This window comes from Levilactobacillus enshiensis (assembly GCF_007115095.1).
GTDB lineage: Bacteria > Bacillota > Bacilli > Lactobacillales > Lactobacillaceae > Levilactobacillus > Levilactobacillus enshiensis.
On sequence record NZ_SULH01000007.1, the window covers coordinates 1 to 57,671 of the forward strand.

Genomic DNA, 57,671 nt, shown 5'->3' on the forward strand with positions numbered 1-57,671 from the left:
GTGTCACTTCAAAGGTGTAGTTATTGCTCTTAGGCGTAACTGTAATTGCATAATCGCCGACATCTTCGCCAGTATCACGAGTCAAAGTTACCAAGTCTGCCAGTTTTTGGTCAGCCGCAAGGGTCGAACCATCTGCAAGATGACAAGTCAAAGGGTGATCCGCATCATCATCACCGTACGTCTTTCCTTGGGGGTCAACGATAAGTCCAACCACGCGTGGATTAATCAAGAGGTTCCCATCGATAAAATGAACATCATAGTTAGCATTGTCGAAAGTCCCTGTAATGGCATGGTGACCAATTGTTTCACCTGCTTGTTGATTCAACTTTACATTTAACACGTCACTTGTCTCGTTGGGGGCCAAGCCTTGTTCAGAAACAACTTTCCAACTCAAAGCCGGGTCTGTCGAAACATCGTCATCGTAAGTTTTACTCTGATTTTCAATCTGAACCATAACAGCTCGCTTTTTGATTGTGAATGTCCCCGGCGTCACCGTCACATTATAGTTCGACGTCGAAACAGCTGATCCCGTAATCTGGTAATCACCAACATTTTCGCCAGCAACCCGAGTCAACGTAACATCCTTATCCGTCAGCTGATACCCATCATCCAACGTTGCATCAAACAGTGTTAACGTCTTGTCAGCGTCGCCATAAGTCTTCGACAAATCGCTTGCCTGGACCTTCACTGGCGCCTGTGCAATCGTAAATACTCCCTGATTAACCGTAATCGCGTAATTACTATTCAAAGTTGAATTGGCTGTATCTTTCGTAATGGCATAGATCCCAGCATGCTCACCATCAGCGCGGTGCAGCTTAACGCCTAGTGAGTCGATTGAATCGCCATTAACTAAGCCATTTGCGGAGTCACTGGTTAAATCAAGGGTCGGATCAGTTGCCGCGGGCACACTATACGTCTTACCGTGATTCTGAGCAGTTACCGTAATAGGACGTGGATTCACGGTTAATTTAGCCGTACCAAATGATGTAAATGTGTAGTTCTTATCCTTAGCTAAGTCATCTTGAGCCGCTTGTGTATAACGAATCGTGTAGTGACCATTTACTTTTAGCTGCGTAATGTATTTTACTACAGCATCGTTATTATCATCATCAACAACTTCAAAATCGCTCTGGTCGATAGTATGATCCGCATTTGCGCTACCCAGACTTCCAGTAAAGGTTGGCCAAGTTCCCACTGTGCCGTCAGTAGCAGAGCCACCACCATACTCGACAGTGGCGTCCTTAACGGTAGCCACTGCCCCTACCGGATTAATCGTCAACATCGCTGAAACGTATAACCCAATTTTGTCGTTGTTGGGGTTCAAATTTATTAAATACTTCCGCCCAGCATTGGTAAGCTTAAAGAAATAGTTGCCAACATTCTTCGGTGTAACTGGCGCACCATCTGCCGTATTTGTGCTGTAATATTCGTAATAAGCTGGATTATTAAAATCAGCCGTTGTTTCTGCCCCATTTGTCCAAAAATCGGGACCAAAACTAACAAAATCAGCTGATGGAAGTTTAATTTCAGCACCATAATTTTCACTCCAAGACTTAAAGGTTGCCAAACTACTCTCAGCATCCGTCTGCTTAGTACCAAGATTGGTCAGATCTAACTTAAACGATGCCAGTAAGTTTTGAACTTTCTTTAAATAAGCATAACCATTTTGACCATCCTGATAAATATCAGTCGCTACAGTCGCTGTTTTAGCTGCTTCAAAGTCGTCCTTCGCAGTCTTGTTACTAGCAGAAACACTGGAGTAAATACCACTGACCCCCTGCAAGAGCTTTTGAGCATCCTCCTGTTGTGCCGGCGTCAAACCCGTAATTTTCATAAATTCCTGATACATTGTCTGTGCTTGTGTATTATAAGTATCCGCTAGGGTTTGGTTAGCCGCCGCCTGACTTTCCCAATAATCCAAGGTCGTACCTGTTGGTAACAGGAGGCTGCCACTCGTTTGTGGTTTTGTTTCGTCCGTTGAATCGGTAGCTCCTGCATTGCTAGTCGTTGACCAATAGTAATCATTGCTACCAATAGCTTTGCCACCACTTACGATTGGATCTCCGTTTGCATCAACTAAGGGCTGCTTATTTAAGTCCGTTGAAATCGACTGGCCCGTGCCGACCGTTGCTTTTGTCGTCACAGTTGTACCATCAACCGTGGTCCCAGTCCCTGTATAGTAGTGACTAACAGGTGTCGCCTTATCTTTAGTGGTGGTGCTGCTTGGATTAGTAGCTCCTTGGTCAATTGGCAAAACATCATTGGCAATCTTTTCGCCATTCGTTGGCGCATCAAGGGTCACCGTTGTCGGTGTATACCCGGGTATCTGTACTAAAGTTGGTTCTCCTGCGACTGCGACCACCGTCACCGGATCCAGACCATCAATCTTTTTTCCTGTTGCCGCGTCAACAGGCGTCACATTCGCCGTGAAGGCCAACCGTACGGGAACCGTTACTGATTGTTTAGCCGCATCGGTTACGGTGTACGCATAGTAGGTATCGTCAGAAACACCCGAACCATCAATCGTTTTGGACTTCCCATTACTGCTAGGCGTTTGACTGCCATCAATGACGTAAATATTGCCCGCACTATCACCTGGTAAAACGGAAACCAGACTAGGGTCGACCAACCCCTTCGCAACGGCTCTTGCTGCTGCGTCTTGCGTAGAAAAGACGGAAACCGTATCCCCAATGTTGGCGATTGCTGTCACATCTGCATTATTAAGCGGGGCATCGCTATCGGCGGAGTCGACTAAGTGAACGGTTAGCGGAATCGTCTTTGGGGTATAAGTAAATTTATCAATCCGTGCAGAATAATCGTTCCAAGCCCCACCCGTAGAGGCAGACACTGAAATTGAATAACCTTGAGTTGTATCCGTAATTGTCCGTGTAAACTGGGCCGTTCCGAGCGTAGCCGTTAACACATGGGTAGTCGCGTTGTAATCCATTGTAAAGTCGTTCAGTGGATTAGTCTCACGGTCATTTAGACCAGCTTCACTGGCAGCTTTCCAATCTGACCTGGCAGCTGCTTGCAATATACCACCAGCATCGGTCGTCCGCCAACCAATATAAGGCTGAAATGAACCATCTTCAGGGTCATTGAACCGGTTATGATTAGCATCATTAGCTCCAGTATTATTGTACTGATCATAAACAAGCCCAAACGCATTAGCAAGTCCTTGAAGTCCAAGTTGTCCACCCGAGCCACCGTTCGTTGCTTCCGCCGGATCTACTGGGGCAAAAATAAACCCAACACTGTCAGCACCACTAGATTTACTTCCAATCCCCAACGCACCAGACAAGGAAAAGTTGTGACTAAAATCGACTTCATGCTCAAATGAAACGTGTGCTGCTTGGTGTCCCGTCACGCTGCTTGCGTTACCTGACGCGTCATAGACTTGGTGTGGATCATTACTTGTCAGTGCAACCGAACCATCTGGATGAATCTTTGCTGTTTTCGTATTATCCTTAGCATCATAATCTTTATCATTACCATCACGATTTTCAACCGTCGCCGTAAAATGGTCCGCAATTTGACTAGCAGTCAAGCTAACTTCTGAGGTATCGACCCCAATATTAGTAGCTTTATCTTGTGACAGAACCGGGTACTTCGGATCACTGGTAGCGTCATTCGTCGTGCCAGCTGCTGTCTGATTCGCTGCAGCCGCATCCCCCGTCAACGACTCGCTCTCAACAACCACATTCTGCTGTAGTTGAGTACCGTTACTTGACTGTCCATTACCGCTTCCGGTCGAATCGTCACCCGAAGTTGCTGGACCACCTGCACCCGCAGCCGAATCGACATTCGACTTCACCGCTGCTGGTGCCTGCGGTGTTGAATTGCCACTGGTTGGTGCCGACTGTTTCTGTTGTTCTACCGGTTTCGTGATCTGACCCGCCGCCGGATCAGTTGCCGCGTGAACCGTCGTCGTGCCCAGTCCTTCAGCCAACGTTAAGGCCGACAAAGTCACCACTAAGCTCCCAAAAATCCGCGTCTTAACCTTCCAACCTGTATGTCCTTTATACAAAATGAAGTTCTTCTTGAGCTCCTGATTAACCACTTTTTGTTTCAAGACTGAAATCCCCTTTTCGTATCATTCATGCCGCCGACTTACTAGTTGACCAACTTGGAAGAATCCGCCGCCTTCTGTCGTGCCAATTCGTAGTAGTCAGGAGAAATAATTTCGTGTTCTAAGTATTCTGGATTTCCTTGTAAGCTCAAGGCGCTTTGCCACCAATACAAATCCCGCTTCGTAAAGAAATCTGTGAGCTCTCCCGTCAACGCCTCACATTGATCTCGCTCGACGAACAACATCAATTCAATTAAATAATCCAACTTAGTTTGCGACTCCACGTACAAATCGCAGGCCTTACTTCTAGTCAATTTGTCTGCCGAAAGATAAGGTTGAATCCGTGACCGGAGTGTTTCTGGCAAATACAGTGTGCTCTGCAGTGACATCATCGTTTTACGCAGATCCTCTATTCGATTATTGATATTCGCAATGGTCTTGGAATAGGCTTCACGATAGGTCATCATAAAAAATCCTCCGTAGTTACCAACGTTCTAAAATTGGTATTTTTTTACGATCAAAACAACATAACTAAGTCCTTGCCCTCTAAGCTAAAACAGTAAATATTGACGTATCAATCACAAGTGTTGCTGGTTTAAAAGGAGGTTTTTAAGCTGTCACTGACAACTAAAAATTTTTTATCATTTTTAACATGCAAACCACTTTCTTTAGTAATTGGATTTACTGTTATCGTTTTCATTTTGAAATTAATTGGTCGTAAAACCGCTCATAACCTTGATTTTAGTGCAGCTTTTTTACGTTATATGTACACACTTCTAATCCATTTTTATCTGTTCTTTTCCTCTAAACCAGTATTTATGTAACAAGAACATTATAATATTCGCAAGAATAATATTCAACGTATACACATTTATGCGGGTGTTAATGTTACACCTATAATCATCTGTCGCAGGCGTTACTTATAGCTGCATAAATACACTCTCAAAAAAGCAATAAGATTTCAGCTTAATCTTCTTTTTTTGGAAAATTTATTCGTCATTTTCATCTATAGCGGCGTTTCAAAATTCACAAGCTTACGATGTACGATTTCAATTTGACACTGATAACGACCGTTGCTCTGATGTTCAGTCGGCTTTTCATCACGGCGTAATCTTGTGCACCTTATCCTTGGCTGGTAAACAATCTTACACAACTTATCCCTAATCATTCATTCTGGGGGGCAAGTCAGTTTATTGACAAATAGGCCGCTATTGTCTGAAACATATACAATGGCAATCATTATTATCACGTTTATTAGTGTTAAAAGGACTAATGAATTAGTCAAAACTTCTCAACAATTTTAAGCCATATTTTCCCGTCCCTGTTATCACACATTTCTCGGGCTTTAAAGCCATTCAAATTACCACTCAGATGTCAGATTTTGATTCCGGAAAAACGGGGCTTAACTGGTCGCGTTGCAAATGTGCTGGTCGTTGGACATCAGCTAAAAATTATTTAGTTGGCACCGCTGCTTCCTAATACTTAAAGACCAGCATAAGTGTTTGTCATCTCTCGGTGTCATTCGCTACCGGTCTGGGTGTAGACTATAATTAAGCTGGTTTGTGTTGTTGGGTCACATCAATTAAGTCCCCACAAGACAACCCGGTTTTAATTTTTCGAGTGACGAGACTAGTCATTCCAGGGGAGCGTTTTTAATGAAAAAGTTGTTACTCAGTGTCACCCTGCTTGCTGCGGGGGTCTTCGGTCTGGCTACCGATGCCCAGGCGAGCTCATCAGCTTACTTACCAGATGGTAAACCAGGTGTCACCCAATATGTCCGCCTCAAAAAGACGATGGACGTCGGCATCTATCAGAAATCAGGCAACCATTACAAAAGTTGCTGAAGAAGAAGGGATCCCTCTTAGAAGTTACCGGCGTGAACCGCAACGAAATCAACGGCAAGTATGTTTCCACGGCTGGCCTCACCTCTGGCGCCGTGCACTACAACCGCGCGAAAAAGTTGAAGTACATGACGATGGACAACATGCATCCCCTGTTGGTTCCCTTCACCAAGGCCAATTTCAAACTGGTCAACTTGAAGGCTCCCATCAGAACGCTGCTGTTCCAATCTGGCACCGGCTTCAAAGTGAATGCGAAAAAGGACGGCTTAGTGACCACGCCTGGATTCTACCTGACGCTCGACAACTATCTGCAATATTACAGCGCTTCGGCCTTGGCTAAGGTCGCTCCCAGCGGCTTGTCGAAAACGGTTCGTGGCATGAGCGTCTGGAAGCCAACTGCCTCAGTCAAGGTCAGCAAGGTTACCGTCAAGGGCCGGACGACCACCATTGATTATGCCAAGCCACTCAAGGGCATGCCCAACCAAAAGATCAGCAGCCTAAAGATCGTGCACAACCCCAAGCAACATCATGCGACCTTCTTCCCCGATGGCTATACCGAAGACGCGACTTGGACGACTTACAAGGTCAATGGCAAGACCTACTATGTTGGTCAATCGATTGAAGTTAAAGATTATCTGGATGACTAGCGTGCTTCCAATCAATTTAATATAATCTTGTCTTTCACATCAAAAAAGCAGCTAGGTCTCTTAATAGGACTTAGCTGCTTTTGATTAGGTAAAGTGTGTCATTGAACCTGTGGTTGTTCCACTGGTACTTTGAACTTTAGACGTAATTGATTTAACTGACTAAATTTCACGAATTGATCACGTTGCAATCGACCCACGACAATCCCTGGGTGCACGTGAATTTCCTGGGCAAAGGCCTCAACCGCTGTTTTAGAAAAATCAAACGTCTGTACAAATGTTTTATAGGCTGTTGGGGGAATCAAAAAGTCTCTAGAAAAATCATCAGCATCCTGCTCAAGTTCGTCTAGATTTAAGGGACTCTCAATCCCAATATTTTTATCCGTCGACACAATAATATGCCCTTTCTTTTGTTGAAAAATATGGCGAATTTCATGAAACAACGCGAACCAAAAAACATCTGCATATTTTCGTCGATCATTGAGCGCTAATAAAACCTTTTCTTTACCTAGCCATTTAACAGCACCGTTGATCCCACAATTTTTCAAGTTAGGCATCATCACAAATGCCACACCAGCTTTTCTGAATATTACGCGCAATTTTGGTATAAATTCCGTCGGTGATTCCAACGTCATCGCCTTAATTTCTGGTAACACTGACTTTAGATAGTTAAGATCAATGTCCTCTACGACCTCCCGATTGCCTAAGTTTAACGCCGTCTGAACCCAGGCGTTCGAGTTGATGACATTAATAGTCTTAACTTCGGCAACCGCCGTTTTATATTGCACCAGAAAATCTCTCTTTTCCAAGACCTCTAGGTTAGAAATATGGAGAAATCGCTTTAACGCCAGAATTTTTTCGTCAATATTTCGCGTCTCTTTTACGAGACCCAGTTGCCGCCAAAATCTATAATCGATTTGTTGTTGAATGACTCTTTCTTGCTCCAGTTGTTGCTCTTGTTCGACCTGTCGTTTCGTGGTTAAATATTTTTCATTGAGATTTTTCCACAGCGTCGTCGATGTTCCTAATGCCAACGACAAGCCGTCAATCAGCTCATCATCCAATAAGATATTGCCATTTACCAGTTCACTGATTTTCTTTTCGGTCGTATTTAGGCGATCTGCAAGTTCCCGCTGATTCATGTTTTGATCAACTAGGTACTGCTTGATGTAGTATCCCGGATGAAATGCAATTGACTTCTCACTACTTATTTTAAGCATAGTGTTTGGATACCTCCTCGATTTGGATAATTTGAATTTTGCCGTAAAATGACGTGACGTCTACGTTGTCATCATTGGTGGCAACTTTCCCATTCTCATCAAGCAGCTGGACCAGTAACCGATAACTACTAGCACGCCCTGCAATATCCAACGCATACTGCCCCTGCCGATTTCCGTCCAATTTATGAATATGGCGATTACGTAGTGCGTTGACATCTGCTAGATTATCCGAGCTTTCCAACAGGTTCATCAGTCCAAATAAGGCTTCAGCCGTCCGCACACCGAGCTTTTTTCGACTTGCCTTTAGGTTCGTACATAACTTCTCTACAGCGTGGGTCTTATACTTCAGCCCGATTGCGTGCACCGCCTCATTATTCTTTTGTAGATTAATCTTACTAAATCGGAAAGACTTTTTCAATGAAAGGCCTTTGCAAAGATTATTATGACAAATATCAATCAAATAGTTGTGACCCACAACCACTGTCAGAAAAAGACGGCCATCCAACGAAAGGATGACCATCTTTAATGACTTCTAGCCTAATTCCGGTCATACGCCCAAACCGCCAATGGGGCAAAGATAGCAACGACCCCCACATCAACGATCAGCACCCATAGCGCCGCGTGGGTCCAACTCCCCGTCGCCAAGATTTGGCGAATCGCCGTGATCACATAGGTAACGGGATTCAGGCGGGCAATGAATTGGAGTGGTTTCGTCAGGGAGTGCAAGAGAACGAAGGCATTTGACATGAAGGACAGGACCAGCATCGTCATCAACGAGGCGCTTTGCACGGCGCCCGCACTCTTGGCCACCAACCCCAGTAGCGCGAAAATCCAGGACAACGCCCACCCCGTAAAGATGGCTAAGAGGCCAACCGCGATAACCCAACCAAAGCCAACGCCCGGTCGCCAGCCCATCAGGTAGCCGGTCGTCAACGATGCCACCGTCGCAATCACCAGCCGTAAGCTATCCGCAAAGAGCTGACCCGCCAACGGGGCAATGTGGGCCATCGGTAACGATTTAAACCGATCGAAGACGCCGGAGTCGAGATCTTCTCTGATTTGCGCGCCCGACCCAGAGCCCGCTGACAGCATCGCTTGCATCAAAATTCCCGGAACGATAGTCGGCAGGTAGGCACTGACACCGCCAGCGATTGCGCCACCAAATAAGTAACCGAACATCAACATGAATAAGACGGGTTGAATCACCACATCCATAAAGTTATCTGGATTGTGGACCGTCTTTAGTAAATTGCGATAGGCCATCGTGGCCGTGTTCATCATGACGTTGCCGCCGTGCGTTTGAATATCCATTTTGCATCCCGCTTTCTTAGTTCTTGCCAACCGTTAAGGTCATAAAAACATCGTCTAATGAAGGTTCCTGAACGACTAAGTGGTCGATCGTAATCTTAGCCTGATTGAGCGCGGCCAAAATGGGGGCCAACGCCGCAACGTGCTTGAGCCGAACGCTTAAATTTTGGCCCACGCGTTGCACTGCACTGGCCGCCGAGGTTGTTAGGAGGTGCTCCGCCGGCTCTACCTGGTCCGCCTGCCGCACCGTAAAGCTCAATTTGGTCCCGCCAATTTGTTGTTTGAGTTCGGCCGGCGTCCCCAGCTTGACGAGCTTCCCGTGATCAATAATGGCCAAGTTGTCAGCCAATTGGTCGGCCTCGTCTAAATACTGCGTAGTCAAGACCACCGTTGACCCCTGCCGCACGAGTTGCCGAATCGTGGCCCACATCTGTGTGCGGGTCCGCGGGTCCAGTCCGGTCGTTGGTTCATCTAAGAAAATCAAGGTCGGCCGCGTAATCAGGCTAACGGCAAGATCCAATCGCCGCCGCATGCCCCCAGAGAAATTTTTCAAGGCTTTATCCGCGGAATTCTCAAGTGAGAACTCCGCCAAAAGTTCCGCCGTGCGTTGCTTGGCCGCCCGACGTGACAGGCCATTGAGGCGGGAAAAGATCATCAGGTTCTCGCGCGCAGAGATATCTTCATCGACGGACGCGTACTGGCCCGTGAGACCAAACATCGACCGGGCCAGCCGCCCTTCTTTTACCGTGTCATGGCCAAAGATCTTTACCTGACCGGCATCGGCCTGTAGTAGCGTGGTCATCATGCGCAGTGTCGTGGTCTTGCCCGCACCATTGGGGCCCAGCAATCCAAAGACTTCTCCCTGCCGCACGTGAAACGAAATATCGTCCACGACCGTTTTCTGACCAAAGCGCTTGGTCAAATGATTGACCTCAATTGCATTCACTGCTGTCATTTTAATTCCCTCTTAGTGTTTTCTTTTTAATCAGGTCCCCCTGACTAAAAATATAATAAGGTCCCCTGATTAATTTGTCAAGTCCTTAAAAATAGAACATGCCACTTTCCGTGGTTGTCGGGTATAATGGCACTAAGGAGGCGGCGCTATGCCTAATTTAGCGAAACAAAGAAAAGCGGCTGGCAAGCTGATTGAATTCGGCATGGTCCGACACACCGCTGAAGAGTTGATTCACCGAGAACATGCGGATAAAGACGAGCACCCGCTACGCTTTCAGGGGCAAGGTAAGATTCTACTGACCCTCGCTCAGGCCGATGGACTCTCCCAAAAAGAACTGGCGACCCGCTTAAATTTAACGGCCCAATCGACAGCTGAGTTTGTCAACAAACTGGTCAAAAAGCAGTTGGTGACCAAAGAAAAGTCCACGACGGACCGGCGGAAGACCATTATCCACCTGACCGATTTAGGGCGGGCAACGGCAGAAACAGAAACCGCCAAGGTCCCCGAATTTCTGAACACGTTGACGGACACCGAGCTCGACCAATTAACCACGATTTTAACGAAGATCAACACGAGCCTCTATGATGAAATCAATACCGCCAACCCCACCCGGTTCGATAAGTTCCAGCAAACCGTGGCCAATCATATTCGCGACTGGTTCCTTTAATGCCTCAAAGTCGTCTGAGAACACAATGTAAGCCGAGAGGCCGGCAGATATGCGCTCAGGCGCGTCGTTCGCACCGATCCAGCCCATATCTACCGGCCGGTAAGGCGACCAAAGCACCATGCTGCCTAGTTTTAGAGTCACCGTTGTTGATAAGACAGGCATGAGCCGTACTTTGCAACTTTCAACTTTTAGTTATTAATGCTATATACACAAAAAGCCGCCCTTTACCTCAGGACGGCTTTTCGTCTGTCTACATCACTACTTCGATCTTTCCTTAACTCGGTTAACGCTGACGCCGACGAACAAATGGGATAACCGCCAACAGGGCCATTAAGGCTACCCCTAATTGGGTCAAGAAGCCTTCGTTCTTTTCACCCGTCTGTGGCAATTCCGTTTTCGGTTGTGTCAGTTGCTTCGTTTTCTGCTGAGCCTGAATAGTTCCAGTTACCGCAGTGGCAACCACATGTCCATCATTAGTCTGGGCGTGCCGCTGACCATTTGCATTGCGAACCAGTGGCTTCACAGCATTGACTTGTTTGTGCACACCCTTCACTTGGCTGGCCGTGGTGCTGACATTCTTCGGCGCTTGCTTTTGCGGTGTTGTCTGGCGACTACCATCTGCCGTGGCAAGCTGACGAGTAAAGGTTGGCGTCTTGCCTGACTCATCGAACTTCACAACGGTCGAACCACCCTTGCCATCGGGTAACACCACAGCTAAGGCCCCCGGTTCAACCGTACGTTGTTCAACAACCGCCCCATTCTTCAGCTCACGAATCACCCGTTCACCAGATACTGGATTGTACGTGTAGATGACCTGAAGACCGTCTTGCCATTGCTTGGTGACCGTCACAACCTTACCCTTATCCGCATCAGCTGTCACGGTTGGCGCTGGATGATAACTAGGACTAGCGGGATTGTGCGTAAACGTTGACATCGTGCCGGCTTGACCAAGCTTGATGGTGACCGTACCACCAACGCCATCTACTAAGGTGACCTCTGCCGTATCGGGCGCAACCGTGCGTTGATCGACCGTCTTGCCATTCCGCTGCTCACTAATCGTCCGTTGACCAGTCGTCTGATCGTAGGTATAGGTGGTCTTGCTGCCATCTTTCCACTGCTTAACGACTTTGACAACATTGCCATCGGCAGCTTTCGTCGTGGCCGTGACGTTACCTGACTTATCACGCGTTGTCTGTGTCGTTTCGTGTGCAAATGTTGGTTGGTGGGTCGTTGGGTCAAGTACAATGACCGTGTTCGTATTCTGGTCACCAGGGAGCGTTACCTTGCCAGACCCAGACGTCATCGTCTGTTGCGCAACGACCTGGCCATTCCGTTGCTCACTCACAGTCCGCTCACCCGTTTTCGGATTGTAGGTGTAGATTGTTTGGCTACCATCTTTCCACTGCTGATCAATCTTAACCACGTTACCCTCTGAATCTTTTTCGGTAATGGTCACATTGCCGGCAGCATCCGCAACTTTACCCAAAATCTTCAATTGACCAGGAACAACGTGCAACACGTAATTGGGATTGTTGGATTCCACACCAATTGTGTAAGTCCCCACTTCCTGACTATTTGGTCCCACGTATTTCAGGTCAAACGGCGCGTGATCATCGACCGTTGAGCCATGGTCAACTATCTCGGCCTGGTTCTCAGGAATTGGGCTACCCACGTACATTTCCTGGTTCTTCACTTTAACCGTGATCGGCCGTTTGGCAACGGTCAAGGTACTGGTTCCAAATGCGTTGGTGAAATCATAGTTGCCGTTCAACTGCGCCAGTCGCGTTTGGGCGGCTTGATTCAACCGAATCAGGTAGGTGCCACTCGCCTGCAATTGGGTCGCCTGAATAACCTGCCCAGTGGCCTTGTCAATAATGTCAAAATCAGACTGCGTCATTGTATTCTTGGGAACACTAACGGTTGCCACCAACGTTGGTAGCGCATCGCCGTAAGTCATATTGGCAGGTTCTATCGTCACCGAAACGGATTTCGGTGTGATTGTGAAGGTTCCTTTATTTTCAATGGTAACGTCGTAATTCGTGTTATCAGCCGCCGTACCGCTAATCGCATAACTTTTGGCATCAGTTCCCGCTTCACGAACTAAGTTGACCCCTAAGCTTGCCTTAGTGTCCTGACCAACCAGCTTGCCGTTAGCTTGTCCATCCTGCGTCGTCGTTGGGATACTGAACGTTAATTCCGGATCGGTTGTGCTACCAAATTGACTGCTGATGTTATCGACTTTCACGGTGATTGGCTTCTTGTTGATGGTGAACGTCCCCGGGTTAACGGTAATCGTGTAGTTCTGGTTCAAAACTGAAGCCTTGTCGAGATCGATCACATACGTTTTCACAGTTTCTCCGGTCTGCCGAACGAGTTTGACTCCCAAGTCATCACCATTGACTAATCCCGTACTTGCCGCAGTGCTTGTGTCAACCGTTGCTTCTAAGACAGAATCCTTGTCCCCATACGTCTTCCCCGCGTTCTTAGCGGTTACCGAAACTGGCCGCTTCGTCACAGCCAACTTAGCTGGGGCAAAAGTGAGCGCGTAATTAGGGTTGGCCTTGGTCAAACTAGCCTGAGTATCTTCAGTCAATTGGACCGTGTACTGACCACCAGCTTGTAGGTGATCAACTGTCACTGGTTGTTTCGTCGCCGCATCAATGATGACAACACCCGTTGCGTTAATGTCACTGGTGCTTCCTGTACCTTTATTCGTTGCCGTTAAGCCAGGGAGCTGATCACCGTAAACCATGGTGGTATCACCTAATGTCACCGTTGCCGCTGCTGGCGTAATCGTCAGCGTTCCCTGATTAAGGGTAACCGCATAATTTGCCGAATTAGCTGATCCTGTAATGGCATACGTTCCCGCATTCGTCTCAGAAATTGGCTTTAGCGTCACACCGAGCGCACTTTTATCATCACCGTTGACTAAAGCATCAGGGGCCATGCTAAACCCATTCGCACCATGTGCTGTCCCATCATAGGCTGTTTTGACACCGTTAATATTCACCGTAATTGGCCGCTTCGCCACACTCAAGTCACCAGCGTTAAAGGCAAGATCATAGTTCACATGGGCTTTGCTCAAGGCCGCCTGCGCCGTTGACGTCAATTGAACCTTGTAGCTACCGCCAGCTTGTAGCTTATCAGCAGTAATCACATTCTTGGTGGCCGTATCCACAATTTCAAAATTATCTGCACTAAGCTGCTCAGCTGCTGCACCGTTCACTGAGACCGATAGACTTGGCAGTGCGTTGCCATAGTGAAGCTCAGTGCCCGTGACAGCTACGTTACCGGCTGCTTGGGTAATCTTCAGTGTCCCCTTTTGAATGGTGACCGCATAGTTCGCTGCTTCAGCTGATCCTGTGATGGCGTATGTCCCCGCATTCGTTTCGGAGATTGGGTCCAGCGTCACATCAAGCGCATCATTGCTATCGCCGCTGGCTAATGCACCAGATGCGATACTAATCCCATTAGCCCCCTTCGCCGTGCCATCATAGGACGTGGTGACATCGTTGATTTTCACCGTGATTGGTCGCTTCAACACATTCAGATCACTCGCATCAAACGTGACAGTATAGTTAGGATTGTCTGCTTGCAAGCGCCTTTGCGCAGTCAGTGACAACTGCAGCTTGTAGCTTCTGCCAGCTTGTACCTTGTTGGCCTTTACCGTCTCACCAGTAGCCGAGTCCACCACTTCAAAGTCAGTTTGACTAATCACACTAGTAGTCCCAGTCATATTAGGCGTTGCAACAAACGTTGGGAATGACTCACCATAGGTCATGGTTCCCTTTCCCAGCGTTACCTTGCCGGCTGCTTGCGTAATCGTCAGCGTACCATTGACAAAGGACACCTGGTAATTCTTGGCACTATTAGCATCAGTAGTTCCTGAAATCGTATACGTCCCCGGGGTCTCTCCCGCTTTCCGAGTCAACGTCACTCCTAGGTCAGTCTCCGTGTCGGTACCGACTAACTCAGACGTTGGCACATTAAATTTTAGCGTCGGATTCGCCTCACCATAGGCCTTATGAGCATCGGCAATCGTCACCGTAATTGGCTTCTTGTTGATGGTTAAACTCCCATCCGTAACGGTAATCTCATAGTTTTTATTTAAATTCGAAGCGGAATTGAGCCCAATTTTGTACTGGCCTGCGTCTTTGCCCGCGTCTCGTTCAAGCGTCACACCCAGACTAGCTAGTGTATCCTGATTGGCCAGTTCTCCCTTGGCAACACCGGCCAGCTTAAAGATGTCCTCCTGAGCACCGTAATTTTCCACAACGTTTGGCGCCGTCACCGTAATTTTCCGTGGTGTGACGGTCAACTTGGCCGTCCCAAACTTCCCAAAGGTGTAGTTACTATCTGCCTTCAAAGCAGCTTGTGCATCAGCTGTATAACGAATCGTGTAGTCGCCACCAGCTTGCAACTGGTCAACGGCGACCAGCTTGCCATCTTGGCCGACGATTTCAAACTCATCCTGCGTGACGGGATGATCAGTGTTGGCCTGGGCTGAGCCTAAACTCCCCGTAATTCTCGTCAGCTTCCCATTGTCGCCGCCATAGACTAAGCTTGTGTCCGTAATTGCTGGCGTTGCTGTTGCTGGCGTAATCGTAATTGCCGCGGAGACATAGAACCCGGCATTGGTGTTCGTCGTCAGACTCTTGAGATAGGTACGGCCGGCATCGGTTAATTTGAAATAATAGGTGCCGACATTCTTAGGCGTCACGTGGACATCTGAGTCCAAAGTCTTAACGTAGTAGAAGTAGTCCGACTTATTAAAGTCCTTCTTTTGGGCATCCGTCACATCTGCCCCAAACCCGGAACCAAAGGTCACATCAGGCGATTCCAATGATGTCCCATACGTTTGCGACCAAGGCATAAAAGTGACTAAAATAGCCTGAGTAGCATCCGTCAATTTATCCAGATCAGTTTTAACACGCTCCAATGAAGCGTTCATATCTGCTATAGCAGCATAACCAGCCTGACTTTTGTCGAAGATTGTTTGGAGATCCGTTGCCGTTTTAGCCTCTGTTAAAGCAGCCCGAGCACGTCCATTTTCATCTGCGAGTTGCTTATAAAGAGGCTTAACAGCATCTAACAGTGTCTTGGCAGCGTCCTTTTGCTCCTGTGTGATACCAGACTTAGCCACAAATGTATCGTAAATATTTTGGGCATCTTTTTGGTACTGATCGGCCTTAGTCAGGTTGTCAGTCGCTTTTTGAACCCAGTAATCTAACGTTGATTGCGTGGGTAGCAACATACTACCGCTAGCTTGCGGCTTAGCTTCATCCATGGAATCCGTTCTGCTAGCATTCGCCACCGTTGACCAGTAATAGTCAGTGTTGGTAATCGCGGTCTTATCGCCACTTGCGACTTGATTGCCTTTTTCCGTCAAAGGCTGACCGTTTAGCGCATCTGTAATCGATTGATTCGTTCCAACTGTCGCCGTTACATCAACTGGCTTACCATCGATGGTTTTACCCGCGGCCGTATAGTAATGAGCGATTGGGTTCGCTACCCCCTCCGTTGTGGTGGTTGCCGTACCCGTTTTGGTCATATCAATTGGTAATTTGTAGGTGCCTACCTGTCCATCTGTAGGCACCGGAACCGTAATTGCCGCGGGAGTAAAGCCCGGAATTTGAACCACGATAGCCTTACCAGCAACTGCGGTCACCTGAACAGCATCGAGCCCTGAAATTGCATGTCCGTCCTGGTCGACCGGTATCACGTTGGCTGGGAAGGTTAAGCTGACTGGCACTGCCAGTGTCTGCTTTGCCGCCCCCGTCACCACATAACTGTAGTAGGCGCCATCGATTGCCTTGGAATCTGCGCCGATATAGTTGACCTTACCGGCACTGGTAGTTTGGTCCCCATCAACGACATACACGTTATTGTCTGCATCGGTTGGAATCACTGTCACCAAATCAGGATTTAGCGTTGGATCTTTCTCAGTTGCGCGCTGTGCGGCGGCCAGCGATGAGAACACGGAAATGGTGTCCCCCACGTTAGCAACGACATTCGCCGGCTTAGCGTTCCCCAATGGCGTCGTTATCTGGGTTGGAAAGCTCACTGCAACTTGTGCCGTCTTAGGGGTGTAGTTAAAACTATCGATTCTGGCAGCGTAATTGTTCGTCTTTGAACCAGTAGAAGCCGCGATTGAAATCGAATATCCCGAGGTCACATCGTCGATTATCCGCACAAAGTCTGTTCCCCCTAAGGTAACCTTCAACTGCTTCGTAGCCGCATCATAAGTCATCTTAAATTCATTGAAAGGATTGGTTGCCCGCGGGTTCAGGTTCAGCATAACTTTATTTTTCCAAAGCGATGAGTCCTTATCAGCTTGCAACTTGCCATCGGCATCCGTCGTTCGCCAACCAAAGTAGGACTGATCAGTAGGGTCCGCAACGTTGTTATCGTCAGCTTGGTTAGGAAAATCATCAAAGATAAATCCGAAAGCGTTCGGGAGTTTCCCCAGTCCCAATAGCCGTCCTGATCCTCCCTTTGTCGCAGCCGCGGGATCACCAGGCGCAAAGATAATCCCAACACTATCCGCACCTGCCCCGTTAGTCCCGATCCCTAATGCCCCACTCATTGAGAAATCGTGAGAGAAGTCAATTTCATGTTCAAAGGAGACGTGCGCGACCTGATGACCAATTACATTTGCAGAGGTCCCCGTGGCATCAACATGATTGTGGGAGCTGTTCGTAGTCAGATTAACTACCCCTTTATCATCGATAGGGATATTTTGCGTGTTCTTCGCCACGTTGTCGTCTTTATCGCTGGTATCAAAGTTCTCAACACTTCCCGTGAAATGGTCCTTAATCTGACTCGCCGTTAAGCTCACTGCTGAATCCGTACTATTAACGTTGACCTGCGTATCTGGCGTCAATACTTGGTACTGCTTGGCAGCGGCATCAGTCGGCGCTGTAACTGAGGGTGATCCCGGCTTTGGCACGGTTGGCACAGTCGGTGTAGTTGGTGTCGTTGGTGTGATTGGTGTGGTCGGTGTAGACGGTGTGGTCGGTGTAGACGGTGTGGTCGGTGTAGTCGGCGTGACCGACGTCGTTGAATCGCCCGAAGTGACTGGATCTTTAGGCGTATCTGCACGATCTGCTGGAGTTGGATTTTCTGGCACAGGCTTCAGAGTTGCTGGGGCCGTTGCCGGTACAACATTAGCGGCTGGTAACTCCGTTGCTGCATGGGCGTCGACAATCCCCTGACTTTCCGCGATGGCTACTGCGGATAAGCTAACCAGTAACGTTCCAAATAGACGTGTTTTGACTTTCCAACCCGTGTGTCCCTTGTATAAGATGAAATTTTTCTTGGTCGTTTGATTTGCTGTTTTCTGTCTCAAGCTTGCCCTCTCCTTTTTCAACAGTGCTGAACCCCCATGTGTCCAAACACCAGACCGACTTCATTCTGAATCCAGTTTCACGACTGATTGTTTAGCTCCCCCTAGCAATCACTGTACCTTGGTTAGTAAAGTTTCCTTTCATTGATGAAACGACAGATAAATCCCCCTATTGATCAGTAATCGTATCCACAAGTCCCGATATCCTTTCTCAAATATGGTTTCTTGCCAGCTGTAATCATGCGCCCAGTCTGATTTTTACTCACTTTCGACTAGCCATCTAAAATAACCATGTTTCGACAACGGATTACACCTTTTCCTGTTTTATATGTCAATATTTTTACGTAGGCTTACGACTAACAAGTTATATTATATTTTATATCGTCTGAACCGTTTTTACTGCTAATCTTTTCATGGGGTTCTTAACTATACTCACATTATAAGTGCGGCCACGCTGACATTCAAGCTGTTAATCTTCCAGAAGAACAATTAGCTACAAAAATAATTATGTGACACTAAACATTATACAGGTTATTATCTATAGGCCTCGTAATCGGCGATATCTCCGTACTGAATCATGAACAGCCCTTGAATTTTAAGTGAAGCTAAAAACAACCAGGCCCTTAAAAGCCAGAGCCTAGTTGCTTTTTAGTTGCCAGCCAGTTGTCTTCTACACAACCGGTATGGGCGTTGTCATTCAAAACACACTCAATTTTTCTGCAATTGACCCGTGCAAATTGCGGATGCGCAGTTACCGTGTTACGTTAGGCAAAAAGTAAGGTGAAGCGCCCATGCAACCTGAATGTATCTTCTGTCAGATCATCGCTGGTAAAGTTCCAAGCAAGATGATTCACCAAAATGACTTGGCGATGGCCATCATGGCCTTGGAGCAAGAAGTCCCTGGCCATATCATCGTTTTCCCGAAGCAGCACTTTGCTAGCCTAGAAGTGGCGGACGACCAATCACTACTGGCCATCATGACCCTGATCACGGAACTGGGCACACAGAGTTTAGCTGCCGGTTTTGACAGCTATAACCTCCTCTGTGCAGACGGCAAACCAGCTGGCCAGTCGGTGCCGCACGTTCATTTTCACTTCATCCCGCGAAAAACGGGGGATGGGCTAAATGCTTGGCCTACTTTTGGCTATCACGGTGATGTTGATGGCGACGCTTTATTTCGCAAACTACGATTTTAAGCTATTGAACGCTTGCGGTGGTTTCTCAGTTTTGAGTTTGCGGTAAGCAATATCGAAATTCTGCTCGATTAGACGCGTTAGGTTCCCTAGCTAACTTGTTCTGACTATATTAGTATGTCACGTTATTTTCTTCCTGCACAGCACCACATTAAGCCGTCCGGTTAGGCTGAAATGGCGTAAGATAATTTATGAGGGAGGAACCAAGCATGACAATTGGCGAAAAATTGAAGGCGTGTCGTTTAGCTAAAGAACTAACGCAGGCGCAGGTGGCAACAACGATTCACGTCTCACGCAAAACCATCTCTGGCTGGGAAAATAATCGCAGTTATCCAGATGTCGCGAGCTTGGTCCGGTTGAGTGATTTATACGCGGTGGCATTGGACGACTTGTTACGCGACAATCACCTCTTAACACACTATCAACAGGCAGAACAAACGACTTTGCGGACAAAAAAGCTCACTAAAGTCACCTATTCATTAAATATTTTATGGCTGATACTAACCTATCTTAGTATTTATTCAGTGTTTGGCCTCCATATGCCTTATGTGCCGCTATTGTTGATCATCAACACGATTGTATTTTTAACGCACTTTTCGCAATGGGACCGGTTCAAACTACGGCGGCAGCGCGTGAAATTAGAAGTAAGCTTTTTGGCAGGTGTCCTGCTCAATGCCATCGTCAGTATCGTCTTGCTGAGCTTAGGGGTTGGCGAAAAGTTGGTGACAGCAGACGAATACCATACCATCGGCATCGTAGCAGGCCACTTTACGTTGCTCTGCTTTCTGACCATTAGTTTGCTGATCATCATCTTCTTTAAAAATGAAGCGCCACGAGCGGCTGCTACTAATGGTGATGAGTCAATCGTTCCTCGGGTTTAGGAAAAATGAAAAGACTGGTTAGGATCAGCATGATGCCGAAAACACCGAAAAACAGATCAAAGATTTGTGAATAGTGCTGAACAGAGAGTGTGAGCGTCCTGTGAATCAATTGACTAAGAACTTGTCGATTTAAGAAGACCAATAGTACTCCCCAGCCAAAACGATGCTGGATATAAAAACGATGATTAAACATAACAGTTCCCCCTTCAGGTTTCTAATTCCAGTGTACGCACTTAGACGATTGCATGACCCGATAAACCCGTCTATATCTAAAAGACACGGCAAAACCCTTTAAAACCAGCATGTCTCGATAACTAAGACGGTCGATCTATCGTATTTGTGCCCCGCCACTTCTATAATAAGAAGCATTGAAATGGAGTGAGGGAAAATGAATCAACGCAAAAATTTACAATTAGGTCTATCGTGGGTCGGCTGTGTATTACTGTTGTTTGGACTAGGTTGGGTTGTAAGTGTGCTAAGACTGAGTGATGTGCACGCCATCATCTTCCAAGAGCTGACACTAGCACTTGTTTTCTATCTCTTAAATCGATATTGGGTGAAGATTAGCATCCATTTCAAATCCGATTTATCTTTTAGGTCCCAACTAATCACAAACACTGTAACGCTGGTTTATATCTTGCTATTATTAACCTTTGTTGGTCAAAAACTAGGCCAGACGCCTATTTTAAAATTTTGCCTGTATGGGATTGCTGCTGCTTTGGTCGCCTTTTTTGAGGAGTATCTTTTTCGCGGAATGATTTTGGGTGGCATCGTCGCACAATGCCGCGGAAAGCGATCAACTGCGGTGATTTGGGCCGTCTTAATCAGCAGTCTGATTTTTTCATTGACCCACATGATCAACCTCTTCCATCAAAGTCTGGCAATGACGGTGACCCAGGTCGTGGGCGTGTTTGGTCTCGGGCTGTTGCTGGGCGCAATTTACCTCCGTACCCGCAGTCTCTGGTGGCCAATCCTGCTACATTTTTGCTTGGACTTTTCGGCCTTCTTACGTTTCGGGTTCCGGCAAGGCACCGATCCAACAATGACGGTGGGTGATGCAGCGATTATGGCGGCAGTCTTGCTAGTGATTGCGTTATTTTTGCTGCGACCATCAAAGCAAGAACGAATCATGCGTAACTTCACTTAGTCAGCAAAGATATCTGCGACAGACAAAAATACTGCCATCCCCGTTCTTATGGGTCTGGCAGCATTTTGTATTCTCTAGTCGACTATTTGATTAGGCCTGATGAGCTAGCTTCATCGTCCTTCACAAACATATACCTAGTCATTCATAGTGGCGTCTAGTGCTGGCTACTCAACGTTTCTTTCAAACGTCCAATACGGAATCCGCTGACTTGCCGTACCCGCTAATTGAACCAGCCGATTCTCTTGAATCAAAAACTGGGGTAACAATGCAACCCCTTCCCCCGCCTTCACCAAGGCAACAATGCCATTCCAAGAATCCACCTCACTAATGACCGTTTTCGACTCCGCTGTTGCTAACGACGCGCGTCTAAACGGACAAGCGCGATCGCTATTTACCAACAGCGGCTTGCCGCTCAACGTTGCTTCACGCCCTGCATAGCTTGCCTGTAACCAGCCGCGATCTCGGACCTGATACTTAGGATCATTAAAGTTGGCATACGTAATGACTAGCTGGGCCGTCTCATGAGTTGTCGTTGCTAACGTCGTTGATTTCTTGATGGTGAACTGTTGCTTGGCTAAATCATACTTGTGCTGCGTAACGACCAGATAATCAAATAGCAGCTCCGAAATTACGATGTGGGTCACGCTATTTTGCTGGTTCAGTTGCGCATGCAATTTTCTAGTCGCCGTCAGCACCTCTTGGGCATAGGCGTTAAAGGCCGCCCCCGCAGCCGTGGGCGTCAAGCCCTGATAACTGCGAACAAACAGTTTCACCTGCAGCTCATCTTCCAGGGCCTGCAAGCGGGCCGACACATTGGATTGCGAATACCCCCGTTGTTGCGCAGTCCGATTGATCGACCGCAATGTATACATCGTCTGAAACAGACTAAGATCCTGAATTTGCACAGTTGTCCCTCCTAGTTATCGTAATTTACGATAACTATACCATATTTTAAATATAGGCAACGCGTAGGCCACTGCTTATACTAAGACTTGTAACCAACTAAGGAGGAAATCAACATGCCCTATTTAAACGTGAGACTCGCTGCACCAGAATCTACTACAACCGCACAACAAGTTGCCCAACTGCTAACGACCCTGGCAACGGATACCCTGGGCAAGGCCCATGACGTTGTCGCCGTTGATGTACAATTTGCCGAACCAGCACACTGGTTTGTCGGCGGCCAGGCCACAGCTGACCAAGATACCGCCACTTTTTACATTGAAATCAAAGTGACGACCGGAACGAATACACGAGACGAAAAGGCCCGCTTCATCGCCAAGACTTTTAGTGGCATGCAAGCCATTCTCGGCCCCGTCAATCCTGCCAGTTACGTGGTCGTCAAGAATGTCGACGCCGACGATTGGGGCTTCGGTGGTAAAACGCAGGCCTACCGCTACATTGCACCCCAACTTTAGGCAAACATTCGCGACGTGGCTACTGCGACGGAGGGTGATGCAGCGATTGCGGCAACAGTCTTGCCAGTGATTGCGTTATTTTTGCTACGACCATCAAAGCAAGAACGAATCATGCGTAACTTCACTTAGTTAGTGATAGGTGACACCACAGCACTCTTGAATTTTTTCTAAACCTAACGACAACAAAGAACTAAGATCTTCGAAATAGCGATCTTAGTTCTTTTTTTGCTATAAACGCCGCGTTCAACAACGTCCCTCCTCACCAACACCATATTCAAACACCACGGTCTCGGCCATTGTAATTTCCCGGTAGCGGTGAGAATGCAGGGAATTATTTCTTGCTAGCAATCCTAAAAAGCTGCTCTGATGATGCCAGCAGACCTTTCAATTTAAGTCATCATCGTGTGTGGCCCGTCTCACACTAAACTAACAGTTTGACACCGAAATAAATGATAATCATTCCCAGCAACGGCGTTAATAAGCGATTAACTTTCACATAGTTCAGTCGTTGTAAGATTAATGGCGTGATAATCGCGCCGACGACAGCGCCCCCCATAAGTCCTAAACCAACTTGCCAATCAATTGGACTCGTCAATAAGTGGCTGATAAACCCCACCAAGGACATCCAAAAAAGCACATAGGTGGCCGTTCCAGCAGCTTCAATGGCCGACAGTCCAAGAATGCTCAGTCCAGCAGCCGTTGTTGCGCCCCCACTAAGGCCGCCAATTCCAACCATCAAGCCACTTAGGAGGCCAAACACGATGGCCCACCCTGGTCGTTTACTAGCTGACTTGGAAGTTGGCCGCCAATATTTAAGCAAAACCACGCCCCCCATCACAACCAACACGACGCCCACTGTCCAATCGTAAACGCGTGTCGAAATAAATCTAGCGACCACCGTGCCACCAACAATGCCCGGTAGCGCTGCTAGAATCAAATAATTACCTAACCTGAACTGCACGTTACGGATTCGTGCCTGGGTTAAAAAGCCAAAAAACAGTGCTGGCAATGCCACAAATAATGAGGTGGGCACTGCAATTGCAGTTGGGACATTTAATTGACTTGTTAAAACGCCTAAATATAGGGAAGCCCCACCGCCACCGATCAAGCTCACAAAAGCTCCAATTAACAACCCATAGATAATACTGATCATAATTTCACCGTCCTTAATAAATGGAGCACACTCCACTTATCAAAACGGAGTGTGCTCCACTTGTCAAGTCCGGTCGTCTGAGTTATGGTTAGATTCTAAGTGAAAGGACTGGTTCAAAATGCGTAAAGACGCAACTCAGAATCACCAGAAAATTTTAGCAGCTGCTACCGATTTATTTCAAAAAGATGGCGTTGCCGCGGTAAGTATGAAAGATATTGCGACCGCTGCGCACTTGGGTCCTGGAACCCTCTACCGTAATTACCCCAATAAGGGAACCCTCTGCCTAGATCTCGTTTACAATAACCTTCAAAAATTCATTGCTACTCACAGGGCGTTAACGCCGACCGCCGCCAATTGGCACCTGTTACTCAGCAACTATCTTATTTTTCGTGAAGCCAATAGCGCCCTCTTAGCAACCATCGAAAGTGACTCGCAAGTCAATTTCACCCAAACTGAACTCTATCACCAATTATCACGTTTGTTTTTTCCTTTCCTGCAGGCCGTTTTGCCAAGTGCCACCGCAGCTACCATCCAATTTAGAACGGATATGCTAATTGCGATGCTAAAGAGCGACAGCTACGCCTTCCAGCGTCAAGAACGTCACCTGAGCAACAAGCAGCTTTGCCAGTTGATTAATGAGTTGTTGCTATCACCGCTGTTAAGTTAACCTTTTACTGCTATCTTTCATATCAACTCATTGTGAAATTACCCCTACGCCTCGTGTCACCTCTGCAACACGAAATCGACGAGATTACGCCCTTTTTTGGTAAAAAATGTGGGCCAGCAGCTAGCCTACGCCACCTATAATTCGTGTCTGCTTCCTGTTCGACACACGTAAACGTAGGAGGATAAAACTCAAGAATCGACTTTTTAGAAAGGTAGCTGCGGCCCTTCTGAAAAGTCGATTCTTCGCCATTATGGTGTCAAAACGTGGCCAATAGGCATCTGACTCCGTTTAAACCTGATCGTCTATTGCCCCGCTACATTCAAAAAAGCCGTCCCTAAACACAGGACGGCTCAAAATCAATAGCTGACATATAGTTATTTATTCTTGCGGTACAACTTAGCGATTCCTAAAGTTCCCAGCAGTAGCACTAATCCACCGAACAGTAGTGATAGGCCACTCTTTTCATTTAATTGTGGAATCAATGATTTGGGATGGTTAGCTTTTGCGGACTGCGCTGCTACCTTGGATGAGGTTACCTTAGCAGCCGGCGTACTAATTTGATCAGCAGATGATCCTTTTTCATAGCTAGCAGTCACTGGCTTGCTAGAAGTACGATCTGCTTGTGACGTTTCGGTCTGATTCCCGTCATTGTTGATCACGTCACCGTCACCGCCATTTTGGATGTTCTGATCATTGCTGGAACTAACGACAGGAACATTGGAGCTGGATGTTGACTGATCACTCGAAGAGCTTGATGAGCCTGGGACACTGGAAGAACTCGATGGGGTCGAGGAACTCGTGGAACTTGAGGAGCTCGGCACACTGGAAGAACTTGATGAACTTGAAGAATCAGAAGAACTTTCGGAGCTGGAGGAACTTGAAGAGGTTGACGAACTTGAAGAACTTGAGGAACTAGATGAACTCGACGAGCTTGAGGAGCTTGAAGAACTTGAGGAGCTTGATGAACTTGATGAACTCGACGAACTTGAGGAGCTTGAAGAACTTGATGAACTCGATGAACTCGATGAACTTGAAGAACTAGATGAACTTGAGGAGCTTGAGGAGCTTGATGAACTCGACGAACTCGATGAACTTGAAGAACTAGATGAACTTGAGGAACTTGACGAACTTGACGAACTCTCATCAGCCCCGTTAATAACAAGTTTTGTTTCTGAAATAACCGGTGCGTACTGCGTGCCAAATTGATCGGTGTAGTTGTAGATGTATTGCACCGTGTATTGACCTGGCGTTTTGAAATTTTGTGCGGATAAATTATCTAATGAAACCGCTTGGTGTTGATCGTTGAGAACATTAACCTGGACCGTCATATCGGTATCATCCGGCTTGTTCGTAACTTCAGCATCGCTAAACTTAACCTTGCTGTCGCTATGACCAGCGTCCGTAACGGCCGCATTTTGGGTCAAATCGACTGGCGTATCCATCTCAGCTTCAACCGCAGCGGGGGCGGTTACATTTGGTGTGGCCAAGACTTGCCATTTTTCGTCGGCCTTAACGGAGGATTTTACTGCCAACGTATCCGCCAACTCATTGGCAATGTTTTCGACGTAGTTCACTTGATAGGCGCCCGGTGCCGCGGTAATGCGTTGGTCTTGCTCCCCTAAAATGGTCGCGCCATTGTTGGTAATCGTGCCACCATCATTGTCAAAGGTAATTTGGTTTAAATAGTAATTACCCGTCCAAGCCTGCTTAATCCAATCATCTTGAATAATATCGTAATCGTCGCTAACAAACTTACCACTCTGATAAATCGTAAACGGTCCGGTTTCTTTGATCGTCGGTTGTGGGTACACCAGAATTGGAATCTGTGCTTGCAACAATTCCCAAGACCCATAATTGTGATAAAGCTTGACGGAGTAAGGTTCTGCTAACGAATTTCCAGATAAGGAGAACGCATCTTTAGCATAAGCTACCCCCCACGGAAAAATGTTACTAGTTAGAGAATTTGTCCCCGGTTTGTGAATTGAACTTATCGTCTCACCAGTTGCACTTAATCCAGAAAGTGTGTCATTGGTAAACATACGAATTGGTTGCTTCAGCACCCATGCGGAGGTCGAACTAAGGTTATTATTCCCCGTAAAATCATCTAGTTTATAGTCACCTGGTGCGATTAATTTTAAATTCTCACCATTTCCAAAAACATGAGTCAGCACTTGGGCGTGAACAGTTTTCAGCGATAACATTGACGCTGCCAGAACGGTAATCGTTGCTGTAATTGCTTTTTGATAAAGTTTCATGATGTTAGCTCCCCTCGCACTAAAAAATCAGCTTCTTTTTAGAAAACGCTTTCCTCAACTTGGTTTAATCATATACTTTTATGTGGAAATAATCAATCATACAATCAAACAATTACAGCTACTGTTTGTATGTGTACTAGGTTGACCTTTAATATTATCATCGTTCACTATTATTTTGGCCTGCCTACTATTTACACGCCTAAAGCCCAGCTGGCTACTAAAGCTTCCACCGCACGGAAACATCATACTTTTTCTTGTCGTGTTCCTCACAAAATTTATAAAAAAGAACTGTCAATCCTTTCGATTAGGCCTGACAGCAAGTAATGTTTGCTTATTCATTTAGACGTTTTTTAGTAAGCGCTGGTTAGTTAAACGGCCTATCCTTCTCTTCTCCTTTTGGCGACTCATTGTTTGATAGGTCTTTTCCAAGTCATGTGGCACCCGCTGCTAAACAGTTGTCACTCTTCTTTAGAAAAAATTGGCTTCATACAGATCAAGTACCTGATCAGCTGGCGACTTGGCGGTGATTGCCAGTGAAAAAGGAAGGTGAACTGAGATCACATGCGACCTATTTCCATTCACCAATTAAGTAATGCTTCTTGCATATCTCGTACTTAACCTGATCAGCTTCTAAAGATAGCCCTTAAACATACCGCTTGAAACGGATTGGAAACTCATGGACAAATTTTATAATATTAATTATATTCAAGCGAGATAGTTTATAGTTAATTAGTCCCATCAAACCCTGCTATACTATCCCTGGTTATTCCTTAGATAATAATCTAAGGGCTGTGGTTAATAGCTTATATTAGGAGGTTCGCTTATGTCTCACGTATCGTTTCATTTGCGTTTAGTGGCTGTGGTAGCTGCTTTTGCAACGTTGCTGGTGACTCTTTCCGCTTGCAGTTCCAAGTCGGCCGTCTCCAATCAGGACTTGGTGCGCACGACGAATCTGTCGTCTAACTTCTCCGTCTCCACGTTAGATATTTCCAAGTCACGGGGATTCGACCAAACCGGGAATCTATTTGATACCCTACTCACTGTGGACAAGCATCATAAGGTGGTGGCTGCCTTAGCTACCAATCACACCGTGTCTAAGGACGGGAAGACCTACACCTTTACGATTCGTAAGGGTGCTACGTTTAGCAACGGCGACCCGATCAACGCGCAAAGCTTTGTTTACTCGTGGCAACGCTCACTTAAACCCGCCACGAAGTCCATGTTCCCGTACATATTTAAGGGTATCAAAAATGCAATGGCCATTAACGCTGGCAAATTACCCGCCAGTAAGCTGGGGGCCGTCGCCAAGGATGATCACACCTTAGTGGTGACCTTGGAGCACCCCATCGCTTATTTTGACAAGCTAGTGACCTACCAAGCTTTCTCGCCCCAGGATAAGAAACTGGTCGATAAATACGGGAAAAGTTACGGCACCGCCCCTGACAAGGTCGTTTATTCCGGCCCCTTCAAGATGAGTAACTGGGAACCCGAGAGCAAGAACTGGACGTTCGTTAAAAATGATAAATACTGGGATAAGGACCAGGTCAAGCTGAACAAAATCAACTTGTTCTACGAACCAATTCCCCAAACCAGTCTGAGCCTCTATCAAGCCAAGAAACTAGACTTTACCATCCTGTCCAGTAACCAGTACAAAAACTTCAAGGGTGATAAACGGCTATTCGCTGGCCCTTACTCGTACATGAACTACATTCTCTACAACCAAAAGTCGAAGGATGCCACTCTCAAGCAAGCCTTTAACAATGTCAATATCCGCAAAGCCATCTCTTTAACGCTGGATCGCAAGCAAATCGTCAAAGACCTCTTTAGCAATTCTGCCCTGCAGCCAGCCGGAATGGTCACAAAATATCTGAGCTACAACGCTAAAAATGAAGACTTTGGGAAACTCCAAGATGCCGGCGAGAGTGTGACGTACGACCCGAGCTTAGCCAAGACATACTGGAAGAAGGGGCTCGCCCAACTTAACTTAAAGACGTTGAAGTTCTCCCTGCTAACGTCTACGGACGATGCTTCTAGCAAGTTAGCCGAACTGATCAAGGCCTCCGCCGAAAAGCAGCTTACTGGACTGACCATTTCGTTACAGACGGTCCCCGACCAGATTGCTTACCACCGGAGCACTAATGGGCAATATGACGCCTACATTGGGGGTCGTGGGGCAGATATTGCCGACCCAATCGAGTTCCTGAAGCCCATGCTCAGTAGCAACCCGCAAAACTACGGCGGTTGGCAGAATAAGCGCTACGACAAACTGATCAATGACTCCACGACCGACAACTTGAGTGCTGACAAACGCTGGCAGAAACTGCTCCAAGCTGAAAAAATTCTGGCCGATGACCAGGCCGAAACACCCCTGTATCAAAACTACAACTACTACTTGATGAATACGAAGCTCCACGGCATGGTTCATAATTCCGTGGGCGCGCAGTGGATCTACAAGTATATGTATATGACTAAGTAAATGACAGCGCAGCAATTTGACTGTTGGCGCTGCCATTTACCAAATGCAACCGAAGTCAGTTTGAGAGAACATTAATTGTTTAATCGAACGCCAAAAGCAGTCAGGTTTGAAATTTCAAACTTGTCTGCTTTTTGGCAAGTAATCCTGGGTAATCGTTGGTGGGGTGATCACCGTGACCTCGTTAATTCAAGTTAACAGTCCACCGCCATTCTGGACTCTCCACATCGACAAAGTCTCTAAACGTTACTTTGTCAAAAGATCCCTAATCCGGATTTAATGCATTTAAAATCGTGGCTAAATCCATGGACAACGTACTTAATAAGGCTAAGCGCTTCAGTTGTATGACTAATGGTGATAGAATTGTCACCAAAGTACACGAAACGAGGCCTTACTTATGAAAAATCCAGAAAAAACTCGTATAACTATCCGCATGGATCTTGAGCGTAAACAAAAAGCTGAACAGGTTGCTAAAGATTTGGGCATTGACCTTACAGCAGCAGTCAATTTGTTCATCTCACAGATGATTAAAGAAAATGGTTTGCCATTCAGACCAACCAATGATTCGTTGACCATGAACCTAGAACAAGCGCTAAAAGACGTTAAAAACGGTGATACGACAGATTATACGGTGGATGGCTTCATTCAGCATTTAAAGTATCCTGAGGAATAGGCCAATGATCACGCATGTCAGAACAACTAAACTGTTTGAACGTCATCTTAAAAGACTACGAAAAAAGCACTATGATATCACAAAACTTGAAAATGTCGTGCAACTCATCGTCACTGAAGATCACGAAACATTAGTCAGAAAATATCGATGGCATCTGCTTAAAGGCAACAATGCGGGAATCAATGAGCTCCATTTAGAAGCTGACTGGCTCTTAATGTACACAATTACTAATGAAAACGAAGTTACACTACTTTTATTGGATACCGGATCACACCATGATATCCTATAAATCACGCTAATGCTGACTAGTGCCTTTACTTCTGTCTGTGATAGGTCAACGGCCAACTTCTTGTTCACCCGCTGCTACACCAATTCAGTATAGCAGACATGCTCTTCCATCTGAGCTAGGCGTTCCCGACTAGCTGGCGTCCGCATCTTCCTGAACAAACCCATGCTTACCACCCAGTACACGCTGGAACTCTACAATGTTTAATATCCGGCTGGCTCGAGACAACGCCTTAATACCTTGTTCAGTGCCGCTAGTCAGTTGGTAGTCTTCATTCTCATCATTATAGCCTTCTTTACGAAACACTCGCGCATCTCCATAATTTCAACTTGTCACTCTCTCTAATTACTACACCCAATCCCTTTTCTACTTCCATAGTCGTGTCTGAATTAACAAATTCCTGCTAAAAGTGTCGCATCAGTTTCGCCATTCCCCAATGAATCACACCAAGATTCATGACAAAAATGACAATTGCCACCGTAATCACCAATACCCATTGTAAAAGGGGTTCATGGATTAATCTCGACAGGTTTAGAACATACAGTCCCCCAATTGGAAGTTCAAGTACTGATGTCACAGCGCCCGGAACATAGTCTTGTTTAATAACCCAAAAAATGAGATGCATCACTAAATGTAAAAAATAGGGCACCGAAGCAGCCAAGACCAGTAGTGGATAATCACACCAATAAGCTACTGCGGCCACTAAATAAACAGACACAGTTCTTCCCAAACGCCAACTGCTAAAATGTCTGAACGGTGCACACCTCCGAATAACGCTTCTTTTCCAATATATGGATTATGTCCCCGTAACCATCGTGGAACCAAAACAAGTTCTTCAAAGTCATGCCAGACAAATAGTAATGGTAATAGCCAATAAGAATCCATTTTCATGATGTATTCCCCCTTGATTGCAGTATATAATTGTCACTGAATAAAATATACGGCAGCATGCTATGTGCCGCAAAACGAGGGGAAATGTGCCATGCCACGAGACATCATCATTAATCAGTCCAAGCAGACCTTCATTGATGCACTTCTCAGACTACTTAAACACGAAACTTTTGATCAGGTGACCGTTCAACAGCTCGTTCTAGAGTCTGGTTACTCTCGACGGACTTATTATCGTTACTTTGGTCAAAAGGAAGCGATTCTTGACGCTATGTTTCTTGCTAATTTAGCCAACTATCATCAATATTTGCTGGCAGCCCCGTTAATCTCTGAAAAAATTTCAGAACTTCTAATCACCTTTCTGTGGCCCAAACGTCAAACACTCCAATTACTAGCCCGTCAGGACCTGTTGATACCTCTAACCGCCCGTCATATGGATAAGATAGTCACCACAATTCAATCAGTCGCCGTTCCCTGGAGAAACAATCAAGGGGTTAATTCCAAAAGTGACAAATTAGCCCTTATCTATTCGATTGGCGGATTCTGTACACTTATCGATATACTTTTTAAAGATACACTGCCTAATAGTCCCCAAGAGATCAGCGAACCCCTTCAGTCAGCCTTAATCAAACTAATAAAAACCACAAAAAAAAGAGATGGCGTTACCCATCCCTTCTAGTCAATTAATTCTATTTACTTAGCAACCGCGTGATTCTCATCCAACATATACTGAAATTCAACCGCATTCAAGCCATAGAGATTACTTCAACGTCTCCATATCAATGACAAAGCGATAATGAACGTCGCTATCAATGATGCGTTGATAAGCAGTCGGTACATCATCAATCCCAACCATTTCAATCTGTGGCTTAACGTCATGGGCCGCAGCAAAGTTCAGCATATCCTGTGTCATTGGGATACCACCAACATTTGAAACGGTAATTGTTCCCTGTTTATTGAAGATACTGAACAGATTGAATTGTTGTTCCTCCATGGTGAGCCCAACAAAGCAAAAGGTTCCGTTAACCGTCAATAATTTTAGATAATTGTCTAAATTCAATTTAATCGCTGCTGTGTTTAAAATAAAATCAAATTGACCCGCAAGACGATCAAAATCCTCATCTTTACGTAAGATTTCATAACTTGTGGCCCCAAATTGGGCGGCCTCGGCCCGCTTACTATCTGAATGGCCTAAAACCGTGACTTCTGCACCTAACTTATTAGCGAATTGAACGGCAATATGACCAAGTCCACCTAAACCAATGATGGCCACCTTTGACCCCTTGCCAATGTGATAACGCACCAATGGATTGTAAGTCGTAATCCCTGCACAAAGTAATGGTGCTGCTTCAGCTAAACTCAAAGCGTCTGGAATGTGCAAGACAAAGTGATCCTTAACAACCAACGATTGTGAATAACCGCCTTCAGTCACCTTGCCATCATAATCTGGGGTATTAAAGACAGATACATACCCCTTCTCACAGAATTGTTCTTGTCCAGCAAGGCAGTACTTACATTTGCCACAAGAGTCAATAAAGCAACCCACTCCGACACGGTCGCCAACTTTAAAATCTTTCACCTCAGAACCAATGGCACTCACAATTCCTGTAATCTCATGACCAGGAACAATCGGATGCTTAAAAACATCATCAATACCCTCGACCTGGGCAATATCTGAATGACAAATACCACAATACTTCACATCAATGGCGACATCATCGGCACGTAAATCTCGCCGAACAATCGTCGTGTGATGGAAAGACTTAAAATCACTATGATCAGCTTGTAAAGCTTGAATTTCTCGCATATTTTAGTGTCCTTTCTACTGTTCAAATGTAATATCATGCAGTCGATAAACCTCATTCACATCACGGATATTTAAAATCAATGGTTTATTTTGATCCAATGCTTCAATTTGAACTAAATCGGCCTCACTCAAGTTAAAATCGCTCGTGGCAAAATTTTGAGCAATTCTTTCGGCATGCACCGACTTAGGAATTGCGACAATATCATTTTGCTGTAGCCAACGTAAAACGACTTGTGCAGCAGTCTTATGGTACTTGGATCCAATAGCCGTCAATGTTGGATTGGTGAACAAATGTTGCTGACCTTCCGCGAATGGTGCCCACGCCATCGTATGAATATCATAGTGCTTCATCACCGAACGTAGCGGCTTCTCTTGCCAGAAGGGATGCATTTCAATTTGGTTAACTGCTGGCACTACATGGTGGCTCAAAATCAAATCAACCAGCCGGTCCGCTTCAAAATTGCAGACCCCAATCGCCTTGATCTTCCCGGCTTCATAGAGTTCTTCCATGGCGCGCCAACTACCGTGATAGTCACCATAAGGCATATGGATTAAATACAGATCCAAGTAATCCGTCTGCAAATTATCCAAAGTCTTCTCAAATGAAGCCATTGTTTTTTCATAGCTTGCATCTTGAATCCATACCTTGGACGAAATAAAGATATCCTGCCGGTCAATGTCACTGCGCTTAATTGCATTACCGACAGCTGGCTCATTACCATAAGTTGCCGCCGTATCAATTAAGCGATACCCTGTTTTCAAAGCGGTTAATACGCTCTGTTCACACTCTGCTAAATCAGTAATTTGAAAGACGCCAAACCCTAATGTTGGCATTGCCACACCGTTATTTAACGTTATCATCTTAATCACAACTTCCTTTCTTACCTAGGAACGACCTCTAAAGTAGACACCCTAGCTCGCTGCTGAATCATCGAATCTAAATACAAACTGTTCGCGTACTTCTTTTGATAGGCTTGGTCAATCTGGTTGTTCAAATCAGCACTGTCCACATCAACAAAACTGACTTCATAGTTTGCACCCGCCAGATACATCCGACCAGCACGCTGCTGAACCGCCGAACGATGCCACCGCGAACTCAAGCCATTCCAGGCCCGAATATATAAGTGTCCATCTACCACGACTGACCAAATCCAAGTTGGCGTGCCATATGTTTTACCATCATCATAAAATGGTGAAACACGAAAATCGTCGGCAGCGGAAAAATTTGTTAATTGTTGTGCTTGCCAGTGTGCAATCGTTGCATCACGATTTCTCATCTTAAAAGCTCCTTTAACATATTTCGCTAAAATTCGACGGTTGGCCGAATGTTAAACTCATTAATTGACACACGTTGTGGTGTTCCAATCACATACGCGACCGCCTGCGCGACATCACTGGGTAATAGCGAGTGATCCGGTTCATTCCAGGTATCTACCAAGTTTTGGGCAGTTTCTGCATCCGGAATAGACTTGTAAAGTTCCGTATTGACCATTCCCGGTGCAACCACAGTGGTACGAATATTATTTTTGATTTCTTCTCGGCGCAGGCCTTCCATGATAGCTCTCACGGCGTATTTGGTTCCCGAATAGACGGCCACATTGGGATAGACGCGATAGCCTGCGAGCGAATCCGTCGTTAAAATATGACCATAGCCTTGCTGATGCATAATTGGTAGGACGGCACTGATGCCATTCAAGACGCCCATCACATTCACGTCTAACATCTGTTGCCAAGCTTTTCGATTGCCATTACTGAGTGGTTCCATTGGCATAATACCGGCATTATTATAAAGGGCATCAACCTTGCCGAACTTGTCTACCGCTAATTGAACAAGTGATTCAACTTGTGAAAAATCAGTCACATCAACGGTTTGATAGGCATAAGTACCCTCAGGTAAGGTTTGCGCAACTGAGGCTAGCTTCTTCTGTCGCCGAGCTCCAAAGACCACTTTGGCCCCCTGTGCCGTCAATTCTTTAACGGTCGCCTCACCAATACCACTAGACGCGCCAGTGACAACCACAACTTTATCTTGAACGCTCATCGTATGTCCTCCTTTGACTTCTTAACAATTACTAGCATAAGGGTTGACAATGTCTATGTCTAATGCTTAGATTAAATCAAAAAGTATACGTAATGAACATAGGAGGAATATTTATGGAATTACGAGTTTTACGTTATTTTCAGGCTGTCGTTCAAAACCGTAATATCAGTCGGGCCGCCTTACAACTGCACGTCTCACAGCCGACTATTTCACGCCAATTGCATGATCTTGAAGAAGAATTAGGTATCACTCTATTTGATCGTGGAAGTCGCACGATTCGTCTGACCGACAGTGGTGAATATTTTTCCAACCAGGTTAATCAGATTCTGGCCTTAACGGATAAAACACTCGCGAATATCCATGAAGACCAGGATATTCGTGGCAACATCGTTATTGGGAGTTCCGAAGCACGGAGTTTCTTAAATATTGCGCAATCCTTCACTGGCTTACAAAAAAAATACCCGCACATTCAACTCGACGTTATCAGTACCAACGCCGATCAAATTCGAACGAGTATTAAATCCGGTTACTACGATTTCGGGGTCATTATGGAACCCGGTGATAAAACAGATTATGACTTTATACGGCTGCCGGGTGAAAGCCGTTGGGGTTTACTAGTATCTAACCGTTCCCCCTTTGCCACCAGAGATCACCTTGAACTGTCTGATCTGGCCGGCGAAAAATTACTGATTTCGGGGCAACACGGCATGAGGGAACAGCTAAACGACTGGCTAGGTGGCAATACCACCCAATTAAACGTCGTGGCAACCTACACCCTGCTCTACAATGCCTCTCTGATGGTCTCGGCGGGCATGGGCAGCGCCTTATGTCTTGATGGTATTATCAATACGAACCAATCCGATCTGGTCTTTGTACCATTTCAGCCCCGTCTCACGTCTGGTACCAGTTTAGTGTGGCATCACGGACAACATCATTCTGCGGCTGCAGAAGCCTTCTTAAAACAGCTCTCATCAGATATTGGGCAACCCTTGCCATAAGTGGCACATCATAAACGGACCTAAAAATCGACTTTTCCAGAACGGATGATGCCATTCTGAAAAAGTCGATTTAGTTGTTTCGCCGAAACGTGTCCAGTCCTTGCTTATTTAGCTAAACTCTTCGTGAAAAAGTCATTCAATTTGGCAAACGGAATCAGTTCAGTCCGGTCGTACAAATCAACGTGGCCCGCATTTTTAACTTTGACAAGCTCCTTGGGTTCATCAGCCTGATTATAGGCATCTTCGCTGAATCCAAGTGACATCGCGTTTTCACCAGCAATAAAGAGTAGTGGTCGTGGTGAGATGGTCTTAATATCAGACAGCGAATAAAAATTCAATAGTTTAGCAAAGCTCGTTAGCGTTGGATGCGTCGTTGTAGCTGCTGCTCCGCGTTGCGTCCGATAGAAGTCATAGAATTCCTTCGAGAAGGCATCTGAATCCGGCCCAATTTCTTCGGGCGTGCCACTGGTATAACTTGTCTCCTGACCGGCAATCTCTAAAGTTCGGGTGTTCGATGCTTCGTCAATCATCGCATGAGCGCCCATCGCGTCCCGTTGTCCTCGAGCCACTGCGCCCATATCGGTTAAACTAACCGTCGCTAATGCCTTTAGCCGTGTATCTACCTTAAGCTCGTTAATCGCAAAGCTACCTGATGCACAAATTCCTAGCACCGCGATACGGTCATTGTCGACTTGGTCCAAGGTCGTTAAGTAATCCGCGGCGGCTGAGAAGCTTTCAGAATAGAGCTCCGGCGCCATCGCATTACGTGGTTGACCATCACTCTTACCCCAGAATACTTGATCGAAGGCCAAAGCAATGAAGCCATATTCAGCCATCTTAGTTGCATACAGGTTCGCCGACTGCTCCTTAACTGCGCCGTTGGGAGCACCCACAATAATTGCTGGTAAAGCCCGATCTTGCACTTCTTTAGGCGCAAACAGATTGCCGGCCAAGCTCATCCCATACAGGTTTTCGAAAGTCACTGGCGTCTTCGTCACTTGATTACTTTCATACCAGTTGTCCGCTCCATGACTCATATCACCCGTTGCTAACGCCTGGTTCCGTTGCTTAACATTGTTTTCTCCGGCTGAATAAATTGGCTGTTTATTTTGCATCGTTACAGCTCCCTTCCTTTTTTATGTTTCCTTACAGGTTCGTATTAAAGAACTTTTCAAATTTATCAAATGGGATAACAGAAACGTCATCATAAAAATCAACGTGTTGACCATGTGGTTCGACCACTAATTCTTTAGGTTCCGCTAATTTAGCATAAGTTTCCTCACTAAATGCCTTCGAATGGGCCTCTTCACTCGTCACTAACATGACTGGTCTAGGACTGATTTCATTGATTCTAGCCGTAGCTTCAAAGTTCATGAAGCTCAGATTAGAGACGTTCGTTACATTGTACAAAGCATGTGGATGCCAGCCTCGCTTAAAGCCATAGAAACTGAAGAACTCCCGCGACACTGGATCTAAACCTTCAGGAAATTCAGTCACTGGCTGGCTGGGGTAATTGGCCTGCTTAGCGGAGATATCCGACCACCGCTGTTCACTCAAGGCAGCCAACTGGGCTGCGCGATCCTTCCCGGTTGCCAAATTGGCCAAGTGGGGGATATCATACATCACACTCGTAGCAACTGCCTTGATACGCATATCCTGGGCCGCAGCTGCTAGCGCAAAACCACCTGAAGCACAGATTCCCAAGGCGCCAATTCGATGCCGATCAACATATGACAACGTTCCCAAAAAATCAACAGCCGCGGAAAAATCTTCGACGTAAGTATCCGGCGAGCCACTATCTCGCGGCGTGCCACCAGAATAACCATGGTAGGCTGGATCAAAAGCAATCACCACAAATCCCCGCTGGGCTAACTGATTGGCGTAGACGCCTGGTCCCTGTTCCTTGACCCCACCAAATGGCGGTCCCACAACGAGCGCGGGATGCTGACTGGCTTTGTCTAACGTCCGGCTATAGTATAAGTCGGCGGCAATCTCAATATCATAACGTGTCTTGTAGTAAACGTGTTCCCGTGTCACTGAATCGTCAAGTTCAAAGATATAGTATTCGTCATTGGGGGTGACTCTTACTGCATTTTCCTTAGCCATTAACGTTCAACTCCTAATTTAGTTTTTCAGTAAATTCATCTAATAACCGATAAGCTTTCTTTTGATCAGCACCTTCAAATCCGTGTCCGGCAGTTGGCAACTCATGAAACTGGGCATTTTTAAAATTTTGGGCTGCCTCACGTGCAAACTTAATTGGCACAATATCATCATTGCCACCATGAACTAGTAGGACCGGTCCCGTGAATTGAGTGGCACTTTTAGTGATATCGGTCTTCAGTAAACCACGATAATAACTACGACCAACAGTGAAGCCGAAGACATTGGTCGTCGCTGGAACTGACTTCATACTGCGATACTTCTGCTGGGCATCGTGGGTAATTGAAAATGCTGGGTACATTAAAGCCAGTGCCCTAATTTTTTCTGGATGCTGAGATGCTAACAAAGCTGATACGACTGCGCCTTGACTGCCACCGACCAGCAGAACTTTTCCGGTCTGAGCATCTTGGCGTTGTGTGAGCGCATTGACCACCCCTAACAAGTCTCTGGCTTCTGTGTAAATCGACATTTCAGTCTGACTGACACCAGAACTTTCACCACCAGAACTACCACCAGGAAAATCAAACGCATACGCTAAGTAACCATGACGTGCGAGTTGCTGGGCATAACCAGCCAATTCTTGATAATTACCACCAAGTCCGTGTGAGACAACAGCCACTGGCAATTTCTTTTGAGTAGAATGCTTAGGTGAATACAAGTGACCGTAGATTTGTTCATTCTTAAAACGCAATCGAACCACTTGATCCTTGACATTGGCTACTTTTTCGTTAGTCACTTCACCTGATGAAGGGCCTGAACTAACGTGTTCACGCTGTGTAGGTTTAGTATATTTATAACCATAAGCAATGGCAGCGCCCACACAAACAAGCCCTATGAGTATTATATACATGATGATTTTTGAACGCATCACTTAACCTCCGCTATTTCAACCTGACGATTGTTTCCCATATGTCTAACCACCGTTCGATAGGCATTCGTGTCAAAATGGCCAATGATGTGAATCCCGTCGTAATATTCCTCAGTTCCCCAGTAAAAGACAATTCGTTGTTGAGGTGACCAGTAACCAATACTTCCACGTGTTCCGGCGTGTCCACTGGGCATTCCCTTCGTTGGCAATCCGTGACCGAGATCTGCAATCTTTTCCGGTAACCCTGGATAGTCACGGAAACTTAACGTTGTCGGTAATTCTCTCGCAAATGCCTTGGCCGCACTGGATCCGTTCAAATGGGCCGTCAATTTCTTACCATTAATTGTGATGACTATCTTTTGCCAACCAGCTGGACTTGTCTGAGTATGGCTACTCGTGACCGATTCGGTGCTGGCATGACTCTTGGAACCTGCTTGTTGCTTGCTCTGCGCACACCCACCCAACACCACTAAGAGACTTAGCATTAAAAATACCGACCAGATTCTCTTCATCCGTTACCTCCCACTGAACGTCATTTGCAAATTATTTCTCCAGATTTATTTGCCGTATCACTTTTGCTGGTGTCCCTACCGCAACCACATTCGCTGGTACATCTTTGGTGACAATTGCACCAGCCCCAATGATGGCATGATCACCAATCGAGACGCCCGGTAGCACTGTCACGTTGGCTCCAAGCCAAGCACCCTTGCCAACACGGACTGCTGAACAATTTAAGTTACGTCTTTGTTCTGGAGCTTCCATATGATTTACCGAAATTAGGGTGACATTGGGGCCAATCAAAGCTCCATCACCGATATAAATGCCGCCTAAGTCAACGAACATAGCGTTACGATTAATAAAGATATTCTTTCCCAAGAAGATGTGCGCCCCAAAGTCAGTATTGAATGGTGGCATCACTGCATTGGATGTTGAAACATTCTGTCGTGTAATTTGACTGATTAACGCAATGATTTGTGTATCGGTGTGATACTGCCCATTTAAACGAGCTAAAATTTGGGAATTTTCATTCGCTATTCGAGGAACAACTTCATACTCTGGTGCTTTAAAGTTAATTAATTCACCAGATAATGCTTTTTCAAGAATTGTTTTCACGCTTTACGCTCCTTGTGTTTGATTAAGATTTCATTGTCGCTGAAGACTATGACATTATTTTAAGGTGACAATCAATCAATGTAAAATGCCTATACTAAATGCTAATTCATAGCTTATGAGCATATATTTAGGCATACGGATTGGTTATACATTCTCTTGCTAAATAGGTATTTTACATGCAGGCATTACCCTCATAGAATGTTTCTAAAAAGAGGAGCGGCCTATGAAACTTTTTAACTCGATTAAATACCTTCTGGCATTGTTCATTGTAATTACACCAATTAACAACTCAATACCGGCATCAGCAAGTCGCACAACAGCCGACCACCCTACACCATTGGTTATGGTCCCAGGGACACATGCCAATCAAAATCGATTTGATGCGACTTTCCATAAATTAAAAGTACCGCGCCAAAATGTCCTTAAACTAACAATAACTATCAATAATCAGATAATCGAACACGGAACCTACAATCCGGCCAGTCCGATAGTGGTTATCAGTTTCGAACAGCCCGCCGAATATAATATTCACGAACAGGCTAACTGGCTAGCACATGCGTTAATTCATTTGAAACGGGTTTACGGCCTCCATAACTACAATTACGTTGGTCATTCCAATGGCGGGCTAGTGATGCTTGATTACTTAGAACATCCTCACTCCACGCTTGCACCAAAATTAAAACAACTCATTACAATTGGCACGCCCTATAATGATATTTACCAAACGGCTGAAACAAATACGCAAAACGTCAAACCAGATCAATTACACGACCAAAATAAATACTCGTCTGAATTTACAACTTACTATTCAAGCCGTGGTCAAATTGCCCGTTCTATCCAAGTAACTTTGATATACGGACGTCTACCGTATGCTAAGGGGGACGGAATTGTACCCCTGAAGTCAGCAAGAGCGGGCCAAACTATTTTTGGAAATCGTGTGATCCACACAACTCAAGTTAATGGCGCTCAGGGTCAGCATAGCCAGTTGCCAACCAGTTCCAATGTCATAGCTACAATAGGTAAACTCATCAGTAGTGACCACTCTATTTTGCCTGAGAGTCAACTTTTGACACATTGCTGGGACGTTAAAAGATTGGATTTACGCCACGCAACTAAAAACAATTCTCTAACCGCGTGAGCAATTGCATGACACTCCTTGTCAATTGTCTATGCAAAGATGCCCCTGTCTTAGGGCATCGAGAACACAAGGCGCGTTCATATAAACTCTTCTGACAAATATTGTAAAAAAACTGCCACCCCTTGATTGGGGCTAGCAGTTTTTTCACTTCTATTCAGTTACGCGATTCGCAGCAATCAAGCGGTAGTTAAATGAATTAATCACCAGCTGTACCTGTCGAGTTCGGTTAGTCACTTAGTAGTTCTTCCCCAACTTCTCAACATCAGTAGTGTCATCATCCAATATCGCAATGACCAGCGCTTCTACCTCTGCCTTTGTCAGATTAACCGCCAGTTTCTTATTCACCCGCTGATACACCAGCTCGGTATAGCAGACCTGTGCCTTAATCTGACCTAAGAGTTTCCGACTAGCTAGCGTCCGCATCTTCCGTCACAAACGTATGCTTGTCATCCAACACATACTGGAACTCAACCGCGTTCAACATCAAGCTAGCCCGGAACAGTGCCTTGATCCCCTGTTCATTGCTCATCACCACAAAGAATTCCCGATCGGTGCCACTGACACGTTGGAAGCTGTCATACTCGCCAGTGAAACCTTCTTTACGGAACAAGCCAATAATCTTCATCATTTCAATCTGCGTTACTTCTTTGTCTGCCAAATTCAATCTCTTTTCTCTTATTTAAATTTTCAGTCGCTACCGGCCCCTCTAGTGACCGCTAGTGACATTTTTTCCACGAAAAAGCCGCCCCCAAAATGAGGCGGCTCTGACACAATCAGGTAATTACTTACCTAACTTTGTCTTGTTGGTCATGTTCAACTTATCATCGAAGTCGTAGACAACTGGTTCACCAGTAGCCATTTCAAGGTCCATGATGTCGTCATCAGAGATCCGTTCGATGTACTTGCTTAAGGCACGTAATGAGTTACCGTGGGCAGCAATGATCACATTCTTGCCGTCACAAACTGGTCTCCCAGACCTCTCTGTAATGCTAGTAAATAGTATTTATTCACTGTCGACTCATCTGGTAACATTCTAGAGGCTTATCAATTGGCTAAAATCTCAATCGTTTATTTCAACTACTCTGCTTCACGTACAAAGTAATTTTCCCAAAATTTTTTCGAGTTCCCATAATAATAAATTGAGCGCTTCATTGACACTACTACGTTGATATCAGATAAACACACCTGATACGAATAGAGTCCTAACACTGATATCCAGCAATATAACCTTCCCTTTTCTGTATATAATTTAGCCTGCATAACTCGTGCTTTGGGTGTCATATCACCTGGAATAGGTGCAAACGGGTGGAGCATCTCCGTTCCTAACCTTTCAAGCAAAGGATTATTGATTGTAATAACTTTTAGTTTAAGTCCTCTCGTTACACTCCTCAGTACATTAATAACCTGTGTCATCGCCTTGCTGTCCATGCCACATAACAACGCAAACTCAATCGCCATTTTTAGCACTGCTAAAGCTGCAACACTATTAGTATATGGTAGTTCAACCTGAAATGTAGGTTTACGGAGCTTATGCTTAATTACAAAATCCCCATCACGAACATTGGGATATCTTTTTTGAATACTTTTAAAAAACTTTTTTGCGGACTCTTCATCTCTAAACGTTCCATCTATACGGACCTTTTTTCCCTGTTTTTCTTTTTTGACTATTGTATGCCGTAGCTTATACGTATTATTTCTTGGATCAAACAAATATTCATTTTGAGTTTCTAAATCTTTCACGACTACATTTTGGTTTTTCTCATGCGTTTTTATACCTGCAAAATTTACAAAGTTTTTTAATTCCTCCACAAATCCGCTGTCAATAATATCACCTAGCAGGTTATTACAGCTATCACAAATAATATCAGTGGCTTTCAAACGGTCACCTAATCCATACAAAAACACATGCTCTTCTGTCTTATTGTCCCCTGTAATTTCCGCATTACAAAAGAAACAATGATCCGTCATAACTAGGCCCTCCAATATTTATTGTTCAAATTAAGATACTGCATTACATTATGGCACAAAGGGAACGTACGTTCAACTGCCGAGTCTGCTAAAAAACAGGGAGTTGAACCAAAGCCTTGCTCTTTTCTTCTATGCTTAAAAGCAATGCTTAATCTATCACAACATCTGACCTAAGAAATTACTGCTGTTTGCTTTCCACAATGATAGAAAGCAATAACATTAATTTAGACTGGTCCTCGGTCTTAAACCCACATCAATAATTCGTTTATGTATACTAATGTGCAGTAATGAATATTTACGTATCAGTTGTAGCTTTTAGCATGCTAAGTAGTTTCGTAACATTACTGAATGCTCAGTACTGTAGATTTAATCATATTCTTCTTAAAAAAGTGGTAACCCTCTCGAAAAATCATCCGAGGGTTACCACTTCTTTGGTTCTTTTATTCAGCTACACGATTCACCGTAATCAACCGGTAGTTATCGGTATAGCAGACCTGCCCCTTAATCTGGTCTAAGAGTTCCCGACTAGCTTGCATCCGCATCTTTCGTCACAAACGTATGCTTGTCATCCAACACATGCTGGAGCTCCACGGCATTCAACATCAAGCTAGCCCGGAACAACGCCTTGATACCCTGTTCATTACTCATCACCACAAAGAATTCCCGATCAGTCCCACTGACGCGTTGAAAGCTGTCATACTCGCCAGTGAAACCTTCTTTACGGAATAAGCCAATAATCTTCATCATTTCAATCTGCGTTACTTCTTTGTCTGCCAAATTCAATCTCTTTTCTCTTATTTAAATTTTCAGTCGCTAATGGCCCCTCTAGTGACCGCTAGTGACATTTTTTCCACGAAAAAGCCGCCCCAAAAATGAGGCGGCTCTGACGCAATCAGGTAATTACTTACCTAACTTCGTCTTGTTAGTCATGTTTAATTTATCATCGAAGTCGTAGACAACTGGTTCCCCAGTAGCCATTTCAAGGTCCATGATGTCGTCATCAGAGATCCGTTCGATATACTTGGAAAGGGCACGTAATGAGTTACCGTGGGCAGCAATGATCACATTCTTGCCATCAAGCAACTTAGGTGCGATTTGGTCTTCCCAGAATGTACTAAGCACGGTACGTTGGACCGGTTGATAGGACTGACTTTCGTAACTATCTTTTCTCTGGGTAGGTGCCGGTTAGTGACAAAAGAGAAGAACTAAACATCATTTAACTATTTGTCACTTTGACCTAAAGAACGGTATATCTTAACAAGATCTGCATCTCGGCGCATCGAGATATCAAGAAAGATATAATTGATGGTATCTGGTGCAACGGCACTTCTAACCTTAATGACATCAACATCACGATTTTCACGCAAGCATTGTGTGATATACATGGGGATGAAATATTCGACCGGGACATTACTAGTCGAAGCTACTCGCTGCAAACAAAAGTTCATCAGAATTGGATTTTCCATAGTTAAATCAATTACTCCAAATTCATCATCCGGTTCAAATTCAATTGCATCATAAACTTCATCTCTTTCCAGCTTCAGCTCACTCACCAGTGCCCCAACATTATCTGATGTATAGTACAAATTCACATTAGCATTGTTGAACCTTCCTGCCCCCGGCATTCCATACAACGCTGGGCTATCCAGCTCACTTTCCACAAATGGTGCCGGTTTTTTCTTAATATTTCTGGAACGACCATGATATAAAGGAATGCTTATCTTTTGTCGCTTAACCTTAAAACCACTAAAATAGCTGCGTAGTCTCTTAGCCACGGGTAAATCATATGCCTTTAGTGAACTCTTCGACAATAAGTCTTGAAACTCATATAGTTCTTCTGAAGTAACTTCCAACGCCGTTTTACCGCCAGAAGAGTCCTTGATAAGATCTTGAGTGGCAGCAACTTCAACCTCTGCTGAAATTGATGATTCCGATAGCTCAGACTTTTGGGGTTGTTTCTCAACAACTGTTTTAACCGTTTCAACGAACGAATCATTTGCTGTATTTGTATCATCTAACCAGTTCTTCAATGCTGGAACATCTGTACTGAGCTGGTCAACAGTCAGAATACCATGCGCAAATGAGTTTCTGACCTTCCGAGATTCAAATACCAACATACGTTTATTCAATTTGAAGAGACTATTGTCAACTTTTGCCTTATTAGGAATCTTCCAATCATCGACAAGCACTTTTCCTGCCCATCCCGGATTAAGCCTATAACCCTTACTAATCTCTTCAGTTAAACCTTTCAACACCGAATGTCCAATTACTGTTTTATTCCCTGAGGCTTTCGCTGATAGGCCATAAGAGGATTTAGGTATCCATTCGACAAGTCGGTGTTGTCGTTTTTCAATTGCTCGTTGAACATCTGCTTGGCTTGCATTCTCCGGCAATCCTAGCATAACCCTCTGATTTCTTTTAGCAAAATCTGCCATCGGTTTCTGCTTTGCAATTGCCTCTTGTACTTCCAGCTGAGTTGCCGCTGGTGGTAACCCTAGCGATAGCTTACGCGCCCTATCTGCCATATCAAACATCGGTTTTCGCTTTGCAATTGCCTCTTGCACTTCTCGCTGGGTTGCTGTTGGTGGCAACCCCAGCGATGCCTTATGAAACTTGTCTGCCATATCAAACATCGGTTTTCGTTTTGCAATTGCTACTTGTATTTCTCGATGAGTTGCCGTTGCTGGCAACCCCAATGATGCCTTATAAAACCTATTTTCCATACCAGGTATCTTTTCTGAATTTAAAAAATTCATATCCGGTACTTTTTCGGATCTATCCCATCTTTTTTCATTTGAATCGGTCATTTGAAGACAACAGCCCCTCGCTGAATAGTATATTACTATCTATTGTAGTATCGTCCATATGCAAACGCAACATATAGTGTTTGAGATTTTAAAGAGAATAATTCTACCGACGGCTAACACTTCTTAAATATTAAAAAATCCAATTCTTCTCTGAATTGGATTTCACCCGATACTTTAATTCATCTCTTCCTATGCATGCCAGATTGCCTTATAATGGTTAAATTTCTGTATACTAATTTTCGAGTAATAAGTCGGCTTAGCATTAGCATGGAATGCTGTCGACAAAGAAACCTTCAGCTTACCCTTCTTAGTTCTGTTGGCGTATTGAGAGGTAGAAGCACCAACTGGTGTAAAGCCATAACCTAAGCTTGAATGAAACCAATTAACTTTATCCGTATATTTCATCCCTCCCTTACCTAGATATATAATTTTCTTTCCTTTGTAAATCCGCATAATACTATTTTTATGCTTCCAGGCACCACGAACTGACTTCGGTGAGCCAGAAGCCTGTGCTGAAACTGGTTCCACCAGTAATGGTAAAATCAACAATTCACTCATCAAAATCAAAAAAAATCTCTTCTTCATTAGTAACTCTCCCTTCCGGAAGCCACAATTGACAGCGGTTTCAATATAAATAATACACTAGTGTCGAAACTATTCAAGACACTAATGTCCTTAACCTTTCTTGTATAATCTCAGTATCTTAAGCAAAAAAATTGAACGCCACCGCAGCGTCCAACGTTTTCTCAATCTAATCAGGCATACTTCTTCCGAGCTTCCTTTGCCTGTATATCCACAACCCTCACCAACTCCACAATCACCGCAGCAGTCATCTTCAACAAGATTCGCCCAAGTAACGATCTACCATTACTCAATCTCTCCTTCCAATTCTGACCATTTCAATCTGCCATTTACTAGCACACCCGCCACATACATCGCATCCAAATCACCACTCGTCAGGACGTACCCCACTAACTCGTTACCATACGCGCCATATAGGTAAACGACTAAATACCGAGGCAAGTCATCTATATCTAACGTCTGCGGTAGGTAATGTTCATCTAGTTCATTACGTTCCAACATGTAGGACTCTTCCGCCAGTTCAGTTGGCATCTGTCGTTGACTGACTAATTCCATTTTCGAACGAATCCACTCTTGCCACATCTTCTGATCAATCATCAAAAATCACCTCTATTTTTCTATGTTCCTATGATCCATATGCAACAGAAAAGGGCCCTCAACCACTAAGAGTTGAGGGCCCAATTTCTATTCAATTGCTAATAATCTGTAACCGTTAAATCAATCGTATCGTCTTCACCTGATGGCCTAATCCAATAGGTACTACCATCAGTATCACCTGAAGAAATATCAAAGTGATACGTTCCAGGGAAGGACCCACTACTCAAATCATGCTTAGTCACCGTCTATTTCTTACTGTCATCCGTTAGCTTGACCGTCATATCATCACCGTAACCAGTATAGTTACAGAATCTGACCGGTGACTTTACGCTCCGCCAGAATAAAACTTTCTTTGCCGCATGTGCCATCACATCTTTTAAGCTACATTACTGATGTGTCTACTAATTCAAGCTTATTTTTCCTACCGGTTTTCATTCACCAGTAATCTCGCTATCAACAGTTTACTTACGAAAAAGTTCTTCTCACATTCAAGCTGGCTTTAAACAGTTGGTAACTATTTACTTGACTCTTAACCTAGCATTTTACACGCCTATTCTTGACCACTCATTCGCATTCTGGGTAATACTCTTTACCTCTTGTTTCAAAAAATCAATCAAGGCATCATCGTTTTCGTTTGTCTTAAGCGGAATTGGAAATATTCCCTTTTCCTTGCTCTGCTTAACTATTTCTTTTTCCTTATCGTTCTGTTGCATAGTCGGGAATATGACCCCTACACCATCAACAAACGATTTCGAACTGTCAAATACCTTTAACCTAACTGCTTCGGCGTACTTATTTGAGCTAAATGCATACTCATCTGTTGTTTTTATGTGATCAAGATATGAAACAAGTTGATCTCCTGCTCCACCTTCTTCAAATGAAGATATATCCTTAAATCTTCTATACTTAGTATCCAACACTAATACACCAATTAACGTTTCTGGATTGTCTTTATCTCCTTCATCATACAAATCAATTCTGATATCTGGCCAATTATGTTTTGCAGGCGTCCATAATGGATTCTCTTTGGTAACTCTATCGGGACTGTTCGGAATAATTTTTTTATTATAAATTATTTTGGCCTTTAAATTTTTCTTTTCTCCTTCTCTAGATAATTCTACTGTTGTCCCATTCTCTAGAATATCAATCTTTTTCGCATTCTTTTGAAAAATCCATCCCTTAATAGGTTTAAATCCAATCGCTTTCATTCCCTTGATAACTTGAATGTATCCCCAAATTTCATATAATAAATCGGTTCGATGCCAATAATACGTGTACTGTCTGTGAAAAGAAAACTCCTTATCCGAGACAGACAAAACCCTTTTTAAGAGTTTTTTTACAAAAAGATAATTAATGTTTCTTGGCAAAAAATTTTTATCAACCACATTTTTTGCCTCTGAAACATCATTCATCCAGTCTGTTGATAAGGTACCACTGATTATAAATCGATACTTACTTAATATCTTATTATCATTCTCCAAGTTTCTTAAACTTTTATTTGTATTATTAACTAAGCTCAAGATATTTCGTATTTTCTTACGTAATTCATTAATCACTTTAAGAAGCATTCTTAAATCATAAGCCAGTAACATATTATATTGAATGTCGTAATTGACGACCCTATACCTACCAAAAATTTCTTTTTTTCTATCTGGCCTGTTAGTCATCTCCCTGATGCCCCTACTATCCATTGGCTCCATCATTTTACGTGTCCAATGATACAGTTCACTAATGCCTGACTTCGGGAATTTATCAATAGCAAACATTGCCCGCTGGAACCGGTAATATTCATCATGCAATATTGAAAGTATCTCATAATCATCACTGGATAAATCATCATTGCTTTCAGTTATTGTCCCATTTGTATTTGCAGAAAAAGATCTAGCTAACCCAATTATTGTATTTTCCACGTCTTGTCGCATCTTATCAAGCTGATCATCATCTAAAAATTTAGGAACTATTTTCAGCCAGGAGAACAATTCACCATTTTTTTCCTTCAGTTGTAATCGATAAATTCCTGGTAAATATTTATGCCCATTATTATTAAAATCATAAAGACTAACCAGTTCCTTTCCCGGTGAAATAAAGAGTTTTCCCTCATCATCTGTCTGTACTCTTGAATTGTTGATTAGATCTAAACCATCGATATACAATCTGTCCTCAACATTACCAGAGAATAAGATTCCATAATTCTTATTTTCAACAGCTTCGAGAGTTTCTAAATCATACTGATCCTTTTTAAATAAAAATTCTCCTACATATTTATCATTCAGTGACAAGGTTACCTTAGCTGACAAATCCATTCACCTTCAATTCAGCTTTCTTTTGATTGAGTACCCCTTTTGAAACATCAAAGTTTGACAAATCCTTATACTGATCCAATAACTCGAACAGTGACTTCTTATTCATATCTTCTTTATCGGGAAATAACAATTCGTTTAATGCATCCTCTGCTCCTCGAACCTTTGGAAATACTCTTTGCGCTACTTGATAATCTAAGGCAATTTTTCTATCAAAACCGCTATCAATAGGTATATTTGACAAGAATTGCTCAATACTATTGAGATTTCTCCATCCTAAACCAACCATCGGCAGCACTTTATTAATGGTGACATGTAACTCCCAAAAGAAGTCTAACTCTTTCTCTGAGAGACTGTCCTTATTTCCTATAACCTCTGAATAGTTAGAATAACTAATTTCTGAAAAATCTTCAGGATTGATGCTATTAGCTTCTGAAATTCTTTGATTAAAGGGCATCATCTTCAGCTCGATTACATTTGCGCGGTCTAGCAGTTTATCCGACATCTGGTAAGTTGTTTCATCAATATTCATAGTACCAACAAATCGCACATTCGGTGTTATTTGAATCCTAGGCTCATATGTTTGAGAATTATACAGTCGTGGTGCTAAGTTCTCATTATAAAGCCTAATAAATCTATCCCCACTGTCCATTTCCATAACAGATAGGAATTGAGAAAAGTAATGTTCTACACGTGCTAAATTCATCTCATCCAATACAATGATGTACATTTTATCGGGATTTTTTGAAGCATTTATTAATGTATCCACCAACCCAGAATCTCCGGGATGATAATTGCTACTCAACGTATCCACATAGCCTAAAAGATCTGAATCATCTTGCCAAAATGGACGAACCGATATCATATTAAATTGACTATTTACTCCCTCTTTATCAATTAATCCGAGTGCATCGGCATAAGCCGTAATAATTTTTGATTTCCCAGTACCGCTTAATCCAGCTAATATTGTTAGATTATTAGTCTTTATCGATGTGTGAAAATTCAGTAAATCGATTTTATCAAATGTTAAATTATATTTTTTTGATTTGACCATTTTAGAGAATCGATCGATTATTTGTTTATCCATATCTTCAATCTTTTCTTTACGTTCTATACTTTGAGACAAGGAATCCACAGAAGCTTTCGTCAGTTTCTCTGACAATTTACCTTCAGCCAAATAACGTACAGGTACAAAAAGTACATCTGGGTTCCTTTCAGAACGATAGATTCCCCCATTCCAAACTTCATTATTCCAATTAAATACCACTATTGGATTATTTCCGGTTGGAATTTCATACTTAATATAATGAGTATTAATCTCCGACGGATTTAGAAATTCATAAAAACGATCTACTACCCGTTCTCTCTGAAGCTGACTTTCAAAGATTAGAAACGAACTAATGGTATCTAGATCTTTTCCTAACACTTTATCACTGGGGCCTTCTAATACTTTTCCGCTAATTAATACATCATTTAAATCATCTGAATCCTTAACCGAGGGGAATTCATGGATAACTGGAATAAGCTCATACATATCACTTTCTGAAAAATCAGTATTATGAACTATACGTTCGATATTCTGTGCTGTTAGCTTTTCTTTCCCATCTTTCCACATATCTCTTTCTATATTAAAAATAAAAACCCAGCGAGACAAAGACTCAGCAAATCTTTGTTTTTCTAAGTTATCCAAGTTAGTTGGAAGTGAAAATCCGTATGATTGATTTTCAGATAAAAACATATTTACTTCTTTATCTACATATTTTTTATTATTTGAGTTCAATACCTTTATGTGGACTAACCATTCACCCGTTATTCCCTTTTGAATTGGAATAACACCTCCCGTCTTTGAAGGTTGACCATCAAAGTCAGTATTATCTAACACACCAATAAATAATCCATTTAATAATGTCATTTCATTTCTCCTCTAATTAATTCATCTCTGCTTATTGTCTTTAAGCCTTTTACTCTATTTTTTAAGAAACATTGGTCACCATATGGTACAGTTTCTTCGTATAGAAAAACGTTATCATAATATTCCAACGGTTTCCCTAGAGAGTTTGAGATACCACTAATGTTGGCATAGTATTTCATTTTCTCTGAGCTATTAAAAAATACCTGTGGGACGATAATATCAGTATCTGAATGAGCTTTCCTAAATTCTTCGACATCTAAGTCTTCTGGAATACCAATCTGTAAATTATGCTCCATACGTTCTTCTATATGATCACTTTTCTCCTTCTTATGAGGCACACTTAAATTTTCAATCAATAATTCTCTGTCTTTCAACTGTGTATTTAGATCCTCAATCACTAAATCTCTATTTTGAATTTTTCGTTCTATCTCAGTTCGATCAGCCATCAATCCGTCAATTTTATCTTTCAATTCATTATTCTTCTGGGTAATCACTTCAATTTCGCTTTTCTTTTTTTTAATATATTTAGAATTTTCTTTCTCTCTCATTTCCAAACTCATTTTCAAAGACTTAATTTTTGCTTCTTTCTTTTCTTTATCCTTTTTAAATCGATCAACAGTTGATGCATATTGGTCAACTGTACTATTCAATTCATTAATTTTTGACATAAGAAACTTGATTTTCTTTTCTAGCCTTTTATTTCTCTCCAGTAGCGAAGTATCTATATTCGTCAATTTTGGGCTACTTTCTACATTTCTTTCTTTTTTATTCTTATTTATGTTCTCAATTTTTTGGGGGGAAATTACTACTTCTTTTTGAATACTTTCTTTTCTTGAATTAATTTCCTTTATATATGAAGTTGCTAAATTTAAGTCGCTTTCAAATACCAGTCTAATAATTTGAGAAAATATTTTATCATTTGAATATTTACTCAATTCTGTCGACATATTTTCTTTAGGTACATCACTAGCCATTTTTTTTAAAATGGTTTTTGTTCTTTGATAATTCACCGACAATAACATCCTATCGATTATCGCTCTTTTTATACGTGAATTAGATTTATGAGGAACACCACCAACCTTTCCTTTAAACGCAGTTACCATCTTATTAAAAGTCTTATCATCTATACCTCGTAGTATCCATTCAACAATTTCCTGTTCGTTCAAAATTCACACTCCTTTAATTCCAAAAAAAATTAATTTTTAAAATAATTTCATTAACTAAACCTCCTAACTTCGTCAATCCAGATAAGGTTATTCAAAAAAACCTTTTAATAGGATTTTAGGATGATAGTTATTTTAAGTATACTTGTTGACTACAGATACACAAGGAACGAAATTGCTCTTTTATCCCTTTACCAGCTTAATCCTTCCTAAAATCAAAATAATGTGTTAAATAAAGTATCAGTTAGAATTTAATTTCTACTTTGCGAAAAAGATCGAACTATAAAAGATACTAAAAAAGCTGATCGAAGAAAATCTGGCAGTTCTCTTCAATCAGCTTTTAAATTATGAACTCATTATTAATCATCGAATTAATTAACTAGCTAGCGTCCGCATCCCCCGTCACAAACGTATGCTTGTCATCCAACACATACTGAAATTCCACGGCGTTCAACATCAAACTAGCCCGGAAAAGTGCCTTGATGCCCTGTTCATTACTCATCACCACAAAGAATTCCCGATCGGTGCCACTGACCCGTTGGAAACTGTCATACTCGCCAGTGAAACCTTCCTTGCGGAACAAGCCGATAATCTTCATCATTTCAATCTGCGTTACTTCTTTGTCTGCCAAATTCAATCTCTTTTCTCTTATTTAAATTTTCGGTCAGTAACGGCCCCTCTAGTGACCGCTAGTGACATTTTTTCCACGAAAAAGCCGCCCCCAAAATGAGGCGGCTCTGACACAATCAGGTAATTACTTACCTAACTTGGTCTTGTTGGTCATGTTCAACTTATCATCGAAGTCGTAGACAACTGGTTCACCAGTAGCCATTTCAAGGTCCATGATGTCATCGTCGGAGATCCGTTCGATGTACTTGCTTAAGGCACGTAATGAGTTACCGTGGGCAGCAATGATCACATTCTTGCCATCAAGCAACTTAGGTGCGATTTGGTCTTCCCAGAATGGCATAACCCGTTCCAGAGTGACCTTCAAGTTTTCGCCACCAGGGACGATGTTAGGGTCCAAGTTAGCGTAACGTGGGTCCTTAACAGCTGAGCCTTCAGCGTCTGCAGCCAAAAGTGGTGGCAAGACGTCGTAAGAACGACGCCAGATGTGAACTTGGTCGTCACCGTACTTTTCAGCGGTTTCCTTTTTGTTCAGGCCTTGTAAAGCACCGTAGTGACGTTCGTTCAAACGCCAAGTCTTGGTTTCTGGAATCCAGAGTTGGTCTGATTCTTCCAAAACGTAGTGTAACGTCTTGATTGCCCGCTTGAGAACTGACGTGTAAGCGTAGTCGAAGGTCAAGCCAGACTCCTTGATCTTTTGACCAGCGGCCTTAGCTTCTTCAACACCCTTTTCGCTTAAGTCAACGTCAACCCAGCCAGTGAACTTGTTTGCTAAGTTCCATTCACTTTGGCCGTGGCGAATCAATACTAATTTTGCCATCACTGATAACCTCTTTCTGTCGTAGAATACCTTGTCATTTTACACCATCTGCCGCCAAATTTCAGCTCAATTGTGGCGTTCTTTACATGTAATCGTTTTCTTCTGTGAAGACTCCCATTTAAAACGCTAAAACGACCCAACCATCTGCGGCTGAGTCGTTATCTAATTTACTCATCTTGATCGTTATTTTGACCGTGTTTCTTTCGGTACTCACGCAACTTCTGGAGTTTCTGCACATCCACGTGTGGCGTCGGGTGCAGGCCATGGACCGGCCGCACGCCCAGAATGTCCAGGAAGAACGTGAAAATCGGCACCCCAACAATCAGGCCCCAGACGCCAAATAACTGTTCACCCGCCAACAAGACGACGAACGTATAGAAGATTGGTAATTCCGTTCGACTCGCCATAAACTTCGGGTTCAGCACGTACGCTTCCAGTGCGTGGACCACCACGATCATCACTAAAATGTAGATAACGTAGCGCAGGCCCCCAACTGAGTACCCCAGAATAGCCAATGGGATAATCGACACGATCACCCCGGCCACTGGAATCAAACTCAACACGAAGATCATAATGGCTAACGTCGCCAACTGTGGCATCCCCATAATCGCCAGCACAATCGTGGTAATCACCGTGTTGCATAACGCGATAAAGAATTGCGCTTCCAAAACGACCCCAAACGTATTCACAAATTTCTTGGCAAAGAAACTCACATCGGCGAAGAACCAGCCATAGGTACTGGTCAAGAAGCGTTTGGAGAACTCGCTCATCTGCTTACTTTCAATGGTGAAGAAGAAACTCAAGATCATCGACATGAACAACGTGACCCCAAACGACCCAATCGTCGAAATGTAGGTCAACACTAATTTGGCCCCATTCTGTAACTGACTGACGATATCTGACGTCTTAATATAATTGGTAACGTAATTGATGACCTCATTACTATTGTTTGCCGGATTCTGATAAAACTTATACAAGCTTTCAATCCCGGTGATCGACGACTTCAAGATCTGTGGCAAGTAGGTCGTGACCGCGCCATACAGGAGTCCCAAAATCAGAACGTACGTCACCGCCACGATCAATGTCGGCGGCAGCTTCACATACTTCCGAATTCCCTTAACCAGTTGTAGGACTAAAAATGTAAAGATAAACGTCAACAAAATCATATTCATTTCGGCCCGAATCAGCCACAACACGAAGATGATCAGTGCCAACACGGTAAAGCGTCGGAGCTGAACGTTTTCAACAAAGCGTTGCCATAAACTCACTTGTGAATCTCCCCCATCCAATTATCTCAGCAATAGCTCTATTATACCCTATGCCAGCCGTTTTCCTTAGTGGTTTCATTTACTTCCTTCAGCCGTGCCCCTTGCCTTTTACTATCACCTGCAGTCGCCACACAAAAGGGCCTGAGACAGGCATCTCAGACCCTACTGACGTCAAACGTAAATTTACGCATGACTGGTTATGATTCGACTCCCTCTAAAATAGCCGACCGCTGATTGCCGAATGTCAGTTGCAGGTCGTCCAGTCCAAGCGCCTTGTGAATGATGGCTGAAGCCCCACCCATCAAGGATGCTTCCTTTGAATTCTTCGTTAAGAGTAATGGTGCCTTCCGCAAAATGGCCATTTGGCTCACGTAGTCGCGAACCTTATCCATCAGTTCTGGCAACAGCTCCAGGATTGGCGCGTTGACCACGATAGCATCCGGCGCGAACGTGTTGGAGAGGTTCCCCAATACCTTGGCCAGGTAGTACGTAAACTCATCTAAAATGGACAACAGTTCTGGTCGGTGGCCCAAATAGTCCCGGCGAATCCGGTTGACGTCCACGCGGTCTAGCTTTTGATAGGCCATAATCCGCTGGAGCACCGGTCCCTCAGCCACATAATGATTGACTGTCTCTACATTTTCTTCGCGGTAGCGGTCAGCCATTGGACAGGTTCCAATGTTACCTGCTTCACCGTTGTGGCCGCGGTATAGATGTTCTTCCGTAATGATGCCGGCTGAGACTTGGTCGCGAATCGTCACAGAAATGAGGTTTCTGTACACGCCTTCGCCCGCAAAATCCCGTTCATAAATCGCTGATTCATTGGCTAAATTTTCCAAGACGACCGGCACTTGGAACTTGTCGCTAAAGTACTTTGCGAGATCAAAGTTTTTAAAGCCCTTCAGTGAGGCGGCTAAAATCTGATTTTCATAAATGACGCCGTCCAAACCAAAGGCAATGCCTAACAGCCGTGAGTCGCTGGCCGCCATGGTATTCGCGATACGTTCATCGATCATGTCGAGCACCGTTGCGAGATCCACGTCACGGGTCGACACACTCTCATAATTTTCCGACCGGCCATCCAGCCGACTGGTCACCAGTGAAAACCGTGACCGTAAAATGTTGATACTAATGACATAGCCATACCCCACGTTTAGCAATGCCATCACTGGTTTCCGCCCACCGTTACGCGTGCTGACACCGTGACCAACCTCACGGATCAGCCCTTCATGCAGTAACTGGCTATAAATATCAGAAACCGTCACTTTGTTTAAACTCAGATTACGTGAAATTTGACTACGCGAAATGGGTCCAGCGTTGACAATCTGTTGTAAAACTTGTTTCTCATTGGTTGTACGCATAATGTGTTTGTTGATAATCATAATTTTCTTGGTAACACTGCTCCCCCAATAGCTGTGTGGTGATTCGGGAATCAAATCAGTTTTAGGTTGCCCCATCCCCCAAGATTGGTGCTCACCCGCTATCGAGAAGGCCGAATTACCTGACCCCCCTTAGTAGAATTTCTGATTCTACATACATAGTAAATCACCCTTACCAATTTGGGATAAATAATGACTCGCGAATTTTCTGGCACTTTTTCGCCCGAATTTTCGGGAAATCGTTGCTATTGGTGGCTTTGTCGCGTCAAAATCGTACACATACCAATTAATTTTCTTGTTAAGATTATTAATCTATTTGTTTGCTGACTTTACCTTCATGTCAAATTTTGTGACCATTTCGTTCAATATGGTTAGGTTTCCTTCCTAATTGCAAGTTTAACTGGACTTTTAGGGGTGATTTATGTTGTGGGCAATCATCATTTAGCCGCTGCTTATTCTAAGCGTAAAAAAACAAGCACGCCAGTTCAACGTACTTGCCTTTCCAGTTATTATTTCAAATACTTCGCCGTGTACTTCGTCAGTGACATGTCTTTCTTGTTGGCCTGTTGAATTGCCACTCGAACATCTTGGTCACTCATCGCATCGGCTTGGCCACCCGCGGCGTTAATCGTCTTCCGCGCGTTATTGATCTGAGCCGCCGTGATGGTCTTACCATTCAGTTCCTGCTGACTCTGCGTCACCGTGTACTCATTACTGCCAGAGTATGCGCTAGCCGCCGACTGTTCGGAAGACGTCAGTGAAGCGCTAGAGCTGTGACTCGTTGCCGTGCTGCTGGAATCGTCGCTACTGCTGCTCGTCGACGATTCACTGCTGCTAGCTTCCGTAACCGCACTAGATTGACCGGCATTATTTGCCTTCCGCAACTGGAGTGCCTGATCGTACAAGCCCTTGTAGTAGACTTCACGGAAGGTCGCGTTGTTAAAGAGTTCGTCCAGCGTCGTGTTGGATTGCCCATAGTTCAGCGCCTTATTTTGGCCCTGCGCCTTCGTCAGAATCTTCTTGAACTGCTTGTAGTT

The 57,671-nt window shown here is 44.2% G+C and carries 51 protein-coding genes and 3 pseudogenes (1 of these 54 running past the window's edge); 15 read left to right on the forward strand and 39 right to left on the reverse strand.

The window, feature by feature from the left end:
• Together FAY32_RS08230 and FAY32_RS08235 are read right to left on the reverse strand one after the other, a co-directional pair.
• On the reverse strand, nt 1-4,072 hold a 4,072-nt coding region (locus FAY32_RS08230; RefSeq protein ID WP_143462968.1), incomplete at its 3' end, for an MBG domain-containing protein.
• 41 nt (nt 4,073-4,113) lie between these two features.
• A complete protein-coding gene (locus FAY32_RS08235; RefSeq protein ID WP_143462969.1) occupies nt 4,114-4,536 on the reverse strand; it encodes a hypothetical protein in 423 nt (140 codons plus the stop codon).
• A gap of 1,188 nt (nt 4,537-5,724) precedes the next feature.
• On the opposite strand from FAY32_RS08235, the gene FAY32_RS08240 reads away from it, so the two are divergent.
• Both FAY32_RS08240 and FAY32_RS08245 read left to right on the forward strand, forming a co-directional pair.
• Nucleotides 5,725-5,913 carry a hypothetical protein gene (locus tag FAY32_RS08240; protein WP_143462970.1) on the forward strand — a complete coding sequence of 63 codons (189 nt, stop codon included), beginning with the start codon at nt 5,725-5,727 and terminating at the stop codon, nt 5,911-5,913.
• A gap of 32 nt (nt 5,914-5,945) precedes the next feature.
• On the forward strand, nt 5,946-6,557 hold the full coding sequence (locus FAY32_RS08245) for a hypothetical protein (protein WP_158727561.1): 612 nt from the start codon (nt 5,946-5,948) through the stop codon (nt 6,555-6,557).
• Nucleotides 6,558-6,655: 98 nt separating this feature from the next.
• Here FAY32_RS08245 and FAY32_RS08250 read toward each other — a convergent pair whose 3' ends face one another.
• From FAY32_RS08250 to FAY32_RS08265, 4 genes are all read right to left on the reverse strand, one after another.
• Nucleotides 6,656-7,696 carry a hypothetical protein gene (locus tag FAY32_RS08250; protein ID WP_143462972.1) on the reverse strand — a complete coding sequence of 347 codons (1,041 nt, stop codon included), beginning with the start codon at nt 7,694-7,696 and terminating at the stop codon, nt 6,656-6,658.
• A gap of 70 nt (nt 7,697-7,766) precedes the next feature.
• The gene (locus FAY32_RS08255) at nt 7,767-8,192 is read right to left on the reverse strand and encodes a type II toxin-antitoxin system RelE/ParE family toxin (RefSeq protein ID WP_225428313.1); all 426 of its coding nucleotides are present in this window, start codon (nt 8,190-8,192) and stop codon (nt 7,767-7,769) included.
• A gap of 119 nt (nt 8,193-8,311) precedes the next feature.
• Nucleotides 8,312-9,085, reverse strand: coding sequence for an ABC transporter permease (locus FAY32_RS08260; RefSeq protein WP_143462973.1), 774 nt, complete (start codon nt 9,083-9,085; stop codon nt 8,312-8,314).
• Between the two features lie 16 nt (nt 9,086-9,101).
• Nucleotides 9,102-10,037 carry an ATP-binding cassette domain-containing protein gene (locus FAY32_RS08265; protein WP_143462974.1) on the reverse strand — a complete coding sequence of 312 codons (936 nt, stop codon included), beginning with the start codon at nt 10,035-10,037 and terminating at the stop codon, nt 9,102-9,104.
• Nucleotides 10,038-10,185: 148 nt separating this feature from the next.
• Between FAY32_RS08265 and FAY32_RS08270 the strand changes: the two genes are divergently transcribed.
• Complete coding sequence (locus FAY32_RS08270; RefSeq protein WP_143462975.1) at nt 10,186-10,704, forward strand: MarR family winged helix-turn-helix transcriptional regulator; 519 nt, start codon at nt 10,186-10,188, stop codon at nt 10,702-10,704.
• A 283-nt stretch (nt 10,705-10,987) separates the two neighbouring features.
• On the opposite strand, the gene FAY32_RS08275 is transcribed toward FAY32_RS08270, so the two are convergent.
• Nucleotides 10,988-18,052, reverse strand: coding sequence for an MBG domain-containing protein (locus FAY32_RS08275; RefSeq protein WP_158727562.1), 7,065 nt, complete (start codon nt 18,050-18,052; stop codon nt 10,988-10,990).
• 788 nt (nt 18,053-18,840) lie between these two features.
• Here FAY32_RS08275 and FAY32_RS08285 point away from each other — a divergent pair.
• From FAY32_RS08285 to FAY32_RS08295, 3 genes are all read left to right on the forward strand, one after another.
• Nucleotides 18,841-19,245 carry an HIT family protein gene (locus tag FAY32_RS08285; protein WP_143462977.1) on the forward strand — a complete coding sequence of 135 codons (405 nt, stop codon included), beginning with the start codon at nt 18,841-18,843 and terminating at the stop codon, nt 19,243-19,245.
• A gap of 206 nt (nt 19,246-19,451) precedes the next feature.
• The gene (locus tag FAY32_RS08290; RefSeq protein ID WP_158727563.1) at nt 19,452-20,123 is read left to right on the forward strand and encodes a helix-turn-helix domain-containing protein; all 672 of its coding nucleotides are present in this window, start codon (nt 19,452-19,454) and stop codon (nt 20,121-20,123) included.
• 637 nt (nt 20,124-20,760) lie between these two features.
• Nucleotides 20,761-21,270, forward strand: a complete 510-nt coding sequence (locus FAY32_RS08295; protein WP_158727564.1) for a CPBP family intramembrane glutamic endopeptidase — start codon at nt 20,761-20,763, stop codon at nt 21,268-21,270.
• A 164-nt stretch (nt 21,271-21,434) separates the two neighbouring features.
• On the opposite strand, the gene FAY32_RS08300 is transcribed toward FAY32_RS08295, so the two are convergent.
• Nucleotides 21,435-22,175 (reverse strand): LysR family transcriptional regulator, encoded by a 741-nt coding sequence (locus FAY32_RS08300; protein ID WP_143462980.1) that lies wholly within the window; start codon nt 22,173-22,175, stop codon nt 21,435-21,437.
• 114 nt (nt 22,176-22,289) lie between these two features.
• Here FAY32_RS08300 and FAY32_RS08305 point away from each other — a divergent pair, with 114 nt between their 5' ends.
• The gene (locus FAY32_RS08305) at nt 22,290-22,688 is read left to right on the forward strand and encodes a tautomerase family protein (RefSeq protein ID WP_143462981.1); all 399 of its coding nucleotides are present in this window, start codon (nt 22,290-22,292) and stop codon (nt 22,686-22,688) included.
• A 421-nt stretch (nt 22,689-23,109) separates the two neighbouring features.
• Here FAY32_RS08305 and FAY32_RS08310 read toward each other — a convergent pair whose 3' ends face one another.
• Entirely contained in the window at nt 23,110-23,841 is a 732-nt protein-coding gene (locus tag FAY32_RS08310; RefSeq protein ID WP_143462982.1) for a sulfite exporter TauE/SafE family protein, read from the reverse strand.
• Nucleotides 23,842-23,959: 118 nt separating this feature from the next.
• Between FAY32_RS08310 and FAY32_RS08315 the strand changes: the two genes are divergently transcribed.
• A complete protein-coding gene (locus FAY32_RS08315; RefSeq protein WP_143462983.1) occupies nt 23,960-24,508 on the forward strand; it encodes a TetR/AcrR family transcriptional regulator in 549 nt (182 codons plus the stop codon).
• Nucleotides 24,509-24,882: 374 nt separating this feature from the next.
• On the opposite strand, the gene FAY32_RS14615 is transcribed toward FAY32_RS08315, so the two are convergent.
• Nucleotides 24,883-25,167 carry a hypothetical protein gene (locus FAY32_RS14615; protein ID WP_158727565.1) on the reverse strand — a complete coding sequence of 95 codons (285 nt, stop codon included), beginning with the start codon at nt 25,165-25,167 and terminating at the stop codon, nt 24,883-24,885.
• A 139-nt stretch (nt 25,168-25,306) separates the two neighbouring features.
• Between FAY32_RS14615 and FAY32_RS14620 the strand changes: the two genes are divergently transcribed.
• The 4 genes from FAY32_RS14620 to FAY32_RS08335 all read left to right on the forward strand — a co-directional run bounded on the left by FAY32_RS14620 (nt 25,307) and on the right by FAY32_RS08335 (nt 30,198).
• Nucleotides 25,307-25,714 (forward strand): hypothetical protein, encoded by a 408-nt coding sequence (locus FAY32_RS14620; RefSeq protein ID WP_158727566.1) that lies wholly within the window; start codon nt 25,307-25,309, stop codon nt 25,712-25,714.
• 1,872 nt (nt 25,715-27,586) lie between these two features.
• A complete protein-coding gene (locus tag FAY32_RS08325; RefSeq protein ID WP_225428314.1) occupies nt 27,587-29,239 on the forward strand; it encodes a peptide ABC transporter substrate-binding protein in 1,653 nt (550 codons plus the stop codon).
• A gap of 394 nt (nt 29,240-29,633) precedes the next feature.
• On the forward strand, nt 29,634-29,909 hold the full coding sequence (locus tag FAY32_RS08330; RefSeq protein ID WP_143462984.1) for a type II toxin-antitoxin system RelB/DinJ family antitoxin: 276 nt from the start codon (nt 29,634-29,636) through the stop codon (nt 29,907-29,909).
• A gap of 4 nt (nt 29,910-29,913) precedes the next feature.
• On the forward strand, nt 29,914-30,198 hold the full coding sequence (locus FAY32_RS08335) for a type II toxin-antitoxin system RelE/ParE family toxin (protein ID WP_143462985.1): 285 nt from the start codon (nt 29,914-29,916) through the stop codon (nt 30,196-30,198).
• 129 nt (nt 30,199-30,327) lie between these two features.
• Here the strand turns inward: FAY32_RS08335 and FAY32_RS14810 are convergent, their stop codons facing one another.
• Both FAY32_RS14810 and FAY32_RS15075 read right to left on the reverse strand, forming a co-directional pair.
• Complete coding sequence (locus tag FAY32_RS14810) at nt 30,328-30,501, reverse strand: hypothetical protein (RefSeq protein WP_191988166.1); 174 nt, start codon at nt 30,499-30,501, stop codon at nt 30,328-30,330.
• Nucleotides 30,502-30,598: 97 nt separating this feature from the next.
• Nucleotides 30,599-31,086, reverse strand: a pseudogene (locus FAY32_RS15075) (HXXEE domain-containing protein).
• Between the two features lie 91 nt (nt 31,087-31,177).
• On the opposite strand from FAY32_RS15075, the gene FAY32_RS08345 reads away from it, so the two are divergent.
• A complete protein-coding gene (locus tag FAY32_RS08345; RefSeq protein WP_143462986.1) occupies nt 31,178-31,762 on the forward strand; it encodes a TetR/AcrR family transcriptional regulator in 585 nt (194 codons plus the stop codon).
• An 81-nt stretch (nt 31,763-31,843) separates the two neighbouring features.
• Here the strand turns inward: FAY32_RS08345 and FAY32_RS08350 are convergent, their stop codons facing one another.
• The 4 genes from FAY32_RS08350 to FAY32_RS08365 are packed head-to-tail and all read right to left on the reverse strand — an operon-like array spanning nt 31,844 to nt 34,931.
• A complete protein-coding gene (locus FAY32_RS08350) occupies nt 31,844-32,890 on the reverse strand; it encodes an NAD(P)-dependent alcohol dehydrogenase (protein WP_143462987.1) in 1,047 nt (348 codons plus the stop codon).
• A gap of 15 nt (nt 32,891-32,905) precedes the next feature.
• A complete protein-coding gene (locus FAY32_RS08355) occupies nt 32,906-33,757 on the reverse strand; it encodes an aldo/keto reductase (protein WP_143463102.1) in 852 nt (283 codons plus the stop codon).
• A gap of 14 nt (nt 33,758-33,771) precedes the next feature.
• A complete protein-coding gene (locus FAY32_RS08360; protein WP_143462988.1) occupies nt 33,772-34,167 on the reverse strand; it encodes a DUF2255 family protein in 396 nt (131 codons plus the stop codon).
• A 26-nt stretch (nt 34,168-34,193) separates the two neighbouring features.
• A complete protein-coding gene (locus tag FAY32_RS08365; protein ID WP_143462989.1) occupies nt 34,194-34,931 on the reverse strand; it encodes an SDR family oxidoreductase in 738 nt (245 codons plus the stop codon).
• Nucleotides 34,932-35,044: 113 nt separating this feature from the next.
• On the opposite strand from FAY32_RS08365, the gene FAY32_RS08370 reads away from it, so the two are divergent.
• Nucleotides 35,045-35,929, forward strand: a complete 885-nt coding sequence (locus FAY32_RS08370; protein WP_143462990.1) for a LysR family transcriptional regulator — start codon at nt 35,045-35,047, stop codon at nt 35,927-35,929.
• A 104-nt stretch (nt 35,930-36,033) separates the two neighbouring features.
• Here the strand turns inward: FAY32_RS08370 and FAY32_RS08375 are convergent, their stop codons facing one another.
• From FAY32_RS08375 to FAY32_RS08395, 5 genes are read right to left on the reverse strand one after another with little or no spacing between them, the layout of a single operon-like run.
• Nucleotides 36,034-37,044: an alpha/beta hydrolase gene (locus FAY32_RS08375; protein WP_225428316.1), complete on the reverse strand. Its 1,011-nt coding sequence runs from the start codon at nt 37,042-37,044 to the stop codon at nt 36,034-36,036.
• Nucleotides 37,045-37,075: 31 nt separating this feature from the next.
• A complete protein-coding gene (locus tag FAY32_RS08380; RefSeq protein WP_143462991.1) occupies nt 37,076-38,035 on the reverse strand; it encodes an alpha/beta hydrolase in 960 nt (319 codons plus the stop codon).
• A gap of 13 nt (nt 38,036-38,048) precedes the next feature.
• Complete coding sequence (locus FAY32_RS08385; RefSeq protein ID WP_143462992.1) at nt 38,049-38,960, reverse strand: alpha/beta hydrolase family protein; 912 nt, start codon at nt 38,958-38,960, stop codon at nt 38,049-38,051.
• Complete coding sequence (locus FAY32_RS08390) at nt 38,960-39,472, reverse strand: cyclophilin-like fold protein (RefSeq protein WP_143462993.1); 513 nt, start codon at nt 39,470-39,472, stop codon at nt 38,960-38,962. Before FAY32_RS08390 ends, FAY32_RS08385 begins: the two co-directional genes overlap by 1 nt.
• 31 nt (nt 39,473-39,503) lie before the next feature.
• Complete coding sequence (locus tag FAY32_RS08395; protein ID WP_225428317.1) at nt 39,504-40,073, reverse strand: DapH/DapD/GlmU-related protein; 570 nt, start codon at nt 40,071-40,073, stop codon at nt 39,504-39,506.
• 223 nt (nt 40,074-40,296) lie between these two features.
• Between FAY32_RS08395 and FAY32_RS08400 the strand changes: the two genes are divergently transcribed.
• Nucleotides 40,297-41,211: an alpha/beta hydrolase gene (locus tag FAY32_RS08400; protein ID WP_143462994.1), complete on the forward strand. Its 915-nt coding sequence runs from the start codon at nt 40,297-40,299 to the stop codon at nt 41,209-41,211.
• Between the two features lie 234 nt (nt 41,212-41,445).
• Here the strand turns inward: FAY32_RS08400 and FAY32_RS08405 are convergent, their stop codons facing one another.
• The 18 genes and pseudogenes from FAY32_RS08405 to FAY32_RS08485 form a co-directional block, all read right to left on the reverse strand.
• Nucleotides 41,446-41,634: a DUF3781 domain-containing protein gene (locus FAY32_RS08405; protein WP_143462995.1), complete on the reverse strand. Its 189-nt coding sequence runs from the start codon at nt 41,632-41,634 to the stop codon at nt 41,446-41,448.
• On the reverse strand, nt 41,618-41,869 hold the full coding sequence (locus FAY32_RS08410) for a hypothetical protein (protein ID WP_083478099.1): 252 nt from the start codon (nt 41,867-41,869) through the stop codon (nt 41,618-41,620). Before FAY32_RS08410 ends, FAY32_RS08405 begins: the two co-directional genes overlap by 17 nt.
• A 123-nt stretch (nt 41,870-41,992) precedes the next feature.
• Nucleotides 41,993-42,169, reverse strand: a pseudogene (gene gpmA, locus FAY32_RS08415) (2,3-diphosphoglycerate-dependent phosphoglycerate mutase); the annotation flags it as partial.
• 119 nt (nt 42,170-42,288) lie between these two features.
• Complete coding sequence (locus FAY32_RS08420) at nt 42,289-43,179, reverse strand: HNH endonuclease (RefSeq protein ID WP_143462996.1); 891 nt, start codon at nt 43,177-43,179, stop codon at nt 42,289-42,291.
• Between the two features lie 525 nt (nt 43,180-43,704).
• The gene (locus tag FAY32_RS08425; RefSeq protein WP_143462997.1) at nt 43,705-43,956 is read right to left on the reverse strand and encodes a hypothetical protein; all 252 of its coding nucleotides are present in this window, start codon (nt 43,954-43,956) and stop codon (nt 43,705-43,707) included.
• A gap of 123 nt (nt 43,957-44,079) precedes the next feature.
• Nucleotides 44,080-44,289: pseudogene (locus tag FAY32_RS08430) on the reverse strand (2,3-bisphosphoglycerate-dependent phosphoglycerate mutase); the annotation flags it as partial.
• 110 nt (nt 44,290-44,399) lie between these two features.
• Nucleotides 44,400-45,986, reverse strand: a complete 1,587-nt coding sequence (locus FAY32_RS08435; protein ID WP_143462998.1) for an RES family NAD+ phosphorylase — start codon at nt 45,984-45,986, stop codon at nt 44,400-44,402.
• A gap of 189 nt (nt 45,987-46,175) precedes the next feature.
• Nucleotides 46,176-46,571, reverse strand: a complete 396-nt coding sequence (locus FAY32_RS08440) for a hypothetical protein (protein ID WP_143462999.1) — start codon at nt 46,569-46,571, stop codon at nt 46,176-46,178.
• A 282-nt stretch (nt 46,572-46,853) separates the two neighbouring features.
• Nucleotides 46,854-47,165, reverse strand: coding sequence for a hypothetical protein (locus tag FAY32_RS08445; RefSeq protein ID WP_143463000.1), 312 nt, complete (start codon nt 47,163-47,165; stop codon nt 46,854-46,856).
• Between the two features lie 98 nt (nt 47,166-47,263).
• On the reverse strand, nt 47,264-47,407 hold the full coding sequence (locus FAY32_RS14625) for a hypothetical protein (protein WP_158727567.1): 144 nt from the start codon (nt 47,405-47,407) through the stop codon (nt 47,264-47,266).
• Nucleotides 47,408-47,707: 300 nt separating this feature from the next.
• The gene (locus tag FAY32_RS08450; RefSeq protein WP_158727568.1) at nt 47,708-49,462 is read right to left on the reverse strand and encodes a DUF2357 domain-containing protein; all 1,755 of its coding nucleotides are present in this window, start codon (nt 49,460-49,462) and stop codon (nt 47,708-47,710) included.
• Nucleotides 49,452-51,377, reverse strand: a complete 1,926-nt coding sequence (locus FAY32_RS08455; protein ID WP_143463002.1) for an McrB family protein — start codon at nt 51,375-51,377, stop codon at nt 49,452-49,454. The genes FAY32_RS08450 and FAY32_RS08455 overlap by 11 nt, the downstream gene beginning before the upstream one ends.
• Nucleotides 51,374-52,543, reverse strand: a complete 1,170-nt coding sequence (locus FAY32_RS08460) for a hypothetical protein (protein ID WP_143463003.1) — start codon at nt 52,541-52,543, stop codon at nt 51,374-51,376. The genes FAY32_RS08455 and FAY32_RS08460 overlap by 4 nt, the downstream gene beginning before the upstream one ends.
• Before the next feature lie 376 nt (nt 52,544-52,919).
• Nucleotides 52,920-53,171: a hypothetical protein gene (locus FAY32_RS08465; RefSeq protein ID WP_143463004.1), complete on the reverse strand. Its 252-nt coding sequence runs from the start codon at nt 53,169-53,171 to the stop codon at nt 52,920-52,922.
• 123 nt (nt 53,172-53,294) lie between these two features.
• A complete protein-coding gene (locus FAY32_RS08470) occupies nt 53,295-53,987 on the reverse strand; it encodes a 2,3-diphosphoglycerate-dependent phosphoglycerate mutase (protein ID WP_143463005.1) in 693 nt (230 codons plus the stop codon).
• 167 nt (nt 53,988-54,154) lie between these two features.
• Nucleotides 54,155-55,255 (reverse strand): AI-2E family transporter, encoded by a 1,101-nt coding sequence (locus tag FAY32_RS08475; protein ID WP_143463006.1) that lies wholly within the window; start codon nt 55,253-55,255, stop codon nt 54,155-54,157.
• A 197-nt stretch (nt 55,256-55,452) separates the two neighbouring features.
• Nucleotides 55,453-56,712, reverse strand: coding sequence for an ROK family protein (locus FAY32_RS08480; protein WP_225428318.1), 1,260 nt, complete (start codon nt 56,710-56,712; stop codon nt 55,453-55,455).
• Nucleotides 56,713-57,143: 431 nt separating this feature from the next.
• Nucleotides 57,144-57,671, reverse strand: the 3' portion of a protein-coding gene (locus FAY32_RS08485; RefSeq protein ID WP_143463007.1) for a hypothetical protein. It continues 378 nt past the right edge of the window; only the last 528 of its 906 coding nucleotides appear in the window; the start codon falls outside the window, past its right edge — the gene reads right to left on this strand; it ends in the stop codon at nt 57,144-57,146.

Bases quoted from the DNA above. Each gene is read 5' to 3' on its own strand.
- FAY32_RS08370 (WP_143462990.1), top strand. From the start codon at position 35,045: ATGGAATTACGAGTTTTACGTTATTTTCAGGCTGTCGTTCAAAACCGT.
- FAY32_RS08440 (WP_143462999.1), bottom strand. From the start codon at position 46,571: ATGAAGAAGAGATTTTTTTTGATTTTGATGAGTGAATTGTTGATTTTA.
- FAY32_RS08380 (WP_143462991.1), bottom strand. From the start codon at position 38,035: ATGGCTAAGGAAAATGCAGTAAGAGTCACCCCCAATGACGAATACTAT.
- FAY32_RS08265 (WP_143462974.1), bottom strand. From the start codon at position 10,037: ATGACAGCAGTGAATGCAATTGAGGTCAATCATTTGACCAAGCGCTTT.
- FAY32_RS08350 (WP_143462987.1), bottom strand. From the start codon at position 32,890: ATGCGAGAAATTCAAGCTTTACAAGCTGATCATAGTGATTTTAAGTCT.
- FAY32_RS08405 (WP_143462995.1), bottom strand. From the start codon at position 41,634: ATGCGGACGCTAGCTAGTCGGAAACTCTTAGGTCAGATTAAGGCACAG.
- FAY32_RS08470 (WP_143463005.1), bottom strand. From the start codon at position 53,987: ATGGCAAAATTAGTATTGATTCGCCACGGCCAAAGTGAATGGAACTTA.
- FAY32_RS08385 (WP_143462992.1), bottom strand. From the start codon at position 38,960: ATGCGTTCAAAAATCATCATGTATATAATACTCATAGGGCTTGTTTGT.
- FAY32_RS08455 (WP_143463002.1), bottom strand. From the start codon at position 51,377: ATGACATTATTAAATGGATTATTTATTGGTGTGTTAGATAATACTGAC.
- FAY32_RS08390 (WP_143462993.1), bottom strand. From the start codon at position 39,472: ATGAAGAGAATCTGGTCGGTATTTTTAATGCTAAGTCTCTTAGTGGTG.
- FAY32_RS08325 (WP_225428314.1), top strand. From the start codon at position 27,587: ATGTCTCACGTATCGTTTCATTTGCGTTTAGTGGCTGTGGTAGCTGCT.
- FAY32_RS08345 (WP_143462986.1), top strand. From the start codon at position 31,178: ATGCCACGAGACATCATCATTAATCAGTCCAAGCAGACCTTCATTGAT.
- FAY32_RS08240 (WP_143462970.1), top strand. From the start codon at position 5,725: ATGAAAAAGTTGTTACTCAGTGTCACCCTGCTTGCTGCGGGGGTCTTC.
- FAY32_RS08445 (WP_143463000.1), bottom strand. From the start codon at position 47,165: ATGATTGATCAGAAGATGTGGCAAGAGTGGATTCGTTCGAAAATGGAA.
- FAY32_RS08400 (WP_143462994.1), top strand. From the start codon at position 40,297: ATGAAACTTTTTAACTCGATTAAATACCTTCTGGCATTGTTCATTGTA.
- FAY32_RS08480 (WP_225428318.1), bottom strand. From the start codon at position 56,712: ATGGGGCAACCTAAAACTGATTTGATTCCCGAATCACCACACAGCTAT.
- FAY32_RS08375 (WP_225428316.1), bottom strand. From the start codon at position 37,044: ATGCAAAATAAACAGCCAATTTATTCAGCCGGAGAAAACAATGTTAAG.
- FAY32_RS08310 (WP_143462982.1), bottom strand. From the start codon at position 23,841: ATGATCAGTATTATCTATGGGTTGTTAATTGGAGCTTTTGTGAGCTTG.
- FAY32_RS08435 (WP_143462998.1), bottom strand. From the start codon at position 45,986: ATGACCGATTCAAATGAAAAAAGATGGGATAGATCCGAAAAAGTACCG.
- FAY32_RS08305 (WP_143462981.1), top strand. From the start codon at position 22,290: ATGCCCTATTTAAACGTGAGACTCGCTGCACCAGAATCTACTACAACC.
- FAY32_RS08260 (WP_143462973.1), bottom strand. From the start codon at position 9,085: ATGGATATTCAAACGCACGGCGGCAACGTCATGATGAACACGGCCACG.
- FAY32_RS08285 (WP_143462977.1), top strand. From the start codon at position 18,841: ATGCAACCTGAATGTATCTTCTGTCAGATCATCGCTGGTAAAGTTCCA.
- FAY32_RS08360 (WP_143462988.1), bottom strand. From the start codon at position 34,167: ATGAGAAATCGTGATGCAACGATTGCACACTGGCAAGCACAACAATTA.
- FAY32_RS08335 (WP_143462985.1), top strand. From the start codon at position 29,914: ATGATCACGCATGTCAGAACAACTAAACTGTTTGAACGTCATCTTAAA.
- FAY32_RS08365 (WP_143462989.1), bottom strand. From the start codon at position 34,931: ATGAGCGTTCAAGATAAAGTTGTGGTTGTCACTGGCGCGTCTAGTGGT.
- FAY32_RS08290 (WP_158727563.1), top strand. From the start codon at position 19,452: ATGACAATTGGCGAAAAATTGAAGGCGTGTCGTTTAGCTAAAGAACTA.
- FAY32_RS08420 (WP_143462996.1), bottom strand. From the start codon at position 43,179: ATGACGGATCATTGTTTCTTTTGTAATGCGGAAATTACAGGGGACAAT.
- FAY32_RS08235 (WP_143462969.1), bottom strand. From the start codon at position 4,536: ATGATGACCTATCGTGAAGCCTATTCCAAGACCATTGCGAATATCAAT.
- FAY32_RS08315 (WP_143462983.1), top strand. From the start codon at position 23,960: ATGCGTAAAGACGCAACTCAGAATCACCAGAAAATTTTAGCAGCTGCT.
- FAY32_RS08250 (WP_143462972.1), bottom strand. From the start codon at position 7,696: ATGAATCAGCGGGAACTTGCAGATCGCCTAAATACGACCGAAAAGAAA.
- FAY32_RS08270 (WP_143462975.1), top strand. From the start codon at position 10,186: ATGCCTAATTTAGCGAAACAAAGAAAAGCGGCTGGCAAGCTGATTGAA.
- FAY32_RS08330 (WP_143462984.1), top strand. From the start codon at position 29,634: ATGAAAAATCCAGAAAAAACTCGTATAACTATCCGCATGGATCTTGAG.